Genomic DNA, 56,136 nt, shown 5'->3' on the forward strand with positions numbered 1-56,136 from the left:
CTGGTTGTACGCCAGGACATAAGGCACGCCTTCGGCATCCAGCTGGTCCAGCACCGCGCTGCGGGCGGCATCGGCCACCGTCAGCACCATGCCGTCGACGCGGTGACGCAGCAGATATTCGATCCGCTCGCGTTCGCGGGCCGGGTCGTAGCGGCTGGTCACGAGCATCAGCGAATAGCCTTGCGCCAGCGCCGCCTCCTCGATGCCGTGCCAGCATTCGGCAAACACGGCGTTCTCGAGCGTCGGCAGCATGACCCCGACGATGCGCGAGCGCTGGGCCCGCAGCTTGGCACCCAGCAGGTTGGGGCGGAAGCCAAGCTCACCCGCCGCCTGCAATACGCGCCCGGCGGTGTCCTGGCGGACCAGCTCCGGATTGCTGAACACACGCGAGGCGGTCGCCAGCGACACGCCCGCGGCCCTGGCGACATTGACCAGGGTCGCGCCATTGGAGGGCGCGGGCGAAGCGGCGAGGGAGGTGGCGTTGCGGCGCATTCGGCAGGAATCGGGTTCAGTGCAGGAGCTGGTGCAGGAGAAAATGAAAACGTTTTCATTCAAGCCGCAAAAAAACGGGTGTCAAGGACAACCGTTGGTGCGGTGCGCCGCAAGTCAACCGGCGTGGCTGTGCAAGTGGCCTGGATGGCCGAACGAGGGCCATTGTGCGGGGCGCAAGTGACAGCGGGATGACACCAGTGGGCGGGGACCGGCCACGGACCCTTCGCACGGGCGCCAAATTAAACGTGTCCCCGTATTGCGCTGCTCCGGCAACATACGCTATAGTTCGGCCTCTCTGCTGCAGCGCAGGTACGAAAGCAGTCTGCAGCAGGCACCGACACAGGAGTGGTAGTTCAGTCGGTTAGAATACCGGCCTGTCACGCCGGGGGTCGCGGGTTCGAGTCCCGTCCACTCCGCCAGTATCAAGAAACGCCCGCATCGCGGGCGTTTTTCATTTGCGCCATGGCCTCGCTCCGCCATGTTCGCCACCCTGCACAAAGGGCGCTTGCCCACCGGCTCCTGATAGAATCGCGGAGTTTGTCTTTCGTGCCAATCCACTACCCGAATCCGCATGCTTGATTTCGTACGCAACAACCGGCGCCTGATGCTCTTGCTGCTGCTGGTGCTTGTTTTCCCGTCGTTCGTGTTCTTCGGCGTGGAAAGCTATTCGCGCTTCATGGACAGCTCGCACGATGCCGCCAAGGTCGACGGCCGTGCCATCAGCGTGCAGGAGGTCGACAACGTGGTGCGCGACCAGAGCGAGCGCGCGCGCCAGATCCTGGGCGCCAACTATGATCCGCGCCAGTTCGAGGGCCCGGAGGCGCGCAAGGCCGTGCTCGAGCAACTGATCCAGCAACGCGTGATGGCCAATGCGGTGACCAGCGAGCACCTGACGGTGTCGGACGCCAGGCTGCTCGAAGAGATCAGCAACCTGCCGGCGATCGCGCAGCTGCCGCGCGGCAAGGACGGCAAGATCGACGACAAGGCTTACCTGCAGCTGCTGCAGTCGCAGGGCATGACGCCCGAGCAGTTCGATGCGCGCATGCGCTTCGAGCTGGCCACGCAGCAGCTGGGCGGGTCGATTGCCGCGACCGCGTTCGTGCCGAAGTCGCTGATCGAGCGCCTGATGGCGGTGCGCGACCAGCAGCGCGAGGTGCAGGCGCTGATGTTCAAGCCGGCCGGCTACACGGCCAAGGTGCAGCCCGACGCCGCCGCGCTGAAAGCCTACTATGACAGCCACCAGCAGGACTTCTCGGTGCCCGAGCAGGCCAAGGTCGAATACCTGGTGCTGTCGGGCGAGGCCCTGGCCGCGTCGCAGGCGGTGACGCCGGAAGAGCTGAAGTCGTACTACGAAAGCAATATCGCGCGCTTCCGCGTCGACGAGCAGCGCCGCGCCAGCCACATCCTGATCAGCGCGCCGAAGGACGCGCCGGCGGCGCAGCGCCAGGCCGCCAAGGACAAGGCGGCCAAGCTGCTGGAAGAAGTGCGCAAGCAGCCGGACAGCTTCGCCGAGGTGGCGCGCAAGAACTCGCAAGACCCGGGTTCGGCCGCGAAGGGCGGCGACCTCGGCTTCATGGGCCGCGGCGCGCTGGTCAAGCCGTTCGAGGACGCCATGTACGCGCTCAAGGAAGGCCAGATCAGCGACGTGGTCGAGACCGACTTCGGCTACCACATCATCAAGCTGACCGGCACCAAGCCCGCCGAAACCAGGCCGCTCGAGGCCGTGCGCACGGAGCTGGAAGCCGAGCTGCGCAAGCAGTTCGCCGACAAGAAGTTTGCCGAGCAGGCGGATGCCTTCGGCAATACCGTCTACGAGCAGGCCGACAGCCTCAAGCCCGCCGCCGACAAGTTCAAGCTGACCATCCAGACCGCCGACAACGTCACGCGCCAGCCGAATCCGGCGCTGGGCGCGCAGAGCCCGCTGAACAACGAGAAGCTGCTCAAGGCGCTGTTCAGCGACGACGCGGTCAAGAACAAGCGCAACACCGAAGCCGTGCAGGTTGCGCCGAACACGCTGGTGGCCGCGCGCATCGTCGCGTACCGCCCGGCGACCGTGCGCAAGTTCGAGGAAGTCGAAGCGCAGGTGCGCGAAGGCTATGTCGCGCAGCAGGCCGCGGCGCTGGCGCGCAAGGATGGCGAGGCGCGACTGGCCGCGCTGAAGCAGGCAGACAGTGCCGAGGGCTTCGGCGCGGTGCAGACGGTGTCGCGCACCAAGGCCGAGGGCATGACGCCGCAGGCCGTGGAAGCCGTGATGCGCGCCGATGCCGCCAAGCTGCCGGCGCTGGTCGGTGTCGACCTGGGCGCGCAGGGCTATGCGGTCTATCGCATCACCAAGGTCAGCCAGCCGCCGCAGGCCGATCCAGCCCGCCGCCAGGCCGAGGCACAGCAGCTGGCGCAACTGGCCGGCCAGACCGACCTGCAGGCCTTCTATGAAAGCCTGAAGGCCCGCTCCAAGGTCAAGCTGCTGACGCCGGCCGGCGCGACGCAGGAGCAGGGCGCGGAGTGATGGGCGCCAGGCCGGCGCCACAGCGGCCACGCCTGAATCAAAAACCCCTGCCAATGCGGCAGGGGTTTTTTTATAGTGGATCGCCGAATTCCGGGCAATGATGTGGGCGCGCGCGGATGGATGCGGTGGACTTCGTCGATGCGCTGGCCCTCTCCCCCGCCCCTCTCCCGCAAGCGGGAGAGGGGAGCAAACAAGCGGGAGGAAACACGCTGTTGGGATCGCACGCGACAGCGCCGTGCGAGCGCAGCGACGCACTCCGTGCCAGAGCCGTAGACCTGAGATAGGGAGCGCGCGCAGCGCAGCCGAAGGCGTCCCACCAACAACGCAGTTAGAAGGCTGCCACCGACCTGAAGTCGGGTTCGTCCATCCGACCTCGAACGTCAGGCACCTCCAGGTAGCGTCAGCAGGGTGGAACCACCAATCGTAGAACCGCGAGTCACCACCGCTGGAACCACTAACGCCGCCTTAGCCAGCCGCTCAGGCGACGCGCTCTTTGCCTCCTTTCTGTCGCTCGGACAGAAAGGAGGTCGCCGGCTGCGCCGGCGAAACAGCCGCGCCCGCCAAGCAAGACAACCCAATCACAACCCCCTCACTTGCCCTCGCTTCTCCTCAGCAGTGGCTTGAGCTGCGGCCACACCGTGTCGAGCAATGCCGGCTGCGCCGCCGCGGTCGGATGAATGCGGTCCGGCTGGAACCAGTCCTGCCGCGCGATCACCTGGTCAAGGAAGAAAGGCACCAGCCGCACCTTGTATTCGCCCGCCAGCCTGGGATAGAGCGAAACGAACTTTTCGGTGTAGTCCTGGCCATAGTTGGGCGGGATGCGCATGCCGATCAGCAATACGCTGGCGCCGGCCTGTTGCGCGGTGGTGACCAGGTTGCGCAGGTTGGCCTCGGTGGTGTGCAGTGGCAAGCCGCGCAGCGCGTCGTTGGCGCCGAGCTCGATCACCACGATGGCGGGACGGTGCCGCGACAGCAGGTCGGGCAGGCGGGTCTTGCCGCCGATGGTGGTCTCGCCGCTGATGCTGGCATTGACGACGCTATAATCGAAGCGCTCCTGCCGCAGCCGGTCCTGCAGCAGCGTGACCCAGCCCGCGCCGCGCGCGATGCCGTATTCGGCCGACAGGCTGTCGCCCAGTACCAGCAGCGCGGGGGCGCTGGCCCGGGCCGCGGTCTTGGCCGGAGCCTGGGCCCGCGCCGGTCCGGCAGCCGCAATTGCCAGCGCCATGCCGGCTGCCAGCAGCAGCCTGCGCTTTTTCCCTCGGATCCCTATATCCATGTCTTCTTCCATTCTTGCAGTCGAATCCCTTGGAAAGACCGTAGCCGACACGACCGGTTCGCTGACGATTTTGCACGACGTGACGTTTTCCGTCACGCCGGGCGAAACGCTCGCCATCGTGGGCGCGTCCGGATCCGGCAAGTCGACGCTGCTGGGGCTGCTGGCGGGGCTGGACCTGCCCAGCACCGGCACGGTGCGGCTGCAGGGACAGGACCTGTATGCGCTGGACGAGGACCAGCGCGCCGCGGTGCGCGGCCGGCATGTCGGCTTCGTGTTCCAGTCTTTCCAGCTGGTGGGCCACCTGACCGCGCTGGAGAATGTGATGCTGCCGCTGGAACTGCGCGGCGAAACCGCGCAGGTGCGCGAGCGCGCCGTCGACATGCTGCAGCGCGTGGGGCTGGGCGCGCGCCTGGGCCACTACCCGCGCACGCTGTCGGGCGGCGAGCAGCAGCGCGTGGCGCTGGCGCGCGCCTTCGTGGCCCGGCCCGACATCCTGTTCGCCGATGAACCGACCGGCAGCCTCGATACCGCCACCGGCGAAGCGGTGATCGCGCTGATGTTCGAGCTGAACCGCGATGCCGGCTCGACGCTGGTGCTGGTCACGCACGACCGCTCGGTGGCGTCGCGCTGCGGGCGCGTGCTGACCATCGACGCCGGCCGCGTGGCCAGCGACGAATGGATCGGCCTTGAGGTCTAGCGGCTAGCTGGCCGCGCCCGCCTGCAGCACCGCGCGGGCACGCGCGATCAGCGCGGCGGTGGAGGCATCGTGCTGGCCGGTGGCGGTGCCGGCCAGTTCGGCCTCGATCGGCCGGGCCAGGATCTTGCCCAGTTCGACGCCCCACTGGTCGAACGAGTTGATGCGCCACACCACGCCCTGCACGAAGGTGCGGTGCTCGTACAGCGCAATCAGCGCCCCCAGCACATTGGGCGTCAGGTCCTCCATCAGCAGCGTGTTGCTGGGGCGGTTGCCGTCGAACACCATATGCGCGATGCGCACCTCGTCCTTCAGCCCGGCGGCGCGCAGCTCGTCGGCGCTGCGCCCGCGCATCAGCGCCTCGGCCTGGGCGAAGCAATTGGCCAGCAGCTTGGCGTGATGGCCCGGCAGCCGGCGCGGCGGCACCAGCGGCGCGACGAAATCCACCGGCACCACCTGCGAACCCTGGTGGATCTGCTGGAAGTACGCGTGCTGGCCGTTGGTGCCGGCCGTGCCCCACACCACCGGCGAGGTATGCGTGCGGATGGGCTGGCCGTCGAGCTGCACGGACTTGCCGTTGCTCTCCATCTCCAGCTGCTGCAGGAAGGCGGGAAACAGCTCCAGCGAGGTGGAATAGGGCGCCATGCAGCTGGTCGGCAGGTTCCAGAAATTGCGGTACCAGATGCCCAGCATGCCGAGGATCACCGGCATGTTGCGCTCCAGCGGCGCGCTGCGGAAATGCTCGTCCATCGCGCGCCCGCCGGCGAGGAGGTCGACAAAGGCATCGAAGCCCACCGCCAGCGTGATCGACAGGCCCACCGACGACCACAGCGAAAAGCGCCCGCCGATCCAGTCCCAGAACTCGAACATATTGGCCGGGTCGATGCCGAACTCGCGCACCGCCTCGGTATTGGTCGAGACCGCGACGAAGTGCTTGGCCAGGTCCTGCTCGGCCACGCCGCCGGCGACAAACCACGCGCGCGCGCTGTGCGCGTTTGCCATGGTCTCGAGCGTGGTGAAGGTCTTGGAGCAGACGATCACCAGGGTGCGCTGGGGATCGAGCCGCACCAGGGTCTCGGCGAGGTCGGTGCCGTCGACATTGGAGACGAAGTGCATGCGCGGCGCGGTGTTGCCATCCGCATCGGCGAGATGCGACAGCGCCCGGCACACCATGCGCGGCCCCAGGTCGGAACCGCCGATGCCGATGTTGATGACATCGGTGATGCGCTCGCCGGTCGCACCCTTCCAGGCGCCGCTGCGCACGCGCGCGGAGAAGTCGCGCATGCGCGCCAGGACCTGCTGGATGGCCGGCACCACGGCTTCGCCGTCGACCTTGTAGCCGGCGCCGGCGGGGGCGCGCAGGGCCACGTGCAGGGCGGCGCGGTCTTCGGTGGTGTTGATATGCTCGCCCGCGAACATCGCGTCGCGACGGCGGGTGACGCCGGCCTCGGCCGCGAGTTGCATCAGCAGGCTCATGGTCTGCTGGGTGATGCGGTTCTTCGAGTAGTCGAGATAGAGGCCGGCGGCCTCGAGCGAGCATTGCGCGACGCGCTGTGCGCCTTCGCGATCGAACCAGTCGCGCATCCGGGCGTCGCGAAGGGTGTCATGGTGCCGCAGCAGGGCGTTCCAGGCGTGAAGGTCAGTGGGCATGCAGGACTGGGCGTGCAGGACTAGCGGGGTTGCGGGGCGCGAGCCGCGTGGCATTGCCGGCTTGCAAGACGGAGCGGTAAGTATATCGCCAGCAATCGCGGCATCGAGGGTAGCGGCGGCGTCATATCGTTACCACTTGCAACATAACAGCCGCGGCGCCGCGCCGGTATCGGTCGTTGTCTGACGGCAGGTGCGGCGGGCGCCGCCGGTATGCGCCGGAACGCGAACCTCGCGCTTGCCTTACGCTTGCGCTGCGTTCAGCAACTGGTTGAATACGCCGCGGGCCGGCGCATACAGTTCACCTGCCATGACGCCTGCCGGACCCGTGCCTTGTTCGACCAGCACATCGGCGGCACGGCCATGGATCCACACTGCCGCCTGCGCCGCGGCCAGCGGCGCCATGCCTTGCGCCAGCAGCGCGCCCAGCATGCCGGCCAGCACGTCGCCGGTGCCAGCGCTGGCCAGCGCCGCGTTGCCGGTCGGGTTCAGCGTCCACGGGCTGCCGTCGGGCGCGGCGATCACGCTGCCCGATCCCTTCAGCACCACCACGGCCTGCCATTGAGCGGCCAGCGCCGCGGCGGCGGCGGGGCGGTCGCGCTGGATCTCGGCCACCGGCACGCCCATCAGCCGCGCGGCTTCGAGCGGGTGCGGCGTCATCACGGTGGCGGCGCCGCGCGTGGCCAGCTCACCCGCCAGGGCCGGATCGGACGCCAGCAGGTTCAGCGCATCGGCATCCAGCACCAGCGGCTGCGTCGCGGCCTGCAGCAGCCGCGCGAACTGCTGGCGGGCGTTGGCATCGGTGCCCATGCCCGGCCCGATCACCAGCGCCGACATCGACGCCAGTGCCAGCGCGTCGAGCGCATGCAGCATCAGCTCCGGATGCAGCGGATCGAGCAGCGGCGCCGGCTGCGCCAGGAAGCCGATATGCACCTTGCCCGCGCCGAGCCATTGCGCCGCCCGTGCGCCGAGCAGCGGCGCGCCGGTCATGCCGAGGTTGCCGCCGATCACCGCCAGCGAGCCATGCGTGCCCTTGTTGCTGGCGTGGCGGCGGCGCGGCAGCGCGGCACCGAACAGCGCGGGGCCGTTCACCAGGCCCTGCGGTGCTTCGCGCGGGGGATAGTCCAGGCCGATCGGCGCGATCTCGACCGCGCCGGCGCAGTCGCGCCCGTCCAGCGTCAGCAGGCCGGGCTTGGCGGCAATGAAGGTCAGCGTGCGCCAGGCGCGCACGGCCGGCGCGCCAGCGCCGGTGTCGGCGGACAGGCCGCTGGGAATGTCCAGCGCAAACACCGGCAGCGCGGCGCGGTTGAGCTGGTCGATCCACCACGCCATGCGGCCATCGGCGGGGCGGTTCAGGCCGATGCCGAGCAGGCCATCGACGATCGCGGCGGTGCCGGCGGGCCAGTGCGGGTCCTGCGCGGTCTCCACCTCGGCCATCACGCTCGACGGCACGCCCGCGGCCTGCGCCTGCTGCCACGCGGTGGCGGCATCGGCCGGCAGGCGTTGCGGATCGGCGGCGAGCCAGACTTGCACCGCGCGCCCGGCGCGATGCAGCTGCGTGGCGGCGACCAGCGCGTCGCCGCCGTTATTGCCCGGCCCCGCCAGGAACAGCAGCGGCCCGTCGGGCGCATGGCAAGCGAGCCAGCGCGCCGCTGCCGTGCCGGCGCGCGACATCAGCGTGAAGGCTGGCAGCTGCGCCAGCGCGGCGTGCTCGAGGCGGCGGATCGTGGCCACGCCGTAGAGCGGCACCGGGGCCGGCGCGGCCGCATCGAGGGCAAGCCAGTCGTGTTCGTGGCCGGTGGGCGTGATGGCGGTGGCGGCAGGGCGGGTCATGTCGGGCTCAGTTGGCCGGCCCCAGCCCGTAGCGGTCGGGCAGCAGGCCTTCCATGTCGATGTCCGGACCGTCGCGGCCGGCGGCAGCGCCAGCGCTGGCGGCGATCTGGTCAGCCGCAATCTTGCCTGATCCGCAGCTCATCGCCCAGCCCGTCGAACCATGGCCGAGGTTCAGGAACAGCCCCGGCACCGCGGTGGGGCCGATCAGCGGCGGCCCGTCGGGCAGCATCGGCCGGGCGCCGGCCCATTGCGTCGCCTCCTGGTAGTTGCCGGCCACCGGGAACCAGTCGCGTGCGACCTTGACCAGCGTGTTCAGCGCGGCGGGGCGCAGGTCGAGCCGGCGCGAGCCCAGCTCCGCCGTGCCGGCCACGCGCAGCCGGTTGCCCATGCGCGTCATCGCGACCTTGTACGACTCGTCCATCAGCGCGCCCAGCGGGGCCTGCAGTTCGTCGCGGATCATCACCGTCACCGAATAGCCCTTGACCGGATACAGCGGCACGCGCAGGCCCAGCGGGCGCAGCAGCGCGGCGCTGTCGGCGCCGGCGGCGACCAGCACGCGCTCGGCGCCGAGCACCGCGGCAGAGCCCTGGCCGCCGGGTTCGTTCAGCTCGATCTCCAGCTTGCCGGCCGGGCCGGGACGGATGCGTGTCACCGCGGTGTCGAAGCGGAACGACACGCCCGCGGCTTGCGCATGCCGGTGCAGCGCGCGCACGAACATCGGGCAGTTGCCGGATTCATCTTCCGGCAGGTGCAGCCCGCCGGCCAGCGGCGTGCCGGCGGCCAGGCCCGGCTCGATCTGGCGGCATTCGGCGGCGCTGACCAGCCGGTGCGGCACGTTGTTCTCGCGCAGCAGGGCGATGGCGGGCCCGGCCAGGTCCAGCTCGCGCGCGGTGCGGAACAGCTGCAGGTAGCCCTGCGACTGCTCGTAGTCGATCTCCAGCTCGCTGCGCAGCCGGTGCAGGCAGGCGCGGCTGTAGAACGCCAGCCGCTGCATGCGCAGCTTGTTGGCGCGGTAGCGCTCGAGCCGGCATTCGCGCAGCCAGCGCGCGATCCAGCGCCACATCGCCGGGTCCGCGGCGGGGCGGAACAGCACCGGCGCCTCGCGCGCGAACAGCGTGCGCAGGATCTTGGCCGGCATGCCGGGCGCGGCCCAGGGCGTGACGTAGCCGGGCGCGATCACGCCGGCATTGCCGAAGCTGGCTTCCTGCGCCGGCGCGCCGCGGCGCTCGAGCACGGTCACGTCGAAACCGGCCTGGCGCAGGTACCACGCCGAACTGACGCCGATCGCGCCGGCGCCGATGACGATCACATGCATCGCTGCGCGAACCTCCCTCGCGTGTCCGTTGCCGTCCCGGCCAAGGCTATTTGACCTCCTGCTGCATCACTGCGTCGGGCAGCCAGGTCACCACGCCGGGCCAGATCGTGACGATGGCGATCGCCATCACCATCATCATGAAGAACGGCAGCGAGACCCGCGCGATGTAATTGCTGTCCTTGCCTGTCATGCTCTGCAAAACGAACAGGTTGAAGCCGACCGGCGGCGTCACTTCGGCAATCTCCACCAGCAGCACGATGAAGATGCCGAACCAGACCAGGTCGAAGCCGGCCGCCTGCACCATCGGCAGCACCGTGGCGGTGGTGAGGGCGATCATCGAGATGCCGTCCAGCGCCGTGCCGAGCACGATATAGATCACCGTGAGCACCGCGATCAGCGCCCACGGCGACAGCTGCAGCGCGGCCACCCACTCGGCCAGCGCGCGCGGGATGCCGGTAAAGCTCATGGTCACCGAGAGGAACGAGGTCGCGCCCAGCACGAACATGATCATCGCGGTCAGGCGCGTGGCCGACATCAGGCTGTCCCAGAATGCGGCGCGCGTGAGCGACCCGCCCGCCCACGCCAGCGCCAGCGACGCGACCACGCCATAGGCCGCGGCTTCGGTGGCGGTGGAGTAGCCGGTCACCATGATCGCGGTGATGAAGGCGATCAGCACGATGCACGGCAGCAGCTGCCGGATCGACGCCAGCCGCGCGCGCCAGTTGAAGTGCTCCGACGCCGGGGTCTTGTCCGGGTTGGCCAGCGCCCAGACCACGATGTAGCCGGAAAACAGCAGCATCAGCAGCAGCCCCGGGACGAAGCCGGCCAGGAACACGCGAATGATCGACACATCCGCCGAGACCGCGTACACCACCATCGTGATCGACGGCGGGATCAGGATGCCAAGCGTGCCGGCGCATGACAGCGAGCCCAGCGTGATGCGCTCGTCGTAGCCGCGCCGGGTCAGTTCGGGCAGCGCCGACTTGGCGATGGTGGCGCAGGTGGCCGCCGACGAGCCCGACACCGAGCCGAAGATGCCGCAGCCCAGGATGTTGACGTGCATGAGCCGCCCGGGCAGCCAGCTCAGCCATGGCGACAGCCCGCTGAACATCTGCTCCGACAGCCGCGTGCGGAACAGGATCTCGCCCATCCACACGAACAGCGGCAGCGATGCCAGCGTGTACGAGGCGCTCGACGACCACCACGCATTGGCCAGGCTGACCAGCGCCTCGCGGTCGGAGAACACCACCAGCCCGATCCACGACGTGACCGCGATGGCCACGGGAATCCACGCGCCCAGCGCGAGGAAGACGATCAGCACCAGCAGCAGGATCAGCGCAACCACGACCGTGCTCATCAGACCGTCTCCCCGAAATCGCCGGCGGCCAGCTTGGCTTCCTGGGCCAGCTGGTAGCGCGGCTTCTGCCGCCGCACCACGCGCAGCCATTCGTCCGCGACCGCCAGCAGGAACCCCCCGCAGCCCAGCACCGCGAAGCTCTGCGGTATCCACAACGGGATCACGATCTGGCCCTGCGAGACATCGCCGATCTCCCAGCTCTGAAACGCGAAGGTGCCCAGCGCCCAGGCCGCATAGGCGGCGAACACCAGGCAGATGGTGAGCGAGACCAGTTCGAGCAGCCAGCGCCGGCGCGGGCCGACCGCCGACAGCAGCATCTCCACGCGCACGATGCCGCCATGCTGGAAGGTCTGGCCGAGCACCAGGAAGGCGGAGGCGGCGCACAGCCAGGCCACGATGTCGTCGCCGCCCTTGAAGATCACCGAGGTTTCGCGCGACAGCGACATCAGGATCATGATCACGCAGACGGCGAGGATGCACAGCGCGCCGAGCGCTGCGAACAGGTCCAGCAGGCGGTCGAGCCAGCGCTTGGAGGAGGGGGCAGTGGGCATGATGGGCGGCGAAGATAAGGATGGGCGCCCCGCATGGCAGCCGGCGCGGCGGCGATGCAGGGCGCTGGAGATCGGTGGACGCGGGTCCCCGGGCCTACTTGCGGTAGGCGTCGAGGATGGCCTTGCCGTCAGGGCCCGCGCTCTTGGCCCAGTCGTCGACCATGGTCTGGCCCAGCTTCTGCATGTCGGCCTTGAGCTGCGGCGACGGCTGCTGCACCGTCATGCCGTTCCTGGCGAGCGTGGCCAGGTATTCCTTGGTCTTCTGCTCCGATACCTGCCAGCCGCGCTTCTCGGCGTCGGCGACGGCCTTGAGCAGCGCGTCCTGGGTGGGTTTGTCGAGCGCCGCGAAGGCCTTCTTGCTGACCACCAGCATGTTCTTGGGCAGCCAGGCATCGACCGCATAGAAGTACTTCACGCTCTCCCACACCTTGGTGTCGACGCCGGTCGCGCCCGACGACATGAAGGAGTTGACGGTGCCGGTGGCGAGCGCCTGCGCCAGGTCGGCGGCCTGGATCGTGACCGGCTGCGCGCCGACCAGTTCGGCGATGCGCGAGGTGGCGGGATTGTAGGCGCGCCACTTCAGGCCCTTCATGTCGGCGGCCGAATTGATCGGCTTGTTGGCGTAGATGCCCTGCGGCGGCCAGGCCACCGCGTACAGCAGCTTGAGCCCCTGCTTGTCCAGCACCTTCTCCGTGACCGGGCGCGAGGCCTGCCACAGCTTGTAGGCATCGGCATAGCTGGTGGCCAGGAACGGCACCGCATCGACGCCGAACACCGGGTTCTCGTTGGCCAGCAGCGACATCAGGATCTCGCCCATCTGGACCTGGCCGGTCTGCACGCCGCGCTTGATCTCGTTGGCCTTGAGCAGCGACCCGTTCGGATGCAGCACGATCTTGAGCTTGCCGCCGGTGGCCTTGTCGACGTCGCTGGCCATCTGCTGCAGGTTCTCGGTGTGCAGGTTGGCGACGGGGTAGCCGGTGGGCAGGTCCCACTTGGTGTCCGCCTGTGCCGCCACGGCGGCCAGCATCAGCGTGGCCGCGATCATTGCCTTGACTCGCATCTCGATCTCTCCTGGTGTGCGCGCGGGGGCGCGGTGGTACAGCGGGTTGCGTACTACCTGGTGCCACGTGCGGGCCTGGCTCGGGCCCGGCGCATGGCGCAAGATCAACGGCGCGGCGGCGGGCTCAGTCGGCGCGCGCTAAGGGCTGCATGATGGGCTGCACGATACGTTCCAAGGCAAGGGCCGTGCCGAGCAGGCTGGCGTCGCGCATCGGCCCGTGCGACAGCATCAGGCCCACCGGCAGCTCGTCCGGCGCATGGCACGGCATCGATACCGAACAGCCGTCGAAGAAATTGAAGGCGGAGGTATTGCGCAACAGCAGGGCATTGACGCGGAAGAAGTGCGCGTCATCGGTGCGCAGCGGCGCCATCTCGGGCGCCACCATCGGCACGGTGGGGCAGACCACCGCGTCGAAGCCGTCCAGCCGCGCTTCCATGCGGGCAATCCAGTCCAGCCGGGCGCGGCCCAGGTCGATATAGTCGGCGGCGCTGATGCCCGCGCCGCGGTCGATGCGCGACGCCACGCGCGGGTCGTAGCGGTCGCGGCGGGCCGCCAGCAGGTGGCGGTGGATGGCATAGGCCTCGGCCGCGCTGAAGCCGCCATGCGCGTTCAGCGCGGCCAGTTCGCCGAGCTCGGGCAGGTCGACATGCTCCAGCCGCACGCCGGCGGCCGACAGCCGGCCCAGGGCGCGGTCGAAGGCGCGCGCCACCACGGGGTCGAGATCGTCCAGCAGCAGCTGGCGCGGGATCGCCAGCCGCGTCGCGGCGGGATCGGTCACGCGCGGCAGCACCGCGCTGTCGGCAATCACGCTGTCCACCGCGATGCAGTCGCCGACCGTGCGCGCCATGGCGCAGGCGGTGTCGAGCGTGTACGACAGCGGGAAGGCCCCGGCCAGCGGCACGCGCCGCGCGGTGGGCTTGAAGCCGGTGATGCCGCACAGCGCGGCCGGGATGCGGATCGAGCCGCCGGTGTCGCTGCCGAGCGCGGCCACCGCCAGCCCCAGCGCCACCGATACTGCGGCGCCGGACGACGACCCGCCCGGGATGCGGGCGGCGCCTTCGCCGCCGGCCGGATTGGCGGGCGTGCCGTAATGGGGATTGATGCCCACACCGGAGAAGGCGAACTCGGTCATGTTGGTGCGCCCCACCAGCGCTGCCCCGGCCGCGCGCAGGCGCGCCACCACGGGCGCGTCGGCGACAGCCGGCGCGGCATCGGCGCGCACCAGCGAGGCGGCGCGGGTGACCTCTCCGGCCACGTCATACAGGTCCTTGACCGAGACCGGCAGGCCCGCCAGCGGATGCAGCGCCTTGCCGGCGCGGCTGGCGGCATCGGCGGCACGCGCCACCTGGGCGGCGGCCTCGAAGGTGCTGTGCAGGAACACGGCCGCGGCCGCCGGCGTGGCCGCGCGGGCAGCGGCCTGCTCGACGATCTGTGCGCGGCTGGTGCCGCCGTCGCGCAGGCGGGCGTTGAGGGTATCGAGGTCGGGAAGCATCAAGGGCATGGGTCTGCGAATGAGGTGCGGCGGCGCGCGCAGCGCGCGCCGGGGGGCGGCCTGGGAACCTCAAGGGTAGCAAGAAGCCCTGCAAGGCGACAGATAGGGATGGCCTCTATGTCGTGGCGCGCGCCGCGGCAGTGCCGGGGTGGGGTGGGGCGGAGCCGCCGGCTAGGCCTGGCGCGGCAGGCGTACCTCGAACACGGTCCCGGCCGCATCGGAGCGGGCGTCGATCGAGCCTTGGTGGGCCCTGGCGATCTCGCTCGCGATATACAGCCCCAGCCCCAGGCCGGGTGCGTTCTTGTCGTGCGGATCCTCGCCCCGCCTGAGCGGGTCGAAGATCTGGCCCAGGGTCTGCGGATCGATCGGCGGGCCGCTGTTCCAGACCGACACATGGACCTGCGCCGCATGGCCCGTGACGGCAACCCGGACCGGCGTGTCCGCCGCGCCGTACGTGACCGCGTTGGTCACCAGGTTGGAGAGCAGCTGCTGCAGCCGCGCACCGTCCCAGACGCCCTGCAGGTTGCCCTCGGCGGCGAATTCGATGCGGTGGTCCGGGTGGGCGGCGCGCAACTGGTCCACGGCATCGCCAAACACCTGCGCCAGGTCGATCGCGGCGGGCGCGATGTTGATGCCCAGGCCCAGCTTGGTCCGGTTGAAATCGCACAGGTCGTCCAGCAGCGCATTCATGCGGGAGCCGCTGCGGATCAGACGGGTCGCGGCTTCCGATACCTTTTCCCCGGCGTTCAGCGCGGCCAGGTATTGAGCGGTGGTCTGGATGGTCTGCAGCGGGCTGCGCATGTCGTGCCCCAGCATGCCGAGCAGCAGGTTGCGCGCCTGCTCGACCTGCGCATCGAAATACCGACGGATTCCGTGACGGCCTGGTCGATGGCCTCGTTGAAGCGGACCATGTCATCGAAATCCGATGGGCCCGGGTGGCCGTCATCGATCCACAGCCGCAGCACGCTGGCACGCAGGGCCCTGTACTCGCTGACCATCTGGTTGATGTTGAAGCCATGGCGTGCCCGCAGCAGCGCGTGGGTCTGGGCCGCGGTTTCCGGTGCATCGGGCAGGCGGGGCGACCGCCCCAGCGACTTTTGGCGCTGGGCGTGGCGCGTTTGCGGGGTGGACAGATCCTTGATCACGGCATTCAGGATCTGCTGCGCGTGATCGCGCAGGGCGGGCGCATCCATGTGTCTTGCGGCCGGCACCAGGGTGGCGGCAAACGCCTCCCACTCCCTCAGGATGCTGCTCATGTCGCGCCTGATGAAATCAGCAAGTCGCATGTCTGCTCCGGCAGGATTGGACAAACCGGTCTATGGACCTGGCCAGTAACATCTTACGCGATTGCCGGCGCAGTGCTTGATTGCGGCGCGTTGGGCACGCATGGTCGCGCTGACCGCGACTGTGACGGCAAGTGCTGTCGCGGCCATCGGGCAAGTCCGCGCTGCGACCGGCCGCGCGGTCAGCCGTGTGACTCCTCGGGGGTGACGGCGGCGCGCAGGCGCAGGCCACCGTCGTGGCAATGGATATGCAGTTCGCCGTTCTCGCGCCTGGCTCGTGCCCAGCCCGCCGAGATCGCGTCCTCGAGCGTCGGGAACCGTTGCCGTTGGGGCGCGCTCTCGCAGTCCAGCGCCCAGCCAACGTCGGCCGGTGTAACGCGAATAATTCGCGCTTGCATATTGCCTCCCGGGGTCCGGGCCAAAAAAGCGCCCGCTACATGCAGCGGGCGGTCAAAGCCGAATGGGTGAACGCATCCGGCAGTGCGATATTGCCGCGCCGCAGTCGCCATAGCATATCCCTACTCAAGTGGTAGCGTGGCAGAAATGCATCACGTCTTGATGCTTGGGAGCCCGGCCGGGACCTCAGGCGGGTTCCGCGCGATAGGCCGACCAGTAATAGTGGCTGTGCCGGTTATGGCGCGCGAGCTTCTTTACGATAAAGAGCCGAACCGTGCCCAGATGGCCGGCCTCGACCAGGACCTCATGGTGATTGGGCGCCTCCGCCGTGGCGCGCGGCAGGGTCTGCAGCGCGGCGGCGACATGGTGTCCCTGCACTTGCGCCAGGATGCCGTTGGCCCCGGCTACCGGATACCCCGGCGTCGCGGCCGGCAGGTGGCAGCCGGCGGCCCGTTTGCTGTTGCCCATGCCTACCTCCGCCCGGGCACGATGCGCACCCCGTCCCGGCAGACCTCGATCCGGGGCTGGTGGCCGTAAGCGCGCAGCAGCCGCACATCGTTCCTGGCGGACGCCGGGATCTGCTGGCGGCAAGCCAGGGCGCTGCGGCTGATGTGATAGGCGCCGCAAGCGGGGCAGTGATAGAGATAGCCGCGGGGCGCGGCGCGGGTGCGCTCGGCAGCAGCGCCGCAGAGGGGGCAGTTTGCGGGTTCGGGCGACATGGGGGCTCGGGTTGATACTGTATGGATATACAGTATAGCGTCTCCGGCCGGTCTGGGAAGCGTCCGAAAACACGTGAGGTATTTCCAGATACCCAGGCCGTGCGCGGTCCCCGAAATGTCGTTTTATTCGTGGTAATTCACCGATAAACTGTCAGGCCGAAGGCGGCGGCTGGCAGGTCGATCCGCCGCAACCGGGCCCCCGGACGCCTTGAATGCCGCCCCCAATCGAAAGGAAACTCCCGCATGTCACGCAAGCCCGCCGAAAGCGCGCCCGCCGCCGCAGCTGCCGAAGCCGATGCCCGCGCCGGCCGGCCCGCTACCGCACTGTCGCGCGCCGCCGGCGCGAATATCGTGTCGTCGTCGCACCTGGTGTCGGTGCGCAGCCCCGAGCTGTCGGAATTCGAGTTCGGCCTGAACACCGCCTACAACGCCTACAGCCGCTGGGTGGTGCGCTGCATGGGCGCCGCCGGCGTGCGCGACCTGACCTTCCTGGACGTGCTGGTGCTGCACCACGTCAACCACCGCGGCCGGCCCAAGCGGCTGGCCGATATCTGTTTCGTGCTCAACGTGGAAGACACGCACCTGGTGACCTATGCGCTGAAGAAGCTGCAGGGGCTGGGGCTGGTGAGCGGGGAGCGGGTGGGCAAGGAGGCGACGTACTCGACCACCGAGGCCGGCGCGGAGGCGTGCTCGCGCTACCGCGAGATCCGCGAGCAATGCCTGACCAGCAATTTCACCGCGGGCAGCGAAGAGAATGCCGAGATCGGTGAACTGGCCCGGCTGATGCGGGTATTGACCGGCCTGTACGAGCAGGCGGCGCGGTCGGCAACGTCACTCTGAGCCATTCCTGGCCTTCAAGTGATGCATAAGCATTATCACGCCGGAGCGTGACACAGCACCGTGCGGATGTCGCAGTGCAAAAAGCGGGTGCCGGCAAGGTACAATAGCGGTTTCCCGCCAGCCGGCACCCCATGCAGCGGTGCCGAGCAAGCAGCAGCCCCTACCAGGCCCCTACCAGGCTTTACCTCCACGCCTCCCTGACCGCTACGATCATGGCGCATTTCTCGTGCTTCCCCGGCGCTTTGGCGCTCTCCGCCTTCCGTCAGCAACGCCTGCTCACCGCTCTCCGGCAAATCGACGCCGATATCGAGTCGGTGCACGGCCAGTTCCTGCATTTCGTCGATGCGCAGACGCCGCTGTCGGCCGACGACCAGTCGCGCGTGGCGGCGCTGCTGACCTATGGCGCACCGTTCGCCGAGCAGCCGGAGGGCGACCGCTTCGTGGTGATCCCGCGCTTCGGCACGATCTCGCCGTGGGCCAGCAAGGCCACCGACATCGCCCACAACTGCGGCCTGACCCATATCCACCGCATCGAGCGCGGCATCGAGATCACCGTGCTTTGCAAGAAGGGCCTGCTGCGCGGGCGCAAGTCGCTGGATGCGGACACCCGCGCCGCCGTCGCCGCGCACCTGTTCGACCGCATGACCGAGACCGTGGTCGCCTCGCGTGACGATGCCGCCGGCCTGTTCCAGGAACTGCCGGCCAAGCCGCTGCGCTTTATCGACATCTCGGCCGGGCGCGCCGCGCTGGCGGCGGCCAACGTCGAGATGGGCCTGGCGCTGTCCGAGGACGAGATCGACTACCTGGTCGACGCCTATGCAAAGCTGGAGCGCAACCCGACCGACGTCGAGCTGATGATGTTCGCGCAGGCCAACAGCGAACACTGCCGCCACAAGATCTTCAACGCCACCTGGACCATCGACGGCGTGCAGCAGGACAAGTCGCTGTTCGCGATGATCCGCAATACGCACCAGCTCAATCCGCAGGGCTCGATCGTGGCCTACTCGGACAACTCGGCGGTGATGGAAGGCGACGTGGCCGAGCGCTGGTTCCCGCGCGGCGCAGACCACAAGTACGGCCGCCACGAGGCGCTGACGCACACGCTGATGAAGGTGGAGACGCACAACCACCCGACCGCGATCTCGCCGTTCCCGGGCGCCTCCACCGGCGCCGGCGGTGAAATCCGCGACGAAGGCGCGACCGGCCGCGGCGCCAAGCCCAAGGCCGGCCTGACCGGCTTCACGGTGTCCAACCTGATGCTGCCCGACGCCGTCGAGTCGTGGGAAAACGACCGCGACGCGGCCCAGCCGGTGGCGCACCGCAATCCCGACGACAAGCCCGGCGTGACCGGCAAGCCTGACCGCATCGCCTCGCCGCTGCAGATCATGATCGACGGCCCGCTCGGCGGCGCCGCGTTCAACAATGAATTCGGCCGCGCCAACCTGGGCGGCTACTTCCGCGTCTACGAGCAGAACGTCGGCGGCACCGTGCGCGGCTACCACAAGCCGATCATGATCGCGGGCGGCATCGGCAATATCGACGCCTCGCACACGCACAAGAACCCGCTGCCGGCCGGCACGCTGCTGATCCAGCTGGGCGGCCCGGGCATGCGCATCGGCATGGGCGGCGGCGCCGCCAGCTCGATGGCGACCGGCACCAACACCGCCGACCTGGACTTCGACTCGGTCCAGCGCGGCAACCCCGAGATGGAGCGCCGCGCGCAGGAAGTGATCAACGCCTGCTGGCAGCTCGGCGACGCCAACCCGATCCTGTCGATCCACGACGTCGGCGCGGGCGGCATCTCCAACGCCTTCCCTGAACTGGTCGACGGCGCCGACCGCGGCGCGCGCTTCGACCTGCGCCAGGTGCACCTGGAAGAGTCGGGCCTGTCGCCGGCGGAAATCTGGTGCAACGAGTCGCAGGAGCGCTATGTGCTGGCGATCGCGCCGGACAGCTTCCCGCAGTTCCAGGCCATGTGCGAGCGCGAGCGTTCGCCGTTCGCCGTGGTCGGCATCGCCACGGAAGAGAAGCAGCTGCAGCTGGTCGACGCCAGCGTCGACGCCGCGCTCAAGGAGCACTACGCCGTCGACATGCCGATGGACGTGCTGCTGGGCAAGCCGCCGCGCATGCACCGCGACGTCAAGCGCGTCGAGCAGCCGCTGCCGGCCGTCGATGTGACCGGCATCAGCCTGGAGCAGGCCGTGCGCGACGTGCTGCGCCATCCGACCGTGGCCAGCAAGTCGTTCCTGATCTCGATCGGCGACCGTACCGTGGGCGGCATGAACGCGCGCGACCAGATGGTCGGCCCGTGGCAGGTGCCGGTGGCCGACGTGGCCGTGACCACGCTGGACTACAAGGGCAACGCCGGCGAGGCGATGACCATGGGCGAGCGCACCCCGCTGGCCGTGATCGATGCACCGGCCTCGGGCCGCATGGCGATCGGCGAGGCGCTGACCAACCTGGCGGCCGCGCCGGTCAAGGACCTGGGCAAGGTCAAGCTGTCGGCCAACTGGATGGCCGCCTGCGGCGTCGAAGGCGAAGATGCGAAGCTGTACGACACCGTGCATGCCGTCGGCATGGAGCTGTGCCCGGCGCTGGGCATCAGCATCCCGGTGGGCAAGGATTCGCTGTCGATGCGCACCAAGTGGCAGGACCAGGGCGTCGACAAGGAAGTGGTGGCGCCGGTATCGCTGATCATCTCGGCCTTTGCCGCGGTCGATGACGTCAACCGCACGCTGACGCCGCAACTGCGCACCGACGCCGGCGACACCGTGCTGATCGCGGTCGACCTGGGCCGCGGCAAGAACCGCATGGGCGGCAGCATCCTGGCGCAGGTGACGCAGCAGGTGGGCGACAGCGCGCCGGACGTCGACAATGCGGAAGACCTGAAGAACTTCTTCAACGTGATCCAGCGCCTGAACCGCGAGGGCAAGCTGCTGGCCTACCACGACCGTTCCGACGGCGGCTTCATGGCGGCGCTGGCCGAAATGGCCTTTGCCGGCCATTGCGGCATCTCGCTGAACGTCGACATGCTGGCGCTCGATCCGCAGCAGGAGCAGGACTACGGCGATGCCAAGAACTGGGCCCAGCAGATCGCCGAGCGCCGCAATGACCAGACCCTGCGCGCGCTGTTCTCGGAAGAACTGGGTGCGGTGGTGCAGGTGCGCATGGAAGACCGCGACGCCGTGTTCGCTGTGCTGCGCGAGGCCGGCCTGTCGGCATGCAGCCATGTGGTCGGCAAGCCCAACACCACCGACCAGGTCGAGATCTACCGTGACGCCAAGAAGGTGTTCGGCGCGTCGCGCACGGACCTGCAGCGCAACTGGAGCGAGGTCAGCTGGCGCATTGCGCGCCTGCGCGACAACCCGGCCTGCGCCGACAGCGAATATGACCGCCTGCTCGACGCCGCCGATCCTGGCATCAGCCCGGTGCTGACCTTCGATCCGGCGGAGGACATCGCCGCGCCGTTCATCGCCACCGGTGCGCGTCCGCGCGTGGCGATCCTGCGCGAGCAGGGCGTCAACTCGCAGATCGAGATGGCGTACAGCATGGACCACGCCGGCTTCGACACGCACGACGTGCACATGAGCGACCTGATCGCCGGGCGCGCCAACCTGGCCGACTTCACCGGCTTTGTCGCCTGCGGCGGCTTCAGCTACGGCGACGTGCTGGGTGCGGGCGAGGGCTGGGCCAAGACCATCCTGTTCAATGCGCAGATGGCCGAGCAGTTCGCCGCCTTCTTCAACCGCCAGGACACCTTCGCGCTGGGCGTGTGCAACGGCTGCCAGATGATGAGCAACCTGGCCCCGATCATCCCGGGCGCGGGCGCCTGGCCCAAGTTCACGCGCAACCAGTCGGAGCAGTACGAGGCGCGCTATGTCACGGTCGAGGTGCAGTCGTCGCCGTCGATCTTCTTCGCCGGCATGGAAGGCAGCCGCATCCCCATCGTGGTCGCGCACGGCGAAGGGTTTGCCGACTTCTCGCAGCAGGGCAATATCGACCAGGCCCATGTGGCGCTGCGCTTCGTCGACAACTACGGCGCGGTCACGCAGACCTATCCGCTGAACCCGAACGGCTCGCCGGACGGCATCACCTCGGTGACCACCGTCGACGGCCGCTTCACCGTGCTGATGCCGCACCCCGAGCGCGTGTTCCGCGCCGCGACCATGAGCTGGGCGCCGGATGCATGGAAGCAGGTCGCCGATGGCGGCAGCCCGTGGATGCGGATGTTCCGCAATGCGAGGAAGTGGGTGGGATAAGCACCAGCCCGGGGCCTGTGCCCCTTCTCCCAACCAAGAGCCACCGGCAGCGCCGGTGGCTTTTTAGTTTTTTGGCGATGCAAGCCGCCAATGCGCGGATGCCGACGGCCATTTCGCTTCGCTTCATCGAATCTGCCGCATTTTCCGCCGCCTTCGCACTGTTAATCTCGCGCTGACTCACGATCGGATGCGGGGCCGGTGTCCCGCACCCGGCTCGCTCGCACACGGAACGGTTGATTCGGAGATCCCGCATGAATCAGAAGGCGCAGTCGTCCCCGGCAGTTGATGCAGACTATATGTTGGCCCCGGTCCCGCCCGATGCGCGCAGGCCGACCTGGAAGCAGGTGATGGTGTGGGTCGGGTTCGGCTACGTCGCCACCGGCCTGTTTATCGGCGGTACGCTGGCCGGCCCGGCAGGCGGAGCGGGCGTTTCCTTTCCGATGGCAATGCTGGCCATCGCCATCGGCATGGGCATCCTGTTCGTGCTGACGTCGCTGCTGGGTGTGATCGCGCAACGAACCGGGCTGAGCCTGGCGCTGCTGTGCCGTTATGCCTATGGCGCAAAAGGCATGAATTTGCCGATGCTGGCGATGGGGCTGCTGACGCTGGGCTGGTTCTCGGCGATCACGGGCATGGTGGGGGATATCTGGGGGGCCTTTATCGGCAACCCGAGCGGCATCGTGGTGTTCGACCCGGGCCGGATGGGATACCAGATCGCCCCCATTACGCTGGAGGTCTTTGCGGCATGCCTGCTCTGCGGGCTCTTGTTCACGGCGACTTCCATGTCCGGCATGAAAGGGCTGGAGCGGCTGGCGGTACCGGTGGCGCCCGTCATCATGCTGATCGCGGTGCTGGTCGGCATCGGCATGCTGGACGAGGGCGGCGGGCTCGGCAGTTTTGTCGCGGCCTCGTCGCAGAAGCACGGCCTGCCGCTGTCGTCGGCCGTCACCATGCTGGTGGGGAGCTGGATTGCCGGCGCCATCATGGGCGTCGACCTGTTCCGCTTCTGCCGGAACGCCCGCGCGGTCTGGCTGGGCTCGGCCGCCTGCTTCCTGCTGACCAATCCCTTGCTCAATATCGTCGGCTATATCGGCACCGTCACCGTCGGTGAATACAACTACGTGTCGTGGATGCTGGAAAAGAGCTTCCTGCTGGCACTGGCGGGCGCGGTCACATGGACCTTGTCGCTATGGACCACCAACGACGCCGAGCTCTATTGCAATGCGCTCTACACCGGTCCCGTGCTGCAGTCCTGCGGCTTCGATGTCAGCAAGAAGCAGCTCGTGCTGGTGGCGGGCCTTGCCGGCACCGTGCTCGGTGCGCTCGGCTTCTACCAGATGTTCTTTTCGCCATTCATCAACTACCTCGGCATCATGGCGCCGCCGCTGGCCGGCCCGCTGCTGGCGGATTTCTACATCAAGCACAAAGGCCGCTATGACGTCCGCGAACTGGATCAGCAGCCGGAGTTCAACCGGGCGGGCGTGGGCTCGGCACTGATCGGCATGGTGCTGGGGCTCGCCCTCGAGCTGAACCAGTGGCTGGTGGCCTGGCCCAATGGCCTGGTGGCGCTGCTGGCCACCGTGCTGCTGTACTTGCTGTTGCACCCGATATTGAGCGCGAAGCCGCGCCCGCTGGCGGAGAAGGCATCATGAAGAAGGTCTTCCTGAATGAATTCTCCACGGCCGAGCTGGAGGCCATGTTCGCCGCCGGCAACCTCGACAGTGCGATCACGGTATTCGGCAGTTGCGAGAGCCATGGCGGCCACCTGCCGCTGGGGCCAGACCTGTTCGTGCCCACCGAAGTGGCCCGGCAGGCTGCGCAACGACTTGCCCGCACCGTGGTGGTCCCGGGCGTGCCGTTTGGCACCTCGATGCACTACAACGCCAATCCGATGGCGATCTCGCTTCGCTTCGAGACGGTGACGGCCGTCGCCGAGGATATGTTCGAGAGCCTGCTTGCCTACGGCATCCGGCACATCTTTGTGCTGAACGGCCATGACGGCAATATCGCGCCGCTGGAAATCGCACAGCGCAAGGTCAAGCAGCGGCATCCGGAAGCCGTGTTCGCCTTTATGCCCGCCTGGTGGTACCTGGTTGGCAAGCTGCTTGGGGAAGACTTCTTCGCCGAGTGGGACGGGCTGGGCCACGGCGGCGAAGGTGAAACCTCGATCACCATGGCGGTGCGCCCGGAATTGTGTGACCTGGGCAAGGCCGTGCGCCAGATGCCCGCTGACAGCATCCGCCTTGGCGAGCGCGTGCAGATCATTTGGGATATCGCTGAGGTTTCCGCGACCGGTGCCACCGGCGATCCTACGCGGGCCAGCGCGGAGAAGGGCAGCAAGATGCTCGATGCCCTGGTGGCGCTGGTCGTCGACAGTATCAGGCAGCTCGACGACGAAGGCTGGCGCTACGATCGCCGACAGTGAGGGACGCTTCAGCCCCGCATCGGCTTGCGCAAGCCTGAACTCCACGACGCACACGCATAAGTCAGCACGCGCCTGGTTTCAAATCCGGGGGGCGGCGTGATCTCGCCGCGAGCTTCCTTGTATGCCACCACGGCATGCAGGATCTTTTCGGGCGAGTAGCGGTCACGCAGGGGAAGGTGGGGATGGAGCCGGCGCCAGCCGGGGGCGGCGCCGTCCAGGGTGGCCCAGGCCAGTGCGCAATAGCACAGGCCCCGGGACGAGAGATGCCAGAGCTGCCAGTAGCGGCCGGTCGTCTGCACGCGCTGCATCCTTGATGGCTGCAGGGCCGGCAGGGGCGACCGGCCCGCGGCTTACTGGACCTTGGCCTTGTCCTTCAGGGCCTTCATCATGGCCTGGAACTGCTCGCGCTGCCAGTTCTGGTCGCCCATCAGCATCTGCGTCAGCTGCGGCTTCACTTCTTCGAACGACGGGATCTTGGCGTCGCGCACGTCGACCAGCTCGATGATGTGCCAGCCGAACTGGGTCTTGACCGGGGTGTCGGTCATCTGGCCCTTCTTCAGGCCGGTCATGGCCGCCGAGAACTCGGGCACGTAGCTGCTGCTGTTGGCCCAGTCCAGGTCGCCGCCGTTGGCGGCCGAGCCCGGGTCCTTCGAGGCGGCCTTGGCCTGGTCCTCGAACTTGGCGCCGCCCTTGATCTTGGCGATGATGGCCTTGGCGTCGGCTTCCTTTTCCACCAGGATATGGCGGGCGTGGTATTCCTTGCCATTGCCGAACTGCGACTTGATCTTGTCGTATTGCTTGCGCAGCTCGGCGTCGCTGGCGCCGTGGGTCTTGACGTAGTCTTCGAACACCGCACCGGCCAGCACGTTCAGGCGCGCCTGTTCCAGTTGCTCCTGCACGTCGTCGCGCTGGGTCAGGCCGCGCTTGTTGGCTTCCTGCACGAGCAGTTCGCGGTCGATCAGCATGTTGCGGGCGCGCGTGCGCAGCTCCGGGCTGTCGGGCTGGCCGGTGCCGGCGATCAACTTGTCCAGCTTTGCCGACGGAATGGCCTTGCCATTCACGACGGCGGCATTCTGGGCGATGGCCGGCAGGCTGCCGGCAGCAAGCACAGCCGCCAGGCTGAACGAGAGGACGGTGGTCTTCATGGAATCAGGTCTGAGAGTTGCTGGAAGAATCGCGTGAGTGTGCGAGGGATTGTGCGCGGGATTGGTACTCTTGGTCGGTGAACGCAGTCACGGCGAGGGCGTGGATCTGCGTGGGGAACAGACCGCGCAGCGCATCATACACCATGCGGTGTCGGGCAACCCGGTTGTGACCCGCAAAGCGCTCGCTGACGATTGTCACGTCGTAATGTCCGCCGCCGGACGCGGCGCCGGCATGTCCGGCGTGCAGCGCGCTGTCGTCGCGCACGGCCAGGTGGCTGGGGGCGAGCGCTGCGCGCAGCATTGCCTCGATCGTAGCGGGATCGGCTGCCATCGGTGGTTTCCTTCGGTTTGTGGGAACGAAACGGGGGCGCGGCGACGCCGTCAGTCCTGGGTGTTTTCCGGCATGTGGCGCGACAGCCAGACGCTTTGCGCGACGATGAAGACCAGCATCAGCCCCATGCTGCCGAACAGCTTGAAGTTGACCCAGGCCTCGGTCGAGAACTGGTAGGCCACGTACAGGTTGAGCACGCCCATGGCGGCGAAGAAGCCGGCCCACGCGAGATTGAGGCGCGCCCATACCGGATCCGGCAGGGACACCTGCTTTTCCATCATGGCGCGGATCAGGTTCTTGCGCCACACCAGCACCGAGCCCAGCAGCGCGGCTGCGAACAGCCAGTACAGCACGGTCGGCTTCCACTTGATGAAGGTCTCGTTGTGCAGCACCAGCGTGGCGCCGCCGAAGACCGCGATGATCAGCAGGCTGACCCACTGCATCGGCTCGACCTTGCGGTGGCGGAACCAGACCCAGCCGATCTGCAGCACCGTGGCGCCGATGGCCACGGCGGTGGCGGTGTAGATGTCGGCCAGCTTGAAGGCGGCAAAGAAAAGAATGACCGGAAACAGGTCGAACAGGAATTTCATGCGGGTCCAGGTTGTGCCCGGCGTCTGGGCCGGGCCTTTCAGGCGTCAGGGCTGCGGGTCGCGTTTGGGCGCTTCGGCAGCGTGGGCATCGTCCGCCGCACGCTGCGCCGGGTCGCGATCGTCGAATTTTAGCGCAGCCGAGTTGATGCAATAGCGCAGGCCGGTCGGCGCCGGCCCATCCTCGAACACGTGGCCGAGGTGGCTGCCGCACTCCTTGCAGCGGACTTCGACGCGCGTCATGCCGTGGCTGTGGTCGACATGCTCGGCAATGACCTCGCCGTTGATCGGGCGGAAATAGCTGGGCCAGCCGCAGCCGGCATCGAACTTGGTGGCCGATTCGAACAGCGGCGTGCCGCAGCCCACGCAGTGGTAGATGCCCCGGTCCCAGTGGTCCCAGTAGCGGCCGGTGAAGGGTCGCTCGGTGGCGGCCTCGCGGGTCACGCGGTATTCGATCTCGGAGAGTTGTGCACGCCACTCGGCGTCGGTCTTGGTGGTGGTCATGGTTGTCCTCGCGGTGTTCCTTGGAGTGGATGGCCGGCCAGGCGTTCAGCGTCCACGCTTGTCCTTGCGGTTTGTCCACGGCATTGGTCGCCGGAATTGCGCGAACCTTACACCGGCTTGCGCCGGCTGCAGGCGCGCGGTGCCGGTTGTAGTCGTCAGGATGAGCAGCTCACCTCCAGCCCCGCGGCCCAGTCCGGCGGCAGCGCCGCGTAGTGCTCGGCCTCGGGCTGCTCGTCGAACGGGCGCGACAGCACCGCCAGCAGCCGGTCCACCTCGCTGAAGTCCTTGTCGCGGGCACGGCGGATGGCGGTTTCGGCCAGGTGGTTGCGCAGCACGTACTTGGGGTTGACCGCCAGCATTTCCAGTTCGCGCGCGGCATCGTGCGATTGCTCGGCGCGCAGGCGCACGCGGTAGTCGGCCACCCAGGCATCGAAGGCGGCGCGGTCGAGGAACAGGTCGCGCACCGGCGCGTCGCGCGAGGCATCGGTGGACGAAATGCCGCACAGCTTGCGCCAGAACAGCGTGTAGTCCACGCGCTGGCCGTGCAGCAGCTGGAACAGGCGGGTCAGCAGCGGCTCGTCGGCCTTGTCGTTGCCGCCGGCCGGTGGGCGCAGGCCCAGCTTGGCGCGGTAGTGGCGGAAGAACGCCGCGGCGTAGCGCTCGCGGAACGGGTCCAGCGCGGCGCGCGCCGCTTCGACCGCGGCATCGCGCGCGGCTTCCTGGTCGGCCTGCGCGGGCGGCAGCCACAGCGGCAGCAGCGCCTGCGCCAGGCAATGCAGGTTCCAGAATGCCACCTGCGGCTGCTGGCTGTAGGCGTAGCGGCCCTGCGTGTCGGAGTGGTTGCAGATATGGTTGGCGTCGAACGCATCGAGGAAGCCGAACGGGCCGTAATCGATGGTCAGTCCCAGGATCGACATATTGTCGGTGTTCATCACGCCGTGGCAGAAACCCACCGCCTGCCAGTGCGCGATCAGGTCGGCGGTGCGCAGCGAGACCTCGCGCAGTAGCGCCTGGTAGGGCTGGCTGTCGTCGCGGCAGGCGGGCATGAAGTTGTCGATGACGAAATCCGCCAGCTTGCGCAGCGCGGCCACGTCGTCGTGCGCGGCGAAATGCTCGAAGTGCCCGAAGCGTATGAAGGTGGGCGACAGCCGGGTCACGACCGCGGCGGTCTCGATGGTCTCGCGCCGCACCGGCGCGTCGGAACCCACGATCGACAGCGCGCGCGTGGTCGGCACGCCCAGCGCGGCCATTGCCTCCGAGCACAGGTACTCACGGATCGACGAGCGCAGCACCGCGCGTCCGTCGGCCATGCGCGAATAGGGCGTCAGGCCCGCGCCCTTGAGCTGGATTTCCCACGGGCCGGTGTCGGTCTGCGCCTGCGCCAGGCGGATCGCGCGGCCGTCGCCGAGCTGGCCGGCCCAGACCCCGAACTGGTGTCCGGAATAGACCGTCGCCAGCGGATCGGCCCAGTCCGGCACCTGGTTGCCGATGAAGGTGTCGATGAAGTCTTGCCGGGCGGCGACGCTCGCGTCCCAGCCGAGCAGCGCCGCGGCGGCGGGCGCCACGCTCACCAGGTACGGCGACGGCAGCGGGGTGGGGCGCAGGCGCGTGAAGAAATGCGGGCCCAGGTCGGCAAAGCCGGGCGCGGCAGGGAACGGCAGCGGCAGGGTGACCGGCGGGGCGGTATCGGCAATGGATGGTGCAGCGTGCGGCTGGGGCGTATCTGGCATCGCGTAGGGCGCTCGGGCGCCAGGTGGCAGCGCGCTTTCCATGCACTTCGGCAGGGTGCCGCGGCACGCGTGTCAGGCGGTGCGGCGCGGCATGCAGAAGGCACGAAAATGCGATGGTGGCTAGGGAAAACGACATGTTGAGGTGCAACATGCCACGCAGTATTGTACGTCCTCAACGGCACGAGACCGCGCCCCGCCGGGACATGCCGCCATGCACCGCAAGGTTATTTCCCGCCTTCACTGAGCCCATGAATCCGGTGCATGGATTTCCGCAGAATTGCGGCCCCGACGACAGCAACGCGACGACAGTACGGGCAGTGCACGACCGGGTCGGCTCCTTGCCGATGCCATACATGCGAACGACCGTCCAAAAATAGTACGGTTGTTCGTTTTTCGGTGGAACAGAACAGCATTCAGGAGACAGGTTCATGGCATTGATGGGTCAAATGATGAGCGCGCCGCTGCTCATTTCCTCCATCATCAAACACGCCGCGCGTTATTACGGCAGCACCGAGATCGTCTCGCGGCGCACGGAGGGCGACCTGCATCGCTATACGTACCGCGATTGCGAGCTGCGTGCCCGCAAGCTGGCGCAGGCGCTCGGCGCGCTGGGCGTGAAGCAGGGCGAGCGTGTCGGCACGCTGGCCTGGAACGGCTACCGCCACCTGGAGATCTACTACGGCGTGTCGGGCATGGGCGCCGTCTGCCATACCGTCAACCCGCGCCTGTTCCCCGAGCAGATTGCCTATATCGTCAACCACGCGGAAGACGGCTATGTCTTCTTCGACCTGACCTTCCTGCCGCTGGTCGAGGGCGTGGCCCCGCATTGCCCTAACGTCCGCGGCTGGGTGGCGATGACCGACCGGGCGCACATGCCGGCCGAGTCCAAGGTGCCGCTGCTGTGCTACGAAGAACTGCTCGACGCACAGGACGGCAACTACGAATGGCCACAGTTCGACGAGAACCTCGCGTCGAGCCTGTGCTACACCTCGGGCACCACCGGCAATCCCAAGGGCGCGCTGTATTCGCACCGCTCCACGGTGCTGCACTCCTATGCCTCGGCCATGCCGGATGCGCTGGGCTGCTCGGCCAGCGACGTGATCCTGCCGGTGGTGCCGATGTTCCACGTCAATGCCTGGGGCCTGCCGTACTCGGTGCCGCTGGTCGGCGCCAAGCTGGTGCTGCCGGGGCCCAAGCTGGACGGCGCCTCGCTCTATGAACTGTTCGAGCAGGAAAAGGTAACCTTCTCCGCCGGCGTGCCGACGGTGTGGCTTGGCCTGCTGCAGCACATGCAGGCCAACCAGCTGAAGTTCTCCACCTTCCGCCGCACCGTGATCGGCGGCTCGGCCGCGCCGCCGGCGATGATCCGCGCGCTCGAGGCGCTGGACGTTGAGGTGATCCACGCCTGGGGCATGACCGAGATGTCGCCGCTGGGCACCGCCAGCAAGCTGCTCGCCAAGCACCACGACCTGCCCGACGCCGAGCGCCACAAGATCCAGGAAAAGCAGGGCCGCGTGATCTACGGCGTCGACATGAAGATCGTCGACGGCGAGGGCAAGGAACTGTCGTGGGACGGCAAGGCCTTCGGCGACCTGCTGGTGCGCGGGCCGTGGATCATCGACCGCTACTTCCGCAATGACGCCAGCCCGCTGGTCGACGGCTGGTTTCCGACCGGCGACGTCGCCACCATCGATGCCGACGGCTTCATGCAGATCACCGACCGCAGCAAGGACGTGATCAAGTCGGGCGGCGAATGGATTTCGTCGATCGATATCGAGAACGTCGCCGCCGCGCATCCCGCGGTGCATATGGCGGCCTGCATCTCCGCCTACCACCCCAAGTGGGACGAGCGCCCGCTGCTGGTGGTGGTGAAGAAGCCCGGCGCCGAGGTCAGTCGCGAGGAACTGCTGCGGTTCTTCGAAGGCAAGGTCGCCAAGTGGTGGATTCCGGACGACGTGGCCTTTGTCACCGAGATTCCGCTGACGGCCACCGGCAAGATGCAGAAGCTGCGGCTGCGCGAGCAGTTCAAGGACTACAAGCTGCCGACTGCCTGAGGCCGGCAGGCCAGCATCCGGTGCGCCGGGCCCGCTTGCGGCGCGGCGCTGCCGGGGCCGGCCGCGCGGCGCGAACAGGAGGGCGCCACGCGGCCGGTCGCATCGACGACATCGAACCACAAGCCACGATAAGAGTGAAGGAGACAGGTATGACGAAAATGCGTCCGCTGGTGGCCGGTGTGGCCACGTTTGCCGCACTGGGTTCTGCGCTGGTTTCGGGGGCCGCACTCGCGGATACGGTGAAGATCGCCTTTATCGATCCGCTCTCGGGGCTGATGGCCCCGGTTGGCCAGAACCAGCTCAAGAGCTGGCAGTACGTGGCCGACGTCGCCAACCAGAAGGGCTGGGCCGGTCCGCACAAGTTCGAGGTGGTGGGCTTCGACAACAAGCTGTCGCCGCAGGAAAGCCTGACCATCCTCAAGCAGGCGGTCGACCAGGGCATTCGCTACATCGTGCAGGGCAACGGCTCGTCGGTCGGCCTGGCGCTGCAGGACGCGGTGGCCAAGCACAACGAGCGCAACCCCGGCAAGGAAATCGTCTACCTGAACTACGCCGCGGTGGATCCGGACATGACCAATGCCAAGTGCAACTACTGGCATTTCCGCCTGGACGCGAACTCGGACATGAAGATGGAGGCGCTGACCACCTTCCTGGCCAAGGACCCGAACGTCAAGAAGGTCTACCTGATCAACCAGAACTACTCGTTCGGCCACCAGGTGGCGCGCGCCGCCAAGGACTACCTGAAGCGCAAGCGCCCGGATATCCAGATCGTCGGCGAAGACCTGCATCCGCTGGCGCAGGTCAAGGACTTCGCGCCGTACGCCGCCAAGATCAAGGCCTCCGGCGCCGACACCGTGATCACCGGCAACTGGGGCAGCGACCTCGCGCTGCTGATCAAGGCGGGCAAGGACGCCGGGCTCACCACCAACTACTACACCTACTACGCCGGCACCACCGGCGTGCCGACCGCGATGGGCGCGGCCGGTGCCGAGCACGTCAAGTACGTGGGCTACTACAACCCCAACAACAAGGGCTTCCGCGGCGCCGACATCATCGAGGGCTACAAGAAGAAGTACAACGACGACTTCTACGTGATGGCCTCGTACACCGGTATTGCCATGCTCAGCAAGGCGATGAAGGACACCAACTCCACCGATCCGGTCAAGGTGGCCAAGGCGCTGGAAGGCATCAAGGTCGACAGCATGAACGGCACGGTCGAGATGCGCAACACCGACCACCAGGCGCAGCAGCCGCTGGTGGTCGCCACCTGGACCAAGGTCGACGGCAAGGAAGTCAAGTACGACCAGGAGAACACCGGCTACGGCTGGAAGACCAACGCGCTGATGGACCAGTACGTGTCGGCCCAGCCGACCTCCTGCCAGATGAAGCGGCCGGGCTGATCCCGACGGCGGGGCGCGGCCATCGCTGACAAAGTGGCCGCGCGGCCTGCATACTTCCGGTCTTTCCGGCCGACATTCCGGTCTTTTGCAGACCATAACGGGGAGTGTCCGGGGGCGATGTCCGCCCCCGGCGGTGGCGCTCACCCTCGATCGACCCGGACGGTTGCCGGCATGCCCCCGCATGGCGGCACCAGCTTGAAGGACACGCTGTGGAATTCTTCGTCATCTCACTGCTGAACGGCATCAGCTACGGGCTGCTGCTGTTCATGCTGTCGTCGGGCCTCACGCTGATCTTCAGCATGATGGGCGTGCTCAACTTTGCCCATGCCAGCTTCTACATGCTGGGCGCCTACTTTGCCTACACCATCGCCAGCAAGATCGGCTTCTGGCCGGCGCTGATCTTCGCGCCGCTGCTGGTGGCGGGCGCGGGCGCGCTGGTGGAGCGCTTTGGCCTGCGCACGGTGCACAAGTACGGCCACGTGGCCGAGCTGCTGTTCACCTTCGGCCTGGCCTACCTGATCGAGGAGGGCGTCAAGCTGGTGTGGGGCCTGGCGGCGGTGCCGTACCGGATCCCGGCCGAACTCGACGGGCCGCTGTTCACGGTGTTCACCTCGTCGTTCCCCAAGTACCGCGCCTTCATGATGCTGGTGTCGCTGGGCATGCTGGTGGCGATCTACCTGGTGCTGACGCGCACCCGCATCGGGCTGGTGATCCAGGCCGCGCTGACCCATCCGGAAATGGTCGAGGCGCTGGGGCACAACGTGCCGCGCGTGTTCATGATGGTATTCGGCGGCGGCGCCGCGCTGGCGGGGCTGGCCGGGGTGATCGGCGGCAATGCCTTCGTCACCGAGCCGTCGATGGCCGCCGCGGTGGGGTCGATCGTGTTCGTGGTGGCGGTGGTGGGCGGCATGGGCTCGCTGGTGGGCGCGTTCATCGCGTCGATCCTGATCGGCGTGCTGCAGACCTTCGCGGTCACCATCGACGCCTCGCTGGCGGGCCTGATGACCAGCCTGGGCCTGGCGGTCAGCGAGGCCACGCCGTTCTATTCGCTGTGGAAGCTGACGGTGGCCCAGGTGGCGCCGGTGCTGCCATACCTGCTGCTGGTGGTGATGCTGATCTTCCGCCCGCGTGGACTGATGGGAACCCGGGAGAGCTGACGCCATGGAGCAAGCGATGCAACAACCCCGCGAGCCGGTGGCAACCGGCCGCACCCTGCGCTACCGCCCGCTGAACCTGGCGCGCTGGATCATCTGGAGCCTGACCGTGCTGGTCATGCTGGTGCTGCCGCTGTTCTTCACCGGGGGCTTCGCCATCACGCTGATGTCGCAGATGGGCATCATGATCATCTTCGCGCTGTCGTACAACATGCTGCTGGGCCAGACCGGCATGCTGTCGTTCGGCCATGCGGTGTATTCCGGGCTGGGCGCCTTTATCGCCGTGCACGTGCTGAACATGGTCGGCGCCGGCAAGGTGTGGCTGCCGGTGTCGATGCTGCCGCTGGTGGGCGGGCTGGCCGGCGCGTTCTTCGGCGTCATCTTCGGCTACGTCACCACCAAGAAGGCCGGCACCACCTTCGCCATGATCACCATGGGCATCGGCGAGATGGTCTTTGCCAGCTCGCTGATGTTCCCGGAGTTCTTCGGCGGCGAGGGCGGCATCTCCACCAACCGCGTGGTCGGCGACCCGTTCCTGGGCATCAGCTTCGGACCCGGGCGCCAGGTCTACTACCTGATCGCGGCATGGTGCCTGGTGTCGATGGTGGCGATGTACGCCTGGACCCAGACGCCGCTGGGCCGCATTGCCAACGCGGTGCGCGACAATCCCGAGCGGGTCGAGTTCATCGGCTACAACACCCAGCGCGTGCGCTACCTGGTGCTGATCCTGTCGGCATTCTTCGCCGGCATTTCCGGCGCGCTGGCGGCGATCAACTTCGAGATCGTCTCGGCCGAGAACGTCAGCGCGGTGCGTTCGGGCGGCGTGCTGCTGGCGGTGTTCATCGGCGGCGCCGGCGTGTTCTTCGGGCCGATCATCGGCGCGGTGGTGTTCGTGCTGTTCGCGGTGGCGCTGTCGGACCTGACCAAGGCCTGGCTGCTCTACCTGGGCCTGTTCTTCGTGCTGATGGTGATGTTCGTGCCGGGCGGCCTGGCGAGCCTGCTGCTGATGCAACTGCCGCTGGCGGCGAAGGGCAAGCTGCGCCGCATGCTGCCGTCCTATGCCAAGGCCGGCGCGGCCGGCGTGGTGCTGCTGGTGGCCGTGATCGTGACCGTCGAGCTGGTCTACAAGGTCCAGGTCGACAGCGCCAATGGCACCGCCATGAAGCTGTTCGGCATCGGCTTCGATGCCGCGACCTGGGCGCCATGGCTGGCGGCGGCGGCGCTGTGGGCGGTGGGGCTGGGCGCATGGCGACTGGCGGTGCGCGCGTCGCGTGCGCAATGGGACAAGGTGCAGGCAGAAATCGCAGGAGGCAGGGCATGAGCGCGGCGGCACTGGAACTGACCGATGTACGCAAGAAGTTCGGCCAGACGGAGATCATCCGCGGCGTGAACCTGAGCATCCCCAAGGGCGAGCGCCATGCGCTGATCGGCCCCAACGGGGCCGGCAAGTCGACTACCTTCAACCTGATCTCGGGCCGCTTCGCGCCCAGCAGCGGCACGGTGCGGCTGAACGGTGAAGAGATCGGCGGGCTGCAGCCCTTCGTCATCAACCGCATGGGGCTGTCGCGCAGCTTCCAGATCACCAATATCTTCCACCGGCTGTCGGTGTTCGAGAACCTGCGCTGCGCGGTGCTGTGGTCGCTTGGCTACAAGTATTCGTTCTGGCACCGGCTCACCGGGCTGCGCGACGCGCGCGAGCGTGCCGAGGACGTGCTGGAGCTGATCGGCATGCAGCACCGCCGCGATACGCAGGCCGGCCTGCTGACCTACGCCGAGCAGCGCGCGCTGGAAATCGGCATCACCATCGCCGGCGGCGCCGAGGTGATCCTGCTGGACGAGCCCACCGCGGGCATGAGCCGCTCCGAATCGGACCACGCGGTCGAGCTGATCCGCAAGGTCACGGTGGGCAAGACGCTGGTGATGGTGGAGCACGACATGAGCGTGGTGTTCGGGCTGGCCGACCGCATCTCGGTGCTTGTCTACGGCGAAGTCATCGCCACCGATACCCCGCAGGCGATCCGCAACAACCGCAAGGTCAAGGAAGCCTACCTGGGCACCACGCTGGACGAAGCCACCACCGAAGGAGCGCATTGATGGGCAAGCGCATGCTGGAAGTCACGGGCCTGCACGCCTATTACGGCAAGAGCCACATCCTGCACGGCGTCGACGCGCATATCGGCGAGGGCGAGATCGTGGCGCTGCTGGGGCGCAACGGGGTGGGGCGCTCGACCATGGCCAAGGCCATCCTCGGCATGGTCAAGGCCGAAGGGTCGGTGAAGTTCCGGGGGGAAGAGATCCTCGGGCGACGGACCTTCGAGATTGCGCATCTCGGCATCGGCTACGTGCCGGAGAACCGGGATATTTTCCCTACGCTGACAGTGCGCCAGAACCTGCTGCTCGGGGAGAAGCGCAACCCGCGACAGGCCAAGCCGCGCTGGAGCGTCGAGGACATGTTCAACATGTTCCCGCGCCTGAAGGAGCGCGAGAACACCTCGGCCGGCGTGCTGTCCGGCGGCGAGCAGCAGATGCTGACGCTGTGCCGCACGCTGATGGGGGATCCCGACCTGATCCTGATCGATGAGCCTACCGAAGGGCTGGCGCCGATGATCGTGGCGCTGGTGGGCGATTATCTGAAGACCTTGAAGGACCGCGGCGTCTCGGTGCTGCTGATCGAGCAGAAGCTGGCGATTGCGCTGGATATCTCGCAGCGGGTCTATGTCATGGGCCACGGGCATATCGTGTTCGAAGGCACGCCGGGCGAACTGAAGGCCAATGGGCAGGTCAGGAAGGAGTGGCTGGAGGTGTAGGTACAGCCTGTGCTCCGCGCATGTTTTCTCCCCTCTCCCGCTTGCGGGAGAGGGGCGGGGGAGAGGGCCGGAGCGTCAACGAAGTGCATGCGTCGCTGTGCCCGGCCCCGGCTTCTTACGCAGCCTCTCGCTTGTCCCCGGCCTTCGGCTGCGGAAACGCAAACGGCATATCCTCATACGCAATCAGCCGCGACCCGGTGACCAGCCGATATCCCAGCCACAGCACCAGGAACACCGGCACGCCGATATAGGTGGCAACGATTTCCGGCCACCGGTTCGGGATGTCGGCGAAGGCCTGGTAATTCTGCCCGCCGATGATGACCAGACACAGCACAGCGGAAAAGACCGGCCCGAACGGATACAGCGGCGAGCGGTAAGCGAGCTTGCCGAGGTCATGCCCCTGGCGGGCCATGCCGCGGCGGAAGCGATAGTGGCTGACGGCGATGCCGAGCCAGGCGATGAAGCCGGTCATGGCCGAGGTGTTGAGCAGCCACAGGTAGGCGGTCTTGTTACCGAGCAGCGAACTGAGGAAGCACAGCGCGCCGATGCCGGTGGTCGCCAGCAGCGCGAAAAACGGCACGCCGTTGCGCGTGAGCCGGCCGAACACGCGCGGCGCGCGGCGGCTGACGGCGAGGCCGTACAGGATCCGCGTCGACACGTACATGCTCGAGGTGCCGGCCGACAGCAGCGCGGTCAGCACCACCGCGTTCATCAGCCCGGCGGCGAAGGCCAGCCCTGCATGGCGGAACACCAGCGCGAACGGGCTCACGCCGACGTCGGTCACGTCGTTGCGCAGCAGGTTGGGGTCGGTATAGGGGATCAGCACGCCGATGACCAGGATGGCCAGCACGTAGAACAGCAGGATGCGCCAGAAGGTCTGCCGGATCGCGCGCGGAATGGTGATGGCGGGGCGCTCGGCTTCGCCGGCGGCGACGCCGACGGTTTCCGTGCCGAGGAAGGAGAAGCCGGCGATCATGGCCACGCCGAACATGGCCGGGATGCCGCCGACGAATGGCGCATCGCCGCTGGTGAAGTTGTGCCAGCCCGACTGCGGCCCGCCCTGCATGATGCCGAAGATCATCAGCAGGCCCACGCCCAGGAACACCACCACGGTCACCACCTTGACCAGCGCGAACCAGTATTCGGCCTCGCCGAAGCCGCGCACCGAGAAGGCGTTGAGCCCGAACATCAGCAGCAGGAAGCCGGCGCTCCAGACCAGCCCGGGCATGTCGGGGAACCAGTACTGCATCACCAGCTGCGCCGCGGTCAGCTCCACGGCGATGGTCACCGCCAGGCTGAACCAGTAATTCCAGCCCAGCGCGAAGCCGAAGCCTTCGTCGACATAGAGCGCGCTGTAGGTGACAAAGGAACCGGCCACCGGCATGTGCACCGCCAGCTCGCCCAGGCTGGTCATCAGGCAATAGACCATCAGGCCGATCAGCATATACATCAGCAGCGCGCCGCCGGGGCCGGCCTGCGCGATCGACGCGCCCGAGGCCACGAACAGGCCGGTGCCGACCGCGCCGCCGACGGCGATCATGGTCAGGTGGCGCGCCTTGAGCTTGCGCTGGAGGTCGTCGTGCTCGACGACCGGGTGCTGGTGTCCATGCGGCGCCAAAGCGGGCCGGGACGAGGAATCGGTGGGGGAAGACATCAGGGTCGCTGGACCTTCAGCCGCCCGGCGTCTCGTGAAGGCCGGGGAGCAAAAAACGAAAAGCCGCGAGTCTACCGCGTCTGCCCCGGCGATTTTCCCGTATCGGTCAAATAAAGTCCGATACTGGTCTGGAGGCGGCGCGCGCGGATGCTGGCAAGTGCCTTAACGGGCATCGGGGGGCGCTGCTTCGCGGCGGATAAGCGTTGGCTCCATGCAGACGGATCAGGGGCGGCATTCGCATTGCGCATGGCCCCGAAAATGTTCCGAATTGAAATTGAACGACCGTGCTATTTTGTGTATGCTTGTTTCGCCCAAGCGCCGGAAGGCGTTGCGTGGCGCGGGAAAGCGGCGGATCGGGTCAAGGGTTAACCCCGCCCGTGACGGCCGCGACCCGGGGACAGGCGCGGCGTCAGCCGGCATGCCCCGCGCTGCAGAGAACATTCATTCGAGAATTCGAATCCCGAGACAACTTCTGACACCAAAGGAACCAGCATGACAGCGCAGTATCAGGTTCAGGACGGCGTAGCCGTCATCACGCTCGACAATCCCCCTGTCAACGGCCTGGGTCACAGCACCCGGCTTGGCATCGTCGAAGGCATGACCCGTGCGCTGGACGATGCCGCCGTCAAGGCGATCGTCATCACCGGCGCTGGCAAGGCTTTCTCGGGCGGCGCCGACATCCGTGAATTCAATACGCCCAAGGCGATGCAGGAGCCGACGCTGCACTCGGTGATCCGTGTGCTGGAAGCCTCGTCCAAGCCGGTGGTCGCCGCCGTGCACTCGGTTGCCATGGGTGGCGGCCTGGAACTGGCGCTGGGCTGCAATTACCGCGTGGCGTCCAAGGGCGCGCAGATCGCGCTGCCGGAAGTCAAGCTGGGCCTGCTGCCCGGCGCCGGCGGCACGCAGCGCCTGCCGCGCGTGATCGGCCTGGAGGCCGCCGCCAACATGATCGTGTCGGGCACCGCGGTGCCGTCCGAGAAGTTCGCCGGCACCAAGCTCTTCGATGAGATCGTCGACGGTGACGTGCTGCCCGCGGCGGTCAAGTTTGCGCAGAACGTCGGCGCCGCCAGCGGCCCGCATCCCAAGGTGCGCGACCTGAAGGTGCGCCACGAGAATGCCGAGGGCTACCTCGGCTTTGCCCGCAACACCGTGGCCGCGATGGCCAAGAACTTCCCGGCGCCGTTGAAGTGCCTGGAAGCCGTGGCGGGCTCGCTCAAGCCGTTCGAGCAGGGTCTGAAGCAGGAGCGCGAGGGCTTCCTGTTTCTTGTGACCACGCCGGAATCGCGCGCGCTGCGCCATGCCTTCTTCGGCGAGCGCGCCGCCAGCAAGATCCCCGACGTGCCCGAAGGCACGCCGGTGCGCAAGATCGAGAAGGTCGCCGTGATCGGCGCCGGCACCATGGGCGGCGGCATCAGCATGAACTTCCTCAACGCGGGCATCCCGGTCACGATCCTGGAAACCAAGCAGGAAGCGCTCGACCGCGGCGTCGGCATCATCCGCAAGAACTACGAGAACAGCGCCAAGAAGGGCAAGCTGACGCAGGAGAAGGTCGAGCAGCGCATGGGGCTGCTGAGCACGACGCTGTCCTATGACGACATCAAGGACGCCGACATGGTGATCGAGGCCGTGTTCGAAGAGATGGGCGTCAAGGAAATCGTGTTCAAGAAGCTGGACGAAGTGATGAAGCCCGGCGCGATCCTGGCATCCAACACTTCCACGCTGGACGTCAACAAGATCGCCTCGTTCACCAAGCGTCCGCAGGACGTGGTCGGCATGCACTTCTTCAGCCCGGCCAACGTGATGAAGCTGCTCGAAGTGGTGCGCGGCGACCAGACCGGCAAGGACGTGCTGGCCACGGTGATGCAGGTGGCCAAGAAGATCAAGAAGACCGCGGTGGTGTCGGGCGTGTGCGACGGCTTCATCGGCAACCGCATGATCGAGCAGTACAGCCGCCAGGCGGGCTACCTGCTGGACGAAGGCGCGCTGCCCGAGCAGGTCGACAAGGCCATCGAGAAGTTCGGCTTTGCCATGGGCCCGTTCCGCATGGGCGACCTGGCCGGCAACGACATCGGCTGGGCCATCCGCAAGCGCCGCGCCGTGGACAAGCCGGACATCCAGTACTCCAAGACCGCGGACCTGCTGTGCGAAATGGGCCGCTTCGGCCAGAAGACCGGCGCGGGCTGGTACGACTACAAGGCGGGCGACCGCAAGCCGTACCCGAACCAGCAGGTCAACGACATGATCGTGCAGCATTCGAAGGACCTGGGCATCACGCGCCGCAAGATCTCGGATGAAGAGATCGTCGAGCGCCTGGTGTTCGCGCTGGTGAACGAAGGCGCCAAGATCCTGGAAGAAGGCATTGCTTCCAAGGCCTCGGATATCGACATGGTGTACCTGACCGGCTACGGCTTCCCGCTGTTCCGCGGCGGCCCGATGCTGTACGCGGACCAGGTCGGCCTGTACAACGTGGCGCTGGCCATGAAGCGCTACGCCAAGGGCTACCACGGCGAAGCCTGGCAGGTGGCGCCGCTGCTGCAGAAGCTGGCGGACGAAGGCAAGGGCTTTAACGGGTAAGACGCGGCTAAGACGCCATCACGGTTCTCCCTGGCACTGATATGGACACCACCCTCCGACCTGGCGATTGCCTGCTGGTGATCGACGTGCAGAACGACTTCATGCCGGGCGGCGCGCTTGCCGTGCCGCGCGGCGACGAGGTCGTCCCCGTCATCAACCGGCTGGCGCGCGCGTTCGGGCACGTGGTGCTGACGCAGGACTGGCATCCGGCCGCGCACGTCTCGTTCGCGGCCAACCATGCCGGTACGCAGCCATTCCAGATGCTCACGCTGCCGTATGGCGAGCAGGTGCTGTGGCCGGTGCACTGCGTGCAGGACACGCCCGGCGCCGCGCTGCATACGGGGCTGCACGTGCCGCACGCGCGGCTGGTGATCCGCAAGGGCCATCATGCCGGCGTGGACAGCTACTCCGCCTTTATGGAAGCGGACCGCACCACGCGCACCGGGCTGGCCGGCTACCTGCGCGAGCATGGCGTCAGGCGCGTGTTCTGCGCCGGGCTGGCGACGGACTACTGCGTGGCCTGGAGCGCGCTCGATGCGCGCGCCGCCGGCTTCGAGGCCGCGGTGATCGAGGATGCATGCCGTGCCATCGACCTGCAAGGCTCGCTGGCACAGGCATGGCAAGACCTCGGCGCCGCCGGCGTCGCGCGCGTGATGTCCGTTGACCTGCTCAGTGGTCAGGGCTGAACCGAAACACCGAACTGAACGACACAAGAGATTTCGAGGAGCATCACATGAACGAAGCAGTCATCGTATCCACCGCACGGACCGGCCTGGCCAAGAGCTGGAAGGGCGCCTTCAACATGACCCACGGCGCCACGCTGGGCGGCCATGCGGTCCAGCACGCCATCGCGCGCGCCAGGATCGAAGCCGCCGAGGTCGAAGACGTGCTGATGGGCTGCGCCAACCCGGAAGGCGCCACCGGCGCCAACATCGCGCGCCAGATCGCGCTGCGCGCCGGCTGCCCGGTCACCGTGCCCGGCGCCACCGTCAACCGCTTCTGCTCGTCGGGCCTGCAGACCATTGCCATGGCCGCGCAGCGCGTGATCGCCGACGAGGGCGACATCTTCGTGGCCGGCGGCGTGGAGAGCATCTCGTGCGTGCAGCAGGAGATGAACCGCCATATGGTCCAGGAGAGCTGGCTGACCAAGAACAAGCCGGAAATCTACTGGAACATGCTGCAGACCGCCGAGAACGTGGCCAAGCGCTACAACATCTCGAAGGAGCGCCAGGACGAATACGGCGTGCGCAGCCAGCAGCGCGCCGCGGCCGCGCAGGAAGCCGGCAAGTTCAAGGACGAGATCGTGCCGATGACGGTGCTTGCCGGCGTTGCCGACAAGTCCACCGGCCAACTGGTGACGAAGGAAGTCACCATCGACCGCGACGAAGGCATTCGCGCCGACACTACGCTCGAAGGTGTTTCCAAGATCCGCAGCGCCGTGCCGGGTGGTGTGATCACCGCCGGCAACGCCTCGCAGTTCTCGGACGGCGCCTCGGCGGCGGTGGTGATGAACGCGCGCGTGGCGGCGGCCAAGGGCCTGCAGCCGCTGGGCGTGTTCCGCGGCTTTGCCGTGGCGGGTTGCGAGCCGGACGAGATGGGCATCGGCCCTGTCTTCGCGGTGCCCAAGCTGCTGAAGAAGGCTGGCCTGAAGGTCGACGACATCGGCCTGTGGGAACTGAACGAAGCCTTCGCGGTGCAGGTGCTGTACTGCGCCGACACGCTGGGCATCCCGATGGACCGCCTCAACGTCAACGGCGGCGCGATCGCGGTGGGGCATCCGTATGGCGTGTCGGGCGCGCGCCTGGTTGGCCATGCGCTGATCGAGGGCAAGCGCCGGGGCGTGAAGTATGTGGTGGTGACGATGTGCATCGGCGGCGGCCAGGGCGCCGCAGGCCTGTTCGAGGTCCTTTGATGTCCGCAGCGGGCACGACGCGGCCGGCGACGGCCCCCGGCATGCTCGCCTGGGGCCGCGAAGTGCTGGCCAGCCAGCCCTTCTCGGTCCTGGTCGGGACCGAGCTGGCGGCGCTGTCGCCGGGCAAGGCCGAGCTGCGGCTGCCGATACGGCAAGCGCTGCAACAGCAGCATGGCTTCCTGCACGGCGGCGTGGTCAGCTACCTGGCCGACAACGCGCTGACCTACGCGGGCGGCGCGGCCATGCAGGTGCCCGTGGTGACTTCCGAGTACAAGATCAACTATGTGCGCCCGGCGATCGGCGAATTGCTGATCGCCCGCGCCGAATGCGTCAGCGTGGGCCGCCAGCAAGCGGTGGTGCGCTGCGACGTGTTTGCGGTCAGGGATGGCGAGGAGAAGCTCTGCGCGGTAGCGCAGGGGACCATCGCGCGCCTTGGCGACGGTGGTTGACCGAGGGAAGGGAAGGGGGCGCGGCAGCGCCTTTTTTTTGACCGCTTCACCTTGAATCTGGCTAAAAGAATTCGCGGCGCCCCACGCAGTGCGCCGCCTGGAGACACCATGTCGATGATCCTTTCCCGCCGCGACCTGAACTTCATCCTGTATGAATGGCTCAAGGTCGACGAGCTGACCCGCATCCCGCGCTACGCCGACCACTCGCGCGAGACCTTCGATGCCGCGCTGGACACCTGCGAGAAGATCGCCACCGACCTGTTCGCGCCGCACAACAAGAAGAACGACCAGCACGAACCCGAATTCGACGGCGAGACGGTCAGCATCATCCCCGAGGTCAGCACCGCGCTGAAGGCCTTCTGCGAGGCCGGGCTGATGGCCGCCGGGCAGGATTACGAGCTGGGCGGCATGCAGCTGCCGGTGGTGGTCGAGAAAGCCGGCTTTGCCTATTTCAAGGGCGCCAACGTCGGTACCAGTTCCTATCCGTTCCTGACCATCGGCAACGCCAACCTGCTGCTGACACACGGCACGCCGGCGCAGGTCGAGACCTTCGTCAAGCCGGAAATGGAAGGGCGCTTCTTCGGCACCATGTGCCTGTCCGAACCGCAGGCCGGCTCGTCGCTGTCGGATATCACGACGCGCGCCGAGTACGAAGGCGAATCGCCGCTGGGTGCGCAATACCGGCTCCGCGGCAACAAGATGTGGATCTCGGCCGGCGAGCACGAGCTGTCGGAGAACATCGTCCACCTGGTGCTGGCCAAGATTCCCGGCCCCGACGGCAAGCTGATCCCCGGCGTGAAGGGCATCTCGCTGTTCATCGTGCCCAAGTACCTGGTGAACGAGGACGGCTCGCTGGGCGAGCACAACGACGTGGTGCTGGCCGGCCTGAACCACAAGATGGGCTACCGCGGCACCACCAACTGCCTGCTGAATTTCGGCGAGGGCATGAAGTACCAGCCGGGCGGCAAGGCCGGTGCCATCGGCTACCTGGTGGGCGAGCCGCACAAGGGCCTGGCCTGCATGTTCCACATGATGAATGAGGCGCGCATCGGCGTGGGCCTGGGCGCGGTGATGCTGGGCTATACCGGCTACCTGCATGCACTGGACTATGCGCGCAACCGTCCGCAAGGCCGCCCGGTCGGCCCCGGCGGCAAGGATGCCGCCAGCCCGCAGGTGAAGCTGGTCGAGCACGCCGATATCCGCCGCATGCTGCTGGCGCAGAAGAGCTATGTCGAGGGCGGCCTGGCGCTGAACCTGTATTGCGCGCGGCTGGTGGACGAGGAAGAAGCCGCTGCCTCCGCCGGCGACGAGGACGCACATGCGCGCCTGGCGCTGCTGCTCGACATCCTGACCCCGATCGCCAAGAGCTGGCCGTCGCAGTGGTGCCTGGAAGCCAACAACCTGGCGATCCAGGTGCATGGCGGCTATGGCTACACCCGCGAATACAACGTCGAGCAGTTCTACCGCGACAACCGCCTGAACCCGATCCACGAAGGCACGCACGGCATCCAGGGGCTGGACCTGCTGGGCCGCAAGGTGGTGATGAAGGATGGCGCCGCGTTCAGGCTGCTGGGCGAGCGCGTGCAGGCCACCATCGGCCGCGCGCTGGCCGCGGACGATGCCGAGCTGGCGCAGCAGGCGCGCGCGCTCGGCTCCTCAACGAAGCGCCTGGCCGAGGTGACCCAGACGCTGTGGAGCGCCGGCGATGTCAACGTGACGCTGGCCAACGCATCGGTCTATCTCGAAGCCTTCGGGCACGTGGTGGTGGCGTGGATCTGGCTGGAGCAGGCATTGCTGGCGCAGGCCGCGCTGGCGCAGGCGAGCGGCCAGGAAGACCAGGACTTCTATCGCGGCAAGCTGGCCGCGGCGGCGTACTTCTTCCGCTTCGAGCTGCCCAGGGTCGGCCCCCATCTCGACCTGCTGGCATCGCTCGACCGCACCACGCTGGACATGCAGGACGCCTGGTTCTGAGCGCCCGCCCCCTCACTCAAGACAACCAAGGAAGAGACAACATGCGCACCATCCAGCAACTGTTTGACCTGAAGGGCAAGACCGCGCTGATCACCGGCGGCTCGCGCGGGCTTGGCCTGCAGATTGCCGAGGCGCTGGGCGAGCAGGGCGCGCGCATCGTGCTGTCGGCGCGCAAGGCCGACGAACTGCGCGCGGCGCAGGAACACCTGAAGGGCCTCGGCATCGAGGCCGACTGGATCGCCGCCGACGGCTCGCAGGAAGCCGAGATCGCCCGGCTGGCCGACGAGGCCATCGCCAGGCTTGGCCACGTCGATATCCTGGTCAACAACGCCGGCGCCACCTGGGGCGCACCGGCGGAAGACCATCCGCTGGAAGCGTGGGACAAGGTCATGAACCTGAATATCCGCGGCCTGTTCCTGCTGAGCCAGCGCATCGGCAAGCTGTCGATGATCCCGCGCCGCTACGGCCGAATCATCAACGTGGCGTCGATCGCGGGCCTGGCCGGCAATCCGCCGGGGTCGATGGAGACCATTGCCTACAACACCTCCAAGGGCGCGGTGGTCAATTTCACGCGCACGCTGGCGGCGGAGTGGGGCGAGCACAACATCACCGTCAACGCGCTGGCGCCGGGCTTCTTCCCGTCCAAGATGACCAGGGGCTCGCTCGAGCGCATGGGCGTCGAGGCCATGTGCGCGGGCGTGCCGCTGCATCGGCTGGGCGACGACGAAGACCTGAAAGGCGCCGCGCTGCTGTTCGCCAGCGATGCCGGCAAGCACATCACCGGGCAGATTCTGGCGGTCGACGGCGGCGTCAGCGCGGTCTGAGCGAACGGCCTTCGTTTGCGGCAATAATGCGGGGTCGGCGCCGGCGGCCAGACCGCCGGTGCCTCTCCAATCCCCCACTTCCACTTGCGTTGCCATGAACCAGTACACCGGCTCCCTGAGCCATATCCCCTTCCTTGCCGAGCTTGGCGTGACCTGCAGCCTGGCCGAGGGCGGGCGCAGCGAGATCTCGCTGTCGACCGAAAAGCGCCACCAGAACAGCTGGGACATGGCCCACGGCGGCGTCATCATGACGCTGCTGGACGTGGCCATGGCGGTGGCCGGCCGCAGCAGCGATGCCGATGGCCGCGGCGTGGTCACCATCGAGATGAAGAGCAGCTTCATGGCGCCGGGCCGCGGCCACCTGACCGCGCGCGGCACCACCGTGCACCGCACCACCACCATGGTGTTCTGCGAGGCCGAGATCGTCGATGCCGACGGCAAGACCGTGGCGCGCGGCTCGGGCACGTTCAAGTACATCCGGCGCATGCCGCCGCAGCGCCCGGGCGAAACCGATACCGGCGCCGACGGCTGAGCGCCGGCGCCAGGGCAGGCGGGGCGTTTCATGTCCGGCATTGCCCCGCTTCAGCAGTTTCCATGCAGTTTCCATCTCCCATTGGAAGGAACCCGACCATGTCCAACACGTTCAAGCGCATCGTCCTGGCCTCGCGTCCCGAAGGCGCGGTGACGCCGGCCAATTTCCGGCTGGAAGAAGTGCCCGTGCCGCAGATCGCCGACGGCCAGGTGCTGGTGCGCAATCATTACCTGTCGCTCGACCCGTATATGCGCGGACGCATGAACGACAGCAAGTCCTACGCCGCGCCGCAGCCGCTCAACGAGGTGATGATCGGCGGCACCGTCGGCGAAGTGGTGGAGAGCAAGAACAGCAAGTTCAAGCCGGGCGACAAGGTGGTCGGCATGTTCGGCTGGCAGGAAATGGGCGTCAGCGACGGCACCGGCCTGCAGCCGGTCGATACCACGCATATCCCGCTGTCGGCCTATCTCGGCGCGGTCGGCATGCCGGGCGTGACCGCGTGGTATGGCCTGAACAAGGTCATCCAGCCCAAGGCGGGCAAGACCATCGCGGTCAGCGCCGCGTCGGGCGCGGTCGGCAGCGTGGTCGGCCAGCTGGCCAAGCTGGCAGGCTGCCGCGCGGTGGGCTTTGCCGGCGGCAAGGACAAGTGCGACTACGTGGTCAACGAGCTGGGTTTCGATGCCTGTATCGACTACAAGGCGGCGAAGGACCCGAAAGAGCTCTACACCATGCTCAAGGAAGCCACGCCCGACGGCATCGACGGCTATTTCGAGAACGTCGGCGGCGAGATCTTCGACGCGGTGCTGTCGCGCATGAACGCCTTCGGCCGCATCGCCATGTGCGGCATGATCGCCGGCTATGACGGCCAGCCGCTGCCGCTGAAGAACCCGCAGCTGATCCTGGTCTCGCGCCTGACCATCGAAGGCTTTATTGTCTCGGAGCACATGGACGTGTGGCCGCAGGCGCTGAAGGAACTGGGCACCGCGGTCGCGCAGGGCAAGCTCAAGTTCCGCGAAAGCATCGCCGAAGGCCTGGCCAGCGCGCCGGAAGCCTTCATGGGCCTGCTCAAGGGCAAGAACTTCGGCAAGCAGCTGGTCAAGCTGGTGTAAGTGCCGGCCATGCTGGCGAGGTTTCAATAACCGACACGTCGTCCTCGCGAAGGCGGGGACCCAGTGGCTTTCAAAGGCGCTGGATTCCCGCCCACGTGCGCTTTGGGTAGGCGCGGGAATGACGAAGTAGGGCGCGTAGTTTGTCACTCCAATATGAGGTTGCGGTCCATGGGACTGCTGACACAAGAGGAGACACCTCATGAATGCCCCCCAAATCCCGCAAGCCACTGATGACGAGATCGGCGCCGGCCTGCCCGAAGAGGTCAAGGCCCGCTACCGCAACCTGCCACGGCCGCCGCAGTTCGCCACCGTGGGCGAAGAGCGCCTGCATCGCAAGCAGCGCCTGGCCGCCGCCTTCCGGCTGTTCTCGAAATTCGGCTTCGACGAAGGCGTGGCCGGCCATATCACCGCGCGCGACCCCGAGTTTCCCGACACCTTCTGGGTCAATCCCTTCGGCGTGCATTTCAGCCAGGTCCGGGTCTCCAACCTGATCCGCTGCGATCACCACGGCGACGTGGTCGAAGGCGAGTACCCGGTCAATGCCGCGGCCTTCGCCATCCATTCGCGCGTGCACCAGACCCGCCCCGACGCGGTTGCCGCCGCGCATTCGCACAGCACCTATGGCCGCGCCTGGTCGACGCTGGGGCGCCCGCTCGATGCGCTGACGCAGGACGTGTGCGCGTTCTACAACGACCATGCGGTCTATGACGACTTCGGCGGCGTGGTGGTGGAGCTGGACGAGGGCCAGCGCATCGCCAACGCGCTCGGGCAGAACAAGGCTGCGATCCTGCAGAACCACGGCCTGCTGACGGTCGGCAAGACCGTCGACGAAGCGGCGTGGTGGTTCATCACCATGGAGCGCTCCTGCCAGGTGCAGCTGCTGGCCGAAGCCGCCGCCGCGCGCACGCAGGCGCCGCTGAAGGTGATTGCCGACGCCGCCGCGCGCCAGGCTTATTCCATCGTCGGCACGGCGCAGGCGGGCTGGTTCCAGTTCCAGCCGCTCTATGCCCGCATCGTCAAGGAACAGCCCGACCTGCTGGACTGACACTGCCGCGCCGCGCCGCGGCCGGCATTTTCCATTCGACTCACGCGACAGGACACACGACATGAAGGATTTCTCCAACAGGGTGGCCGTCATTACCGGCGGCGCCTCGGGCTTCGGCAAGGAATTTGCCCGCATTGCCGCCGACCTCGGCATGAAGCTGGTGCTGGCCGACGTGCAGGAAGACGCGCTGGACGCAACCGTCGCCGAGTTCCAGGCGCGCAACGTGCCGGTGATCGGCCTGCGTACCGACGTCTCGCGCGCCGAGCAGGTCCAGGCACTGGCCGATGCCGCGATCGAAGCCTTCGGCCAGGTCAACCTGCTGTTCAACAATGCCGGCGTCGGCGCGGGCGGCCTGATCTGGGAAAACTCGGAGCGGGACTGGGAATGGGTGATGGGCGTCAACCTGTACGGCGTGGTGCACGGCGTGCGCACCTTTACGCCGCTGATGCTGGCGGCCGCGGAGAAGGACCCGGCGTTCGAGGGGCATATCGTCAACACCGCATCGATGGCGGGCTTGCTGAATCCGCCGGCGATGGGCGTCTACAACGTGTCCAAGCACGCGGTGGTGGCGCTGACGGAAACCCTGTACCAGGACCTCGGGCTGGTGACGGAGCAGGTGCGCTGCTCGGTGCTGTGCCCGTACTTCGTGCCGACCGGCATCAGCCAGTCGCAGCGCAACCGGCCCGCCGACCTGGCCAACCAGGCGCCGCCGACGCGTTCGCAGCTGGTGTCGCAGGCCTTGTCTGACAAGGCCGTCGGCTCGGGCAAGGTGACCGCGGCGGAGGTGGCGCAAATCACCTTCGATGCCATCCGCGACGAAAGCTTCTATATTTATTCCCACCCCCAGGCGCTCGCCCCCGTGCGCCAGCGCTTCGAGGATATCGTCGGGCAGCGCAACCCCGGCGATCCGTTTGCCGACAAGCCCGAGGTCCGCGCGGGCCTGGTTGCCGCGTTGCGCGGCTGAGTTGGACGTTCGCCAACCCTGGCCAGCACCACGCCACAACGAGGAGGACCGCATATGGAGAACAACATGGCAGCCCCCGCCGCCGTGATCCGCCACCTGCAGTACGCCACGCTGCCCAATGGCACCCGGCTGCACTACGCCAGCGCCGGCGAGCGCGGCAAGCCGCTGATGCTGTTCGTGCACGGCTTTCCGGAATTCTGGTTCGAATGGGAGGCGCAGCTGGCTGAGTTCGGGCGCACGCATTTCGCCGTCGCGCCCGACCTGCGCGGCTTCAACCTGTCGAGCAAGCCCGGCGAGGTAGAGGCCTACCGCCCGCGCCATATCGTCGAAGATCTGGTGCAGTTCATCGGCGCGCTGGGCTATGACCAGGCGATCGTGGTGGCGCACGACTGGGGCGGGGCGATCTGCTGGAACCTGGCGATCCAGTTCCCGCAGCTGGTGCGCCAGCTCGTCATCGTCAATTCGCCGCACCCGTACCTGTTCGCGCGCGCGCTCGCCACCGATCCGGCGCAGCAGGCCGCGTCGGCCTACATGAACTGGCTGCGCAAGCCCGGATCGGAACAGGCGCTGGCGGCCAACGACTTTGCGCTGCTGGACCGGATGCTGTCCGACGACGACGGCAAGCCGGCGGCCTGGTACACCGCCGAGACGCGCGCCCGGTACCACGCGGCGTGGTCGCAGCCGGGCGAAGGCAAGGACGCCGGCGTGCATCCGCTCACCGGCGGCGTCAATTTCTACCGGGCCTCGCCGATGCATCCGCCGGGCGAGGGCGAGCCGCCGCCCGATATTTCACGGCTGGATCCGGCGGCGTTCGTGGTCAGGGTGCCGACCCTGGTGGTGTGGGGCGAGCGCGACCGCGCGCTGCCGAAGTCGCTGGTGGACGGCCTGGCCGATTTCGTGCCCGACCTGCGGCTGGAGCGCATCCCCGAAGGCACCCACTGGGTGATCCACGAACAGCCCGAGCGGATCAACCAGCTGATCCGCAGCGCGCTGCCGGCCTGACCGCTGGCAACGCACCGCATGCGGCGGCGCAGGCCGCCGCATGGGGCTTCAGCTCAGCCGCTCGCGGTAAAGCCGGTAGTTTTCGTCGTCGAAGCAGACGAAGGTGACCTGCTCGATCTCCGGCGCCGCGGCCAGCGCCTCGCGCACCGCGGCGATGGCGATATCCGCCGCGCGCTCGCGCGGGAAGCCATAGATGCCGGTGCTGATATTGGGAAAGGCCACCGTGCGCAGGTGATGCTGCGCCGCCAGACGGATGCTGTTGCGGTAGGCATTGGCGAGCTGCTCTTCCTCGCCCTGGCCTCCGCCTTGCCACACCGGACCGACCGCGTGGATCACGTACGGTGCCGGCAGGCGGCCGCCGGTGGTCAGCACCGCCTCGCCGGTGGGGCAGCCGCCCTGCGCGTCGCGGATTGCGCGGCAGGCTTCCATGATGGCGGGGCCGCCGGCCCCGTGGATGGCCCCGTCGACGCCGCCGCCGCCGAGCAGGCCGCTGTTGGCCGCATTGACGATGGCATCGACTTCCATCCGGGTGATGTCGCCATGGACTACCTGCAAGTGCTCGCCGCTCATGTTGTCTCCTGCGCTGTGGAGGGAGGGCCGCCGGACAGCCGCTTGGTCGGTCCGACCGGCGGGAAGCCGCTGGATGCTACGCGGTGTGCTACATGGACTGCTCAAGCATACGCCGATAATCCGCGGCGCTGGCTTCTTTCGGGTTGGTCTTGTGGCAGTGGTCGCGCAGCGCGCCGGCGATCACCTTGTCGAACATGTCCTCGGTGACGCCCATCTGGCGCAGCCCGGTGGGCAGGCCCAGGCGCGCGGTCATGTCGTGCACCGCCTGCGCCAGGTCGGCGCCGTCGGGCAGGTGCATGGCGCGGCGCAGGCGCGCGTAGCGGTGATCGCGCACCACGGTCGGCGCGTCGGCATTGAAGCGCAGCACCGCCGGCATCACCACCGCGTTGAGCGTGCCGTGGTGCAGGCCGGTGCGGCCGTCGATCTTCAGCCCGCCGAGCGGGTGCGACAGCGAATGCACGCAGCCCAGTCCCTTCTGGAACGCCATCGCGCCCTGCATCGACGCGCTCATCATGTTCAGGCGCGCATCGCGGTCGTTGCCGTCGCGGGTGGCGCGCTCGATATGGGTCCAGCCGCGCTCCAGGCCGTCGAGCGCGATGCCGTCCGCGGGCGGGTTGAAGGCGGGCGCCAGGAAGGTCTCGATGCAGTGGGCGATGGCGTCCATGCCGGTGGCGGCGGTCAGGCCGGCGGGCAGGCCCAGCGTCAGCTCGGGATCGCACACCGCCGATTTGGGCAGCAGGTGCCAGGAATGGAAGCCCAGCTTGCGGCCGTCGTCCAGGATGATGATGGCGCCGCGCGCGACCTCGCTGCCGGTGCCGGACGTGGTGGGCACCGCGATCAGCGGCGCGGCCTGGTCGGTGATCTTGCCGCTGCCGCCTTCGATGGTGGCATAGGTGGTCAGCTCGCCCTCGTGCGTGGCCAGGATGGCGATGCCCTTGGCCAGGTCGATCGACGATCCGCCGCCCACCGCCACCAGCCCGTCGCAGCCTTGCTCGCGGTACTGTGCGGCGGCCTTGCGCACCATGGCCTCGGTCGGGTTCGACGGGGTCTCGTCGAACACCGCTACCGGCAGGCCCTGCATCGCATCGATGGCGCGCTGCGCCACGCCGGCCGCGACCACCCCCTGATCAGTCACCAGCAGCGGCCGGCGGATGCCGATGCGCTCGCATTCCGACTTCAGCACGCTGACCGCGCCGAAGTCCAGGTGAATGTGGGTCAGATAGTAGATGAACGCCATGTTTGCTTGTCTCCTGCTGGGATCTGCCGCGAAATAGTGGAATTCGCGCTGGAATTCCTCGTTGTCACGGGCCAGGCCTGTGGCTGGCGCCGTGCGCTGTCCTGGGGTTCAATGGACCTGCCGCAATCGTTTCCGCTCGCCCTCGGCGTGCTGCCAGCCGATCATCGCGCAAAAACTTGCCGCGTGGCACGATGAGTAGGACTTTTCGGGGTTATCTCGGACTGCCCGGGGTCGGAAACATCTGGCATCATACTAAAATCGAACGATCGTTCACTATTCGAACTTGTCCCGATGCCGACGCCGCGCCAGCGCTGCTGCGCGAGGCCGGCGCCGGGTTTGCGCCGCATCACGCCCTATGTCTGTCGTACCGTCTTCCCGATCCGCCACGCCAGGCCTGCCGGATAATCCGCTGGACCCGCAGATGGCCGCGTTGCTGGCCTTGATCGCCCGCGCCAAGCGGCCGCCGATCCACGCCATGGCGCCGGAAGACGCCAAGATCGCCTACGAGAAAAGCGCGCCGATCCTCGACATCAACCCGCCGCCGGTGCATACCGCGGAAGACCTGCTGGTGCCGGCCCGCGACGGCCACGCCATCCCGGTCCGGCTGTACACGCCGCGCGAAGCCAGCTGGATCGAGCCGCTGCCGCTGCTGGTGTACTTCCATGGCGGCGGCTTCACGGTCGGCAGCGTCGATTCGCACGATCCGCTGTGCCGCCTGCTGTGCGGCCAGGCCGATTGCATGGTGCTGTCGGTGGACTACCGGCTCGGGCCCGCGTGGCGCTTTCCGACCGCGGTCAACGACGCCTTCGATGTGCTGCACTGGGTCTTCGCCGAAGCCGACAAGCTCGGCGCCGACCTGGCCCGCATCGGCCTGGGCGGCGACAGCGCCGGCGGCACGCTGGCCGCCGCCTGCGCGGTCGAGGCCCGCGATGCCGGGCTGGCACCGGTGCTGCAACTGCTGGTCTATCCCGGCACCTGCGCGCGCCAGGATACGCCGTCGCACCGCGCGCTGGCCGACGGCTACCTGCTGACGGCGGACATGATCCGCTGGTTTTTCGCGCAGTACCTGGACCAGGATGCCAGCCGCGATGACTGGCGCTTTGCGCCGCTGGACGGCGGCGGCACCGGCGCCGAGGTGCGCGGGGTCTGCCCGGCCTGGATCGCGGTGGCGGGCTACGACCCGCTGCATGACGAGGGCGTGGCCTATGCCGAAAAGCTGCGCGCCGCCGGCGTCGACGCCACGCTGGCCGACTACCCCGGCATGATCCATGATTTCTTCAAGCTGGGCCGGTTCGTGCCCGCGGTGGCGCAGGCGCATGCCGATGCCGTCGCCGCGCTGCGCACCGCGTTCGGTCCCTCGCAGGACTAGGGCCCGCCTTGCGGTCGCGCCGGTCCACGCATTTTTCAAGCAGTGATTTGCAGCACTAGGAGACACTTTCAAATGCAACGCCGCCACTTCCTCGCCCGCGCCGGCATCGCCGCCGCCACCGCGGCCCTCGGCCTTGCCGCCATGCCCGCCCAGGCCCAGGCCGACAAGTTCCCGCAGCGCCCGATCCGGCTGGTGATCGGCTACACCGCCGGCGGCTCCACGGATATCCCGTTCCGCGTGCTGGCCGACAACGCCTCGAAGATCCTGGGCCAGCCGGTGATCGTCGAGAACAAGCCCGGTGCCGGCGGCGTGCTGCCGGCGCAGCTGATGCAGAGCACCGCGCCGGACGGCTACACGCTGGCGCAGGTGGCCATGCCGGTCTATCGCCTGCCGTACACCACCAAGATCAACTGGGATCCGGTCAAGGACCTGAGCTACATCATCAACCTGGCCGGCTATTCGTTCGGCCTGGTGGTGCCGGCCGATTCGCCGATCAAGACCATGCAGGAGTACATTGCCTACGCCAAGGCCAACCCGGGCAAGCTGACCTACGGCTCGCCGGGCTCGATGACGACGCTGCACCTGACCATGGAAGAACTGGCCATGAAGCAGGGCGTGCAGTTCTCGCACATCCCCTACAAGGGCAATTCGGAATCGATGCAGGCGCTGCTGGGCGGCCACGTGATGTCGGTGGCCGACACGCCGGCGTGGGCGCCGTACGTGGAGCAGGGCAAGCTGCGCCTGCTGTCGACCTGGGGCGAGAAGCGCTCGGCGCGCTTCCCCAACGTGCCGACGCTGAAGGAACTTGGCATGGGCATCGTGCAGACCTCGCCGTTCGGCCTGGTCGCGCCCAAGGGCACCGACCCGAAGATCGTGCAGAAGCTGCATGACGCCTTCAAGAAGGCCATGGAAATGCCCAACTACCGCGAGTCGCTGGCCAAGTTCGACATGGAGCCGTTCTATCTGAACAGCCAGCAGTACGCGCAGTTCGCGGCGGAAACCGTCAAGAAGGAAAAGGCGATCATCGAAAAGCTCGGGCTGGCCAAGCCGCAGTAAGCCCGCGCTGATCCACCGCCTCGCATGCATCCAGGCCGCCGCGCCTGCCGGCTCCGCGCCGGCGGGTACGGCGGCCTGATGTCTTTCCAGCGTTCCAGAACAACCAACAAGGAGACCACGTCAATGGCCAAAGAGGAGTTCCGCCACACCATCCCGCTGCGCGTGCGCTGGTCCGAAGTCGATCCGCAATCGATCGTCTTCAATGCGCACTACCTGACGTATTGCGATATCTGCGTGACGGAGTACTGGCGTGCGCTGGGGATCCGCTATCCCGAGGACGTATTGCACGCGCACGGCGTCGATATCTTCGTGGTCAAGTCCACGCTCGAGTATCACGCATCGGCGCGCTTTGACGATGAGCTGGAACTGCGCGGGCGCATGGCGCGGCTGGGGCGGTCCAGCATGCTGTTCCGGGTGGAGATGTATCGAGGCGACGAGCACCTGATCACCGGTGAAATCGTCTATGTGTGCGCGGACCCGGCGACGCAGAAGTCGGCGTCGATCCCGGGGGTAGTGCGAGAGATTATCGAGGGGTATGAGGTGGTGAAGCCGGCGGGGTAAGGGTTCGCAAGAATCCTCCAAATCCCGCTTGTTTTCTCCCCTCTCCCGCAAGCAAGCGGGAGAGGGGACCGGCGCTCAGCAACTGAATAGGCAGTCGCCATGGCGGCGCGGCGAAGCTTACTTGCCCACTCCCGCATCTTCCATATAAGCCCGGATCACCGCATCAAAGCTGGCATCGCTCTCGAACCCCAGCGACAAGGCCCGTTCGGCATTCCACGCCGCCGGCCACGTGCCGACGATCTTCTCGATGCGCTCCTCGCGTTCCCACGTCACGAGGTCCGCCACCGCATCGCCGGCCACGCGGCGCAGCGCATCGACCATGCCCGCCGCCGTCACCGACACCCCCGGCAGGTTGATGACGCGGCGGTTGCCCAGCCGTTCGCCGGCCAGTTCGATGCCGTTGACCAGCGCGGCAACCGCCGCGCGCGGCGACAACAGCCACAGCTTCGTCTCCGGCGCCACCGGGCAGTTCGCTGCGACGCCCGACAGCGGCTCGCGGATGATGCCGCTGGCGAACGACGAGGCCGCCGCATTGGGCTTGCCCGGACGCACGCTGATGGTCGGCAGGCGCAGCACGCGGCCGTCGACGAAGCCGCGGCGGCTGTAGTCCGACAGCAGCAGTTCGCCGATGGCCTTCTGCACGCCGTACGACGATTGCGGGTTCAGCGCGGTGTCGTCCTGCACCACCGGCGGCAGTTCGCCGCCATAGACCGCGACCGAGCTGGTGAACAGCACGCGCGGCTTGTGGCCCAGCTCGCGGCAGGTTTCGAGCAGCGCGCGCGAGGCGTCGAGGTTGACGCGCATGCCGAGGTCGAAATCCGCCTCCGCCTGGCCGCTGACCACGGCGGCGAGGTGGAACACCGCACCGGTGTCCTGGTCGATGGCCTGGCGTAGCACCGCCGGGTCGGACAGGTCGCCTGTCACCACGCGTACGCGCCCATTGTCCAGGCCTTGGTCGAGGCCTTGCGGCGCGACCACGTCGAGCAGCGTCAGGCGCTCGAAGGCAACGGCCTTGCCGTCCAGGTTCAGGGTGCCGCGTTGCAGCAGCAGGCGGGCGAGTTGCAGGCCAAGGAAGCCGGCGCCGCCGGTAATCAGTACGTTCATGGCAAGAGATCTGTGGTGGTTCTGCAATCAGCGGCCGAGGTAGGGCTTGAGCCAGCCCAGTCCTTCGGACGTGCCGGCGCGCGGACGGTATTCGCAACCGATCCAGCCCGTATAGCCGAGCGAGTCGATCAGGTCGAACAGGTACGGGTAGTTCAGCTCGCCCAGGTCCGGCTCATGGCGCTCGGGCACGCCGGCGATCTGGATATGGCCGATGCCGGCGATGTCGCGCCTGAGCTTCATCGCGATATCGCCCTCGACGATCTGGCAGTGGTAGCAGTCGAACTGCACCTTCAGGTTGGCCGCGCCGACCTCCTTGCAGATCGCCTGCGCGTCGTCCTGGCGGTTC

General features: G+C 67.6%; 49 protein-coding genes, 1 tRNA gene and 1 pseudogene (2 of these 51 cut by a window edge). 27 read left to right on the forward strand and 24 right to left on the reverse strand.

Going from position 1 to position 56,136, the window contains the following annotated elements; translation table 11 throughout:
• Positions 1–492: the start of a LacI family DNA-binding transcriptional regulator gene (locus tag CBM2588_RS08415; RefSeq protein WP_115680142.1), read on the reverse strand. The gene continues 594 nt to the left of window position 1, outside the view; only the first 492 of its 1,086 coding nucleotides appear in the window; it begins with the start codon at positions 490–492; its stop codon lies off the left edge, out of view.
• A gap of 342 nt (positions 493–834) precedes the next feature.
• On the opposite strand from CBM2588_RS08415, the gene CBM2588_RS08420 reads away from it, so the two are divergent.
• Positions 835–911, forward strand: a tRNA-Asp gene (locus tag CBM2588_RS08420).
• A gap of 152 nt (positions 912–1,063) precedes the next feature.
• A complete protein-coding gene (locus CBM2588_RS08425; protein ID WP_115680143.1) occupies positions 1,064–2,998 on the forward strand; it encodes a SurA N-terminal domain-containing protein in 1,935 nt (644 codons plus the stop codon).
• A 589-nt stretch (positions 2,999–3,587) separates the two neighbouring features.
• On the opposite strand, the gene CBM2588_RS08430 is transcribed toward CBM2588_RS08425, so the two are convergent.
• Positions 3,588–4,274: an arylesterase gene (locus CBM2588_RS08430; protein ID WP_115680145.1), complete on the reverse strand. Its 687-nt coding sequence runs from the start codon at positions 4,272–4,274 to the stop codon at positions 3,588–3,590.
• On the opposite strand from CBM2588_RS08430, the gene CBM2588_RS08435 reads away from it, so the two are divergent.
• Positions 4,273–4,971, forward strand: a complete 699-nt coding sequence (locus CBM2588_RS08435) for an ABC transporter ATP-binding protein (protein WP_018005892.1) — start codon at positions 4,273–4,275, stop codon at positions 4,969–4,971. The two genes, CBM2588_RS08430 and CBM2588_RS08435, sit on opposite strands and share 2 nt — an antisense overlap.
• A 3-nt stretch (positions 4,972–4,974) precedes the next feature.
• Here CBM2588_RS08435 and pgi read toward each other — a convergent pair whose 3' ends face one another.
• From pgi to CBM2588_RS08490, 11 genes and pseudogenes are all read right to left on the reverse strand, one after another.
• A complete protein-coding gene (gene pgi, locus CBM2588_RS08440) occupies positions 4,975–6,618 on the reverse strand; it encodes a glucose-6-phosphate isomerase (protein ID WP_115680146.1) in 1,644 nt (547 codons plus the stop codon).
• A gap of 240 nt (positions 6,619–6,858) precedes the next feature.
• A complete protein-coding gene (locus CBM2588_RS08445; protein ID WP_115680147.1) occupies positions 6,859–8,448 on the reverse strand; it encodes an NAD(P)H-hydrate dehydratase in 1,590 nt (529 codons plus the stop codon).
• Between the two features lie 7 nt (positions 8,449–8,455).
• Positions 8,456–9,763 (reverse strand): D-amino acid dehydrogenase, encoded by a 1,308-nt coding sequence (locus CBM2588_RS08450; RefSeq protein ID WP_115680148.1) that lies wholly within the window; start codon positions 9,761–9,763, stop codon positions 8,456–8,458.
• 46 nt (positions 9,764–9,809) lie between these two features.
• Entirely contained in the window at positions 9,810–11,120 is a 1,311-nt protein-coding gene (locus CBM2588_RS08455; protein WP_115680149.1) for a TRAP transporter large permease, read from the reverse strand.
• A complete protein-coding gene (locus tag CBM2588_RS08460; RefSeq protein ID WP_115680150.1) occupies positions 11,120–11,671 on the reverse strand; it encodes a TRAP transporter small permease subunit in 552 nt (183 codons plus the stop codon). Before CBM2588_RS08460 ends, CBM2588_RS08455 begins: the two co-directional genes overlap by 1 nt.
• 94 nt (positions 11,672–11,765) lie before the next feature.
• Positions 11,766–12,731 (reverse strand): TRAP transporter substrate-binding protein, encoded by a 966-nt coding sequence (locus CBM2588_RS08465; RefSeq protein WP_115680151.1) that lies wholly within the window; start codon positions 12,729–12,731, stop codon positions 11,766–11,768.
• A gap of 124 nt (positions 12,732–12,855) precedes the next feature.
• A complete protein-coding gene (locus tag CBM2588_RS08470) occupies positions 12,856–14,232 on the reverse strand; it encodes an amidase (RefSeq protein WP_115680152.1) in 1,377 nt (458 codons plus the stop codon).
• A gap of 162 nt (positions 14,233–14,394) precedes the next feature.
• A pseudogene (locus CBM2588_RS08475) lies at positions 14,395–15,509 on the reverse strand (ATP-binding protein).
• Positions 15,510–15,688: 179 nt separating this feature from the next.
• Positions 15,689–15,904, reverse strand: coding sequence for a DUF2188 domain-containing protein (locus CBM2588_RS08480; RefSeq protein WP_115680153.1), 216 nt, complete (start codon positions 15,902–15,904; stop codon positions 15,689–15,691).
• A gap of 184 nt (positions 15,905–16,088) precedes the next feature.
• Positions 16,089–16,370 carry a hypothetical protein gene (locus CBM2588_RS08485; RefSeq protein WP_115680154.1) on the reverse strand — a complete coding sequence of 94 codons (282 nt, stop codon included), beginning with the start codon at positions 16,368–16,370 and terminating at the stop codon, positions 16,089–16,091.
• 2 nt (positions 16,371–16,372) lie between these two features.
• Entirely contained in the window at positions 16,373–16,621 is a 249-nt protein-coding gene (locus tag CBM2588_RS08490; protein WP_115680155.1) for a hypothetical protein, read from the reverse strand.
• 243 nt (positions 16,622–16,864) lie between these two features.
• On the opposite strand from CBM2588_RS08490, the gene CBM2588_RS08495 reads away from it, so the two are divergent.
• The 4 genes from CBM2588_RS08495 (at position 16,865) to CBM2588_RS08510 (ending at position 24,145) form a co-directional block, all read left to right on the forward strand.
• A complete protein-coding gene (locus CBM2588_RS08495; RefSeq protein WP_115680156.1) occupies positions 16,865–17,461 on the forward strand; it encodes a winged helix DNA-binding protein in 597 nt (198 codons plus the stop codon).
• Between the two features lie 212 nt (positions 17,462–17,673).
• A complete protein-coding gene (gene purL, locus CBM2588_RS08500; RefSeq protein WP_115680157.1) occupies positions 17,674–21,720 on the forward strand; it encodes a phosphoribosylformylglycinamidine synthase in 4,047 nt (1,348 codons plus the stop codon).
• Between the two features lie 296 nt (positions 21,721–22,016).
• A complete protein-coding gene (locus tag CBM2588_RS08505) occupies positions 22,017–23,372 on the forward strand; it encodes a purine-cytosine permease family protein (protein ID WP_197717959.1) in 1,356 nt (451 codons plus the stop codon).
• On the forward strand, positions 23,369–24,145 hold the full coding sequence (locus CBM2588_RS08510) for a creatininase family protein (RefSeq protein ID WP_115680159.1): 777 nt from the start codon (positions 23,369–23,371) through the stop codon (positions 24,143–24,145). Before CBM2588_RS08505 ends, CBM2588_RS08510 begins: the two co-directional genes overlap by 4 nt.
• An 8-nt stretch (positions 24,146–24,153) precedes the next feature.
• Here the strand turns inward: CBM2588_RS08510 and CBM2588_RS08515 are convergent, their stop codons facing one another.
• The 6 genes from CBM2588_RS08515 to CBM2588_RS08540 all read right to left on the reverse strand — a co-directional run bounded on the left by CBM2588_RS08515 (position 24,154) and on the right by CBM2588_RS08540 (position 28,442).
• On the reverse strand, positions 24,154–24,453 hold the full coding sequence (locus tag CBM2588_RS08515; RefSeq protein ID WP_115680160.1) for a hypothetical protein: 300 nt from the start codon (positions 24,451–24,453) through the stop codon (positions 24,154–24,156).
• 42 nt (positions 24,454–24,495) lie between these two features.
• Positions 24,496–25,290: a peptidylprolyl isomerase gene (locus CBM2588_RS08520; protein WP_115680161.1), complete on the reverse strand. Its 795-nt coding sequence runs from the start codon at positions 25,288–25,290 to the stop codon at positions 24,496–24,498.
• Positions 25,291–25,294: 4 nt separating this feature from the next.
• Positions 25,295–25,621 (reverse strand): BolA family protein, encoded by a 327-nt coding sequence (locus CBM2588_RS08525; protein WP_115680162.1) that lies wholly within the window; start codon positions 25,619–25,621, stop codon positions 25,295–25,297.
• Between the two features lie 50 nt (positions 25,622–25,671).
• Positions 25,672–26,211 (reverse strand): septation protein A, encoded by a 540-nt coding sequence (locus CBM2588_RS08530; protein ID WP_012352729.1) that lies wholly within the window; start codon positions 26,209–26,211, stop codon positions 25,672–25,674.
• 45 nt (positions 26,212–26,256) lie between these two features.
• Complete coding sequence (gene msrB, locus CBM2588_RS08535) at positions 26,257–26,712, reverse strand: peptide-methionine (R)-S-oxide reductase MsrB (RefSeq protein ID WP_115680163.1); 456 nt, start codon at positions 26,710–26,712, stop codon at positions 26,257–26,259.
• A gap of 155 nt (positions 26,713–26,867) precedes the next feature.
• Complete coding sequence (locus CBM2588_RS08540) at positions 26,868–28,442, reverse strand: protein adenylyltransferase SelO (protein ID WP_115680164.1); 1,575 nt, start codon at positions 28,440–28,442, stop codon at positions 26,868–26,870.
• 428 nt (positions 28,443–28,870) lie between these two features.
• Here CBM2588_RS08540 and CBM2588_RS08545 point away from each other — a divergent pair, with 428 nt between their 5' ends.
• The 6 genes from CBM2588_RS08545 to CBM2588_RS08570 all read left to right on the forward strand — a co-directional run bounded on the left by CBM2588_RS08545 (position 28,871) and on the right by CBM2588_RS08570 (position 35,857).
• Positions 28,871–30,496: a 3-(methylthio)propionyl-CoA ligase gene (locus CBM2588_RS08545; RefSeq protein ID WP_115680165.1), complete on the forward strand. Its 1,626-nt coding sequence runs from the start codon at positions 28,871–28,873 to the stop codon at positions 30,494–30,496.
• Positions 30,497–30,645: 149 nt separating this feature from the next.
• Positions 30,646–31,896 (forward strand): branched-chain amino acid ABC transporter substrate-binding protein, encoded by a 1,251-nt coding sequence (locus tag CBM2588_RS08550; RefSeq protein ID WP_115680166.1) that lies wholly within the window; start codon positions 30,646–30,648, stop codon positions 31,894–31,896.
• A 209-nt stretch (positions 31,897–32,105) separates the two neighbouring features.
• The gene (locus CBM2588_RS08555) at positions 32,106–33,053 is read left to right on the forward strand and encodes a branched-chain amino acid ABC transporter permease (protein WP_062799143.1); all 948 of its coding nucleotides are present in this window, start codon (positions 32,106–32,108) and stop codon (positions 33,051–33,053) included.
• A 4-nt stretch (positions 33,054–33,057) separates the two neighbouring features.
• The gene (locus CBM2588_RS08560) at positions 33,058–34,371 is read left to right on the forward strand and encodes a branched-chain amino acid ABC transporter permease (RefSeq protein ID WP_115680167.1); all 1,314 of its coding nucleotides are present in this window, start codon (positions 33,058–33,060) and stop codon (positions 34,369–34,371) included.
• Positions 34,368–35,144 carry an ABC transporter ATP-binding protein gene (locus CBM2588_RS08565; protein ID WP_062799147.1) on the forward strand — a complete coding sequence of 259 codons (777 nt, stop codon included), beginning with the start codon at positions 34,368–34,370 and terminating at the stop codon, positions 35,142–35,144. The genes CBM2588_RS08560 and CBM2588_RS08565 overlap by 4 nt, the downstream gene beginning before the upstream one ends.
• Positions 35,144–35,857: an ABC transporter ATP-binding protein gene (locus CBM2588_RS08570; protein WP_115680168.1), complete on the forward strand. Its 714-nt coding sequence runs from the start codon at positions 35,144–35,146 to the stop codon at positions 35,855–35,857. Before CBM2588_RS08565 ends, CBM2588_RS08570 begins: the two co-directional genes overlap by 1 nt.
• A 115-nt stretch (positions 35,858–35,972) precedes the next feature.
• Here CBM2588_RS08570 and CBM2588_RS08575 read toward each other — a convergent pair whose 3' ends face one another.
• Positions 35,973–37,511 carry an amino acid permease gene (locus CBM2588_RS08575; RefSeq protein WP_115680169.1) on the reverse strand — a complete coding sequence of 513 codons (1,539 nt, stop codon included), beginning with the start codon at positions 37,509–37,511 and terminating at the stop codon, positions 35,973–35,975.
• 492 nt (positions 37,512–38,003) lie between these two features.
• Between CBM2588_RS08575 and CBM2588_RS08580 the strand changes: the two genes are divergently transcribed.
• From CBM2588_RS08580 to CBM2588_RS08630, 11 genes are all read left to right on the forward strand, one after another.
• Positions 38,004–40,085 (forward strand): 3-hydroxyacyl-CoA dehydrogenase NAD-binding domain-containing protein, encoded by a 2,082-nt coding sequence (locus CBM2588_RS08580; protein WP_115680170.1) that lies wholly within the window; start codon positions 38,004–38,006, stop codon positions 40,083–40,085.
• Positions 40,086–40,126: 41 nt separating this feature from the next.
• The gene (gene pncA, locus CBM2588_RS08585) at positions 40,127–40,771 is read left to right on the forward strand and encodes a bifunctional nicotinamidase/pyrazinamidase (RefSeq protein WP_115680171.1); all 645 of its coding nucleotides are present in this window, start codon (positions 40,127–40,129) and stop codon (positions 40,769–40,771) included.
• A gap of 47 nt (positions 40,772–40,818) precedes the next feature.
• Positions 40,819–41,997, forward strand: a complete 1,179-nt coding sequence (locus tag CBM2588_RS08590) for an acetyl-CoA C-acyltransferase (RefSeq protein ID WP_115680172.1) — start codon at positions 40,819–40,821, stop codon at positions 41,995–41,997.
• A complete protein-coding gene (locus tag CBM2588_RS08595) occupies positions 41,997–42,446 on the forward strand; it encodes a PaaI family thioesterase (protein ID WP_115680173.1) in 450 nt (149 codons plus the stop codon). Before CBM2588_RS08590 ends, CBM2588_RS08595 begins: the two co-directional genes overlap by 1 nt.
• Before the next feature lie 108 nt (positions 42,447–42,554).
• Entirely contained in the window at positions 42,555–44,417 is a 1,863-nt protein-coding gene (locus tag CBM2588_RS08600) for an acyl-CoA dehydrogenase (RefSeq protein WP_115680174.1), read from the forward strand.
• Positions 44,418–44,458: 41 nt separating this feature from the next.
• Positions 44,459–45,241 carry an SDR family oxidoreductase gene (locus tag CBM2588_RS08605; RefSeq protein ID WP_115680175.1) on the forward strand — a complete coding sequence of 261 codons (783 nt, stop codon included), beginning with the start codon at positions 44,459–44,461 and terminating at the stop codon, positions 45,239–45,241.
• Positions 45,242–45,335: 94 nt separating this feature from the next.
• Complete coding sequence (locus CBM2588_RS08610) at positions 45,336–45,773, forward strand: PaaI family thioesterase (RefSeq protein WP_115680176.1); 438 nt, start codon at positions 45,336–45,338, stop codon at positions 45,771–45,773.
• A gap of 98 nt (positions 45,774–45,871) precedes the next feature.
• On the forward strand, positions 45,872–46,882 hold the full coding sequence (locus CBM2588_RS08615; protein WP_115680177.1) for an NADP-dependent oxidoreductase: 1,011 nt from the start codon (positions 45,872–45,874) through the stop codon (positions 46,880–46,882).
• Positions 46,883–47,081: 199 nt separating this feature from the next.
• Entirely contained in the window at positions 47,082–47,927 is an 846-nt protein-coding gene (locus CBM2588_RS08620; protein ID WP_115680178.1) for a class II aldolase/adducin family protein, read from the forward strand.
• Between the two features lie 61 nt (positions 47,928–47,988).
• Positions 47,989–48,891, forward strand: coding sequence for an SDR family oxidoreductase (locus CBM2588_RS08625; protein ID WP_115680179.1), 903 nt, complete (start codon positions 47,989–47,991; stop codon positions 48,889–48,891).
• 54 nt (positions 48,892–48,945) lie between these two features.
• A complete protein-coding gene (locus CBM2588_RS08630) occupies positions 48,946–49,893 on the forward strand; it encodes an alpha/beta fold hydrolase (RefSeq protein ID WP_115680180.1) in 948 nt (315 codons plus the stop codon).
• A 48-nt stretch (positions 49,894–49,941) separates the two neighbouring features.
• On the opposite strand, the gene CBM2588_RS08635 is transcribed toward CBM2588_RS08630, so the two are convergent.
• Both CBM2588_RS08635 and CBM2588_RS08640 read right to left on the reverse strand, forming a co-directional pair.
• Positions 49,942–50,463, reverse strand: a complete 522-nt coding sequence (locus tag CBM2588_RS08635) for an O-acetyl-ADP-ribose deacetylase (RefSeq protein WP_115680181.1) — start codon at positions 50,461–50,463, stop codon at positions 49,942–49,944.
• Positions 50,464–50,551: 88 nt separating this feature from the next.
• Positions 50,552–51,700: an iron-containing alcohol dehydrogenase gene (locus CBM2588_RS08640; protein ID WP_115680182.1), complete on the reverse strand. Its 1,149-nt coding sequence runs from the start codon at positions 51,698–51,700 to the stop codon at positions 50,552–50,554.
• Positions 51,701–52,055: 355 nt separating this feature from the next.
• Here CBM2588_RS08640 and CBM2588_RS08645 point away from each other — a divergent pair, with 355 nt between their 5' ends.
• The 3 genes from CBM2588_RS08645 (at position 52,056) to CBM2588_RS08655 (ending at position 54,686) form a co-directional block, all read left to right on the forward strand.
• Positions 52,056–53,069 carry an alpha/beta hydrolase gene (locus CBM2588_RS08645; protein WP_115680183.1) on the forward strand — a complete coding sequence of 338 codons (1,014 nt, stop codon included), beginning with the start codon at positions 52,056–52,058 and terminating at the stop codon, positions 53,067–53,069.
• Between the two features lie 72 nt (positions 53,070–53,141).
• Positions 53,142–54,125 carry a tripartite tricarboxylate transporter substrate binding protein gene (locus tag CBM2588_RS08650; RefSeq protein ID WP_115680184.1) on the forward strand — a complete coding sequence of 328 codons (984 nt, stop codon included), beginning with the start codon at positions 53,142–53,144 and terminating at the stop codon, positions 54,123–54,125.
• A gap of 123 nt (positions 54,126–54,248) precedes the next feature.
• The gene (locus tag CBM2588_RS08655; protein WP_115680185.1) at positions 54,249–54,686 is read left to right on the forward strand and encodes a YbgC/FadM family acyl-CoA thioesterase; all 438 of its coding nucleotides are present in this window, start codon (positions 54,249–54,251) and stop codon (positions 54,684–54,686) included.
• 117 nt (positions 54,687–54,803) lie between these two features.
• On the opposite strand, the gene denD is transcribed toward CBM2588_RS08655, so the two are convergent.
• Together denD and otnI are read right to left on the reverse strand one after the other, a co-directional pair.
• Positions 54,804–55,790, reverse strand: coding sequence for a D-erythronate dehydrogenase (denD, locus tag CBM2588_RS08660; protein ID WP_115680186.1), 987 nt, complete (start codon positions 55,788–55,790; stop codon positions 54,804–54,806).
• A gap of 27 nt (positions 55,791–55,817) precedes the next feature.
• Positions 55,818–56,136: the end of a 2-oxo-tetronate isomerase gene (gene otnI, locus CBM2588_RS08665; RefSeq protein WP_115680187.1), read on the reverse strand. 464 nt of this gene lie beyond the right edge of the window; the window shows 319 of its 783 coding nt (coding positions 465–783); its start codon lies off the right edge, out of view — the gene reads right to left on this strand; its stop codon occupies positions 55,818–55,820.

The organism is Cupriavidus taiwanensis (assembly GCF_900250075.1).
Taxonomy (GTDB): domain Bacteria; phylum Pseudomonadota; class Gammaproteobacteria; order Burkholderiales; family Burkholderiaceae; genus Cupriavidus; species Cupriavidus taiwanensis_C.

What these genes read in the sequence shown, in the direction of transcription:
- CBM2588_RS08425 (WP_115680143.1), top strand. Translation starts at nt 1,064, where the DNA reads ATGCTTGATTTCGTACGCAACAACCGGCGCCTGATGCTCTTGCTGCTG.
- CBM2588_RS08435 (WP_018005892.1), top strand. Translation starts at nt 4,273, where the DNA reads ATGTCTTCTTCCATTCTTGCAGTCGAATCCCTTGGAAAGACCGTAGCC.
- CBM2588_RS08430 (WP_115680145.1), bottom strand. Translation starts at nt 4,274, where the DNA reads ATGGATATAGGGATCCGAGGGAAAAAGCGCAGGCTGCTGCTGGCAGCC.
- pgi (WP_115680146.1), bottom strand. Translation starts at nt 6,618, where the DNA reads ATGCCCACTGACCTTCACGCCTGGAACGCCCTGCTGCGGCACCATGAC.
- CBM2588_RS08445 (WP_115680147.1), bottom strand. Translation starts at nt 8,448, where the DNA reads ATGACCCGCCCTGCCGCCACCGCCATCACGCCCACCGGCCACGAACAC.
- CBM2588_RS08450 (WP_115680148.1), bottom strand. Translation starts at nt 9,763, where the DNA reads ATGCATGTGATCGTCATCGGCGCCGGCGCGATCGGCGTCAGTTCGGCG.
- CBM2588_RS08455 (WP_115680149.1), bottom strand. Translation starts at nt 11,120, where the DNA reads ATGAGCACGGTCGTGGTTGCGCTGATCCTGCTGCTGGTGCTGATCGTC.
- CBM2588_RS08460 (WP_115680150.1), bottom strand. Translation starts at nt 11,671, where the DNA reads ATGCCCACTGCCCCCTCCTCCAAGCGCTGGCTCGACCGCCTGCTGGAC.
- CBM2588_RS08465 (WP_115680151.1), bottom strand. Translation starts at nt 12,731, where the DNA reads ATGCGAGTCAAGGCAATGATCGCGGCCACGCTGATGCTGGCCGCCGTG.
- CBM2588_RS08470 (WP_115680152.1), bottom strand. Translation starts at nt 14,232, where the DNA reads ATGCCCTTGATGCTTCCCGACCTCGATACCCTCAACGCCCGCCTGCGC.
- CBM2588_RS08480 (WP_115680153.1), bottom strand. Translation starts at nt 15,904, where the DNA reads ATGCAAGCGCGAATTATTCGCGTTACACCGGCCGACGTTGGCTGGGCG.
- CBM2588_RS08485 (WP_115680154.1), bottom strand. Translation starts at nt 16,370, where the DNA reads ATGGGCAACAGCAAACGGGCCGCCGGCTGCCACCTGCCGGCCGCGACG.
- CBM2588_RS08490 (WP_115680155.1), bottom strand. Translation starts at nt 16,621, where the DNA reads ATGTCGCCCGAACCCGCAAACTGCCCCCTCTGCGGCGCTGCTGCCGAG.
- CBM2588_RS08495 (WP_115680156.1), top strand. Translation starts at nt 16,865, where the DNA reads ATGTCACGCAAGCCCGCCGAAAGCGCGCCCGCCGCCGCAGCTGCCGAA.
- purL (WP_115680157.1), top strand. Translation starts at nt 17,674, where the DNA reads ATGGCGCATTTCTCGTGCTTCCCCGGCGCTTTGGCGCTCTCCGCCTTC.
- CBM2588_RS08505 (WP_197717959.1), top strand. Translation starts at nt 22,017, where the DNA reads ATGTTGGCCCCGGTCCCGCCCGATGCGCGCAGGCCGACCTGGAAGCAG.
- CBM2588_RS08510 (WP_115680159.1), top strand. Translation starts at nt 23,369, where the DNA reads ATGAAGAAGGTCTTCCTGAATGAATTCTCCACGGCCGAGCTGGAGGCC.
- CBM2588_RS08515 (WP_115680160.1), bottom strand. Translation starts at nt 24,453, where the DNA reads ATGCAGCGCGTGCAGACGACCGGCCGCTACTGGCAGCTCTGGCATCTC.
- CBM2588_RS08520 (WP_115680161.1), bottom strand. Translation starts at nt 25,290, where the DNA reads ATGAAGACCACCGTCCTCTCGTTCAGCCTGGCGGCTGTGCTTGCTGCC.
- CBM2588_RS08525 (WP_115680162.1), bottom strand. Translation starts at nt 25,621, where the DNA reads ATGGCAGCCGATCCCGCTACGATCGAGGCAATGCTGCGCGCAGCGCTC.
- CBM2588_RS08530 (WP_012352729.1), bottom strand. Translation starts at nt 26,211, where the DNA reads ATGAAATTCCTGTTCGACCTGTTTCCGGTCATTCTTTTCTTTGCCGCC.
- msrB (WP_115680163.1), bottom strand. Translation starts at nt 26,712, where the DNA reads ATGACCACCACCAAGACCGACGCCGAGTGGCGTGCACAACTCTCCGAG.
- CBM2588_RS08540 (WP_115680164.1), bottom strand. Translation starts at nt 28,442, where the DNA reads ATGCCAGATACGCCCCAGCCGCACGCTGCACCATCCATTGCCGATACC.
- CBM2588_RS08545 (WP_115680165.1), top strand. Translation starts at nt 28,871, where the DNA reads ATGGCATTGATGGGTCAAATGATGAGCGCGCCGCTGCTCATTTCCTCC.
- CBM2588_RS08550 (WP_115680166.1), top strand. Translation starts at nt 30,646, where the DNA reads ATGACGAAAATGCGTCCGCTGGTGGCCGGTGTGGCCACGTTTGCCGCA.
- CBM2588_RS08560 (WP_115680167.1), top strand. Translation starts at nt 33,058, where the DNA reads ATGGAGCAAGCGATGCAACAACCCCGCGAGCCGGTGGCAACCGGCCGC.
- CBM2588_RS08565 (WP_062799147.1), top strand. Translation starts at nt 34,368, where the DNA reads ATGAGCGCGGCGGCACTGGAACTGACCGATGTACGCAAGAAGTTCGGC.
- CBM2588_RS08570 (WP_115680168.1), top strand. Translation starts at nt 35,144, where the DNA reads ATGGGCAAGCGCATGCTGGAAGTCACGGGCCTGCACGCCTATTACGGC.
- CBM2588_RS08575 (WP_115680169.1), bottom strand. Translation starts at nt 37,511, where the DNA reads ATGTCTTCCCCCACCGATTCCTCGTCCCGGCCCGCTTTGGCGCCGCAT.
- CBM2588_RS08580 (WP_115680170.1), top strand. Translation starts at nt 38,004, where the DNA reads ATGACAGCGCAGTATCAGGTTCAGGACGGCGTAGCCGTCATCACGCTC.
- pncA (WP_115680171.1), top strand. Translation starts at nt 40,127, where the DNA reads ATGGACACCACCCTCCGACCTGGCGATTGCCTGCTGGTGATCGACGTG.
- CBM2588_RS08590 (WP_115680172.1), top strand. Translation starts at nt 40,819, where the DNA reads ATGAACGAAGCAGTCATCGTATCCACCGCACGGACCGGCCTGGCCAAG.
- CBM2588_RS08595 (WP_115680173.1), top strand. Translation starts at nt 41,997, where the DNA reads ATGTCCGCAGCGGGCACGACGCGGCCGGCGACGGCCCCCGGCATGCTC.
- CBM2588_RS08600 (WP_115680174.1), top strand. Translation starts at nt 42,555, where the DNA reads ATGTCGATGATCCTTTCCCGCCGCGACCTGAACTTCATCCTGTATGAA.
- CBM2588_RS08605 (WP_115680175.1), top strand. Translation starts at nt 44,459, where the DNA reads ATGCGCACCATCCAGCAACTGTTTGACCTGAAGGGCAAGACCGCGCTG.
- CBM2588_RS08610 (WP_115680176.1), top strand. Translation starts at nt 45,336, where the DNA reads ATGAACCAGTACACCGGCTCCCTGAGCCATATCCCCTTCCTTGCCGAG.
- CBM2588_RS08615 (WP_115680177.1), top strand. Translation starts at nt 45,872, where the DNA reads ATGTCCAACACGTTCAAGCGCATCGTCCTGGCCTCGCGTCCCGAAGGC.
- CBM2588_RS08620 (WP_115680178.1), top strand. Translation starts at nt 47,082, where the DNA reads ATGAATGCCCCCCAAATCCCGCAAGCCACTGATGACGAGATCGGCGCC.
- CBM2588_RS08625 (WP_115680179.1), top strand. Translation starts at nt 47,989, where the DNA reads ATGAAGGATTTCTCCAACAGGGTGGCCGTCATTACCGGCGGCGCCTCG.
- CBM2588_RS08630 (WP_115680180.1), top strand. Translation starts at nt 48,946, where the DNA reads ATGGAGAACAACATGGCAGCCCCCGCCGCCGTGATCCGCCACCTGCAG.
- CBM2588_RS08635 (WP_115680181.1), bottom strand. Translation starts at nt 50,463, where the DNA reads ATGAGCGGCGAGCACTTGCAGGTAGTCCATGGCGACATCACCCGGATG.
- CBM2588_RS08640 (WP_115680182.1), bottom strand. Translation starts at nt 51,700, where the DNA reads ATGGCGTTCATCTACTATCTGACCCACATTCACCTGGACTTCGGCGCG.
- CBM2588_RS08645 (WP_115680183.1), top strand. Translation starts at nt 52,056, where the DNA reads ATGTCTGTCGTACCGTCTTCCCGATCCGCCACGCCAGGCCTGCCGGAT.
- CBM2588_RS08650 (WP_115680184.1), top strand. Translation starts at nt 53,142, where the DNA reads ATGCAACGCCGCCACTTCCTCGCCCGCGCCGGCATCGCCGCCGCCACC.
- CBM2588_RS08655 (WP_115680185.1), top strand. Translation starts at nt 54,249, where the DNA reads ATGGCCAAAGAGGAGTTCCGCCACACCATCCCGCTGCGCGTGCGCTGG.
- denD (WP_115680186.1), bottom strand. Translation starts at nt 55,790, where the DNA reads ATGAACGTACTGATTACCGGCGGCGCCGGCTTCCTTGGCCTGCAACTC.